Genomic DNA, 54,710 nt, shown 5'->3' with positions numbered 1-54,710 from the left:
AGCGTTCGCTCTGAGCCAGGATCAAACTCTCAGGTTCAATCCAGACCAACAGAATAAAACATCCAGCTTAATTCAACGCATCAAACTTAAAGTCAGATACATCAGCTTCCGTCTTCCATCAGCCTTCACTAACGAAAACGCCGCCAACATATCCCTTCCAGTCTCTACTTTATAACCCATATTCTCTTGTCAATGACCACCCCAGCCGCCCCAGAACTCCCGCTCCAGCGCCGCCGGTGAATGGGCTTATACGCACCCACCCCCATACGGTCAACACGATTCCCGAAACTTTCTCAAAGTTTCTTCACATAAACCCAAAAAACCCCAGAAAACCGCCACCCAACCCCAAAAACACAACCCCGGCGAATCACCCCACCAAAAAGAATCGACAACAGAAAAAAGACCGCCCCCTGCGGGGCGGCCTTCCATCACGCCATTCAGCTCTGGGCTGCCGAATGTCCATTTATGAGCAGTCCCTGATCATTGGCCGAGATGGTCACCTCATCTCCGTCATGGATGGTCCCTTCCAGCAGGAGACCGGCCAGAGGGTTCTGCAACTCACGCTGGATCACCCTCTTCAGCGGACGGGCACCATAGACCGGATCATACCCAGCCTCGGCCATCCACTCCCGTGCCTTCTCATCCAGAGACAGGGTGATCTTGCGATCAGCCAGAAGATGCCGCAGGCGGCCCAGCTGAATCTCCACGATCTGGCCCATGTCCGCCCGCTGGAGACGGGAGAAGAGAATGATCTCGTCCAGACGGTTCAGGAATTCCGGCCGGAAATGCGCCCGGACAACCTCCATCACCTCATTCCGCACGGCCTCGGTTGAGTCGCCATCCTTCTGATGAGCCAAAATCTCGGAACCGAGATTGCTGGTCAGTACAATGATCGTATTGCGGAAATCCACCACACGACCCTGCCCGTCCGTCAGGCGGCCATCATCCAGCACCTGAAGCAGGATGTTGAAGACATCCTCATGCGCCTTCTCCACCTCGTCAAAGAGGATGACCTGATAGGGACGACGCCGCACGGCCTCGGTCAGCACGCCACCCTCATCGTAACCGACATACCCCGGAGGGGCACCGATCAGACGGGAGACGGAGTGCTTCTCCATGAACTCGCTCATGTCGATCCGCAGCAGGGCACGTTCATCATCAAAGAGGAACTGCGCCAGTGTCTTGGCAAGCTCGGTCTTGCCCACACCGGTCGGACCAAGGAACAGGAAGGAACCGATCGGGCGGTTGGGGTCCTGCAACCCGGCACGGGCACGGCGCACGGCATTGGACACGGCCACCAGAGCCGATTCCTGCCCCACGACACGCTCACGCAGCACGGACTCCATCCGCATGAGCTTGGAACGCTCACCTTCCAGCATCCGGTCCACCGGCACGCCGGTCCAGCGGGACACGACAGCGGCGATTCCCTGATCCGTCACGGTATCAGCGAACAGCGTATTGCCATCAGACCGGGCTTCTGCCTGCTGGGCCTGTTCGATCTGACGTTCCAGCTCCGGAATACGGCTGTACATCAGCTCGGATGCCCGCTGGAGATTTCCCTGGCGCTGCGCCACCTCAACCTCGGACCGGGCGTGGTCAAGCTCTTCCTTGTATTTCTGCACGGCATTCATGCGGTCTTTCTCCGCATGCCAGGCCGCACTCATCGCATCAGACTTCTCCTGAAGGTCAGCCAGTTCAGCTTCCAGAGCTTCCAGACGCTCACGGGAGGCCGTGTCATCCTCCTTGCGGATGGCCTCACGCTCGATCTTCAGCTGGATGATGCGGCGGTCCAGCTCATCCAGAGCCTCAGGCTTGCTGTCGATCTGCATCCGCAGGCGGCTGGCGGCTTCGTCAATCAGATCGATGGCCTTGTCCGGCAGGAAGCGGTCCGTGATATACCGGTTGGACAGGGTCGCTGCGGAAACCAGTGCATTGTCGGTGATCCGCACCCCATGATGCAGCTCGTACTTCTCCTTGATCCCACGCAGGATGGAGATCGTGTCCGCAACGGACGGCTCACCCACAAAGACCGGCTGGAAGCGGCGGGCCAGCGCAGCGTCCTTCTCGATATATTTGCGGTACTCATCCAGAGTCGTGGCGCCAAGGCAGTGCAGCACACCCCGGGCCAGTTCCGGCTTGATGAGATTGGACGCATCCATCGCCCCGCTGGAACGCCCTGCGCCAACGAGCGTATGCATCTCATCGATGAAGAGGATGATCTGCCCCTCGGCACTCTCAATCTCCTTGAGGACAGCCTTCAGGCGTTCCTCAAACTCACCCTGATATTTCGCACCGGCAATCAGTGCCCCCATGTCGAGAGAAAGCAGCTTCTTGTTGCGCAGAGCCTCCGGTACATCGCCATTGACGATACGCAGGGCCAGCCCCTCCACGATGGCGGTCTTGCCAACACCGGGTTCACCAATCAGCACGGGATTGTTCTTGCTGCGGCGTGCCAGAACCTGAATGGCCCGGCGGATTTCCTCGTCACGCCCGATGACCGGGTCCAGCTTGCCTTCCTGCGCCTGAGCCGTCACGTCACGGGCATATTTCTTCAGCGCATCAAAATTGTTTTCTGCCGAGGCCGAATCCACGGTCCGCCCTTTGCGGACGGTCGCAATCGCCTTTTCCAGAGCCTGAGCAGACGCCCCGCCCTGCCGCAGGGCCTCACCGGCCGGTGTCCTGCTGGCCGCAATGCCTGCCAGCAGACGGTCCTGCGCCACGAAACTGTCACCAGCCGCCTTGGCAGCCGCCTCCGCACCATCCAGCACCCGCACGAAATCAGGCGTCGGCTGGGGCTGGGATGCTCCGCTGCCCTGCACAGCCGGCAGTTTGGCCAGGGCCGCATCATTGGCCTGCCGGACGACCTTCGGGTCCCCGCCTGCGGCACGGATCAGCCCTGTCGCCGCTCCCTGCTCGTCATCCAGCAGGGCCTTGAGCAGATGCTCCGGCGTCAGCTGCTGGTGATAGTCTCGCAGGGCAATGGTCTGGGCAGCCTGAATGAACCCCTGGCTCCGCTCCGTAAATTTCTGAATATCCATGATATTTGCCTCTCCTTCTCGCCCCATCCTTGGCAGCGATGACTGTTCAGCCTGCCCCGATATGGCGACAGACCGTGCCTAAAATTTAGGCACGATCACATCGGTTTCAAGAGGGCGTTTCTGGATTCACCCACAAAAACGCCTGTCTGCAAGGAGATTCCGGGACCTTTCAGACTGGTAAAGTCTGAGACCAAAACAGAAGGCAGGCAATAGAAAGGCAGCCCCGCAGAAACCTTATGCCTCCCCCACTGAAGCCGTAAGTGAGGACGGTTCCAGCCCTACACTCTCCAGCGCACGCTGCCATTTTGTGGAGGGATCCGCTCCAAAGACAATATCTTCATCAGCCGGAACAACATACCAGGCATTGCCATGGAGAATCTCTTCTTCAAGCTGCCCGGCGGCCCATGCGGCATGGCCAAGCAGCAGCATGGCCTGCCGTGGCCCCCGGCCTGCCGCCAGCTCCCGGATCATCTCGATGCTGGCACTGACTTCTGCCACGGGCGGCTCATCCGGCAGGACGGTCATGCGGCTGCCTGTCCTGCCACGCCCAAGGCCTCCACCTTCCGGCGAATGGAGAACAAAACCCCGCCCCGGCTCCACCGGCCCGCCAACACCCACACCAAAAAGACGCTGCGGCGGGTTGGGCGATACATCCAGATGGCGCAGCAACGCACTGATGTCCGGGTGGGTCAGCCGACGATTGACAATCATCCCCATGGCTCCATCCTCGGCGGAATGGGCGCAGAGATAGATGACCGTCTGGGCAAATTCGGTCCCTGCCAGAACAGGGGTGGCAACCAGCAAACGGCCCGTCAATGTCTCGATCGGCTCAAGAATCGGCATGAACACCTCTTACAAACAGGGGATGCGTCCAGCATAACAGAAGACAGTTCTGTTTTTCATTCTTCATACACGGAGTTCCCACAATGACCCAGCCACAGACCATCCTCGTGACGGGCGCCACATCTGGGTTCGGCAGAAGCATCGCCACACGGCTGGTCCGGGAGGGGCACCGTGTCATCGCCACGGGGCGCCGGAGTGAACGGCTGAGCAGCCTGCATGAGACACTCGGCACCAGCCTCCTCCCCCTCACACTGGACATGAGCGACCGGGACGCCCTGCGCGCCCTGCCCGAAACCCTGCCAGAGGGCTGGCGCCATGTGGATGTTCTCATCAACAATGCCGGGCTGGCACTGGGCGTCACACCCGCACAGGACTCCAGCGTGGATGACTGGGAAACCATGATCGACACAAACATCTCCGGCCTCGTGGAGATCACCCACGCCCTGCTCCCCGGCATGATAGAACGGGAGCGCGGTTACATCCTCTCCATCGGCAGTACGGCGGGTCATTACGCCTATCGGGGCGGGAATGTCTATGGGGCGACGAAAGCCTTCGTCTCCCAGTTCATGAAGAATCTGCGGACAGACCTGCTGGGCACGCCACTGCGTGTCACGACCATCGAACCCGGCCTTGTGGGTGGCAGTGAGTTCAGCAACGTACGGCTGCGTGATGATGCAAAGGCACGTGCCGTCTATGAGAACACCACGCCCCTGATGCCTGCCGATATTGCAGAAACCGTCTCATGGCTGATTGGCCTGCCGGCCCACATGAACGTGAACCATCTGGAGATCATGCCCGTCTGTCAGGCATCTGGCGGGCTGGCCGTCATGAAAAAGGAGGGGTAACCCCCTCCCTCTCCACTTCAACGGCGATGGAATCAGCTCCGGCGGCGGGTGGATTTCTCGCCGCTGCGGGCCGGGCCGGAACGACGTTTGAAGGATGACGGGCCACGGCCCCCTTCCCGACCTTCACGCCCCTCACGACGTCCCCCGCCAGCGGGGCCACCAAAACGCCCTTTCGGTGCACCAAAGCGACGCCCACCCGGCGGGCCACCACGACCCCGGCGGGGACCGGCCCCACCGGCAGGAGCCTCGGCTGGCTCAATGGTCACCTCGTCCTGCTCTGCTCCTGCCCGACAGGCATTGAAGCGGGCCAGCTTTTCATCAGAAATCTGGAAGAGCGTGTCATCCTGCTGGATGCAGATATTGCCAATATCCCGCTTCTGCACGCCACCAAGACGGCAGATGAGCGGAATCAGCCATTTGGGATCGGCCTTTTCACTACGCCCTACGCCAAGGCGGAACCACGAACCAGCCATCTCATACCCACGTCCCCCTTCACGGGCAGCACCACGGGCTGGTGGCTCGACAGACACAGGACGGATATCTTCCACACGGGGCAGATGCGCCTTGTGGAACCCTACCAGAGCCCGGGCCAGCTGCGTGGCATCGAAACGTTCTGTCAGCTTGGCCACGATCTCTTCCGGCACGGCAACGGAGGCTTCCCCGGTCAGGATCGGATCTTCCAGCAGACGCTGTGCATCCTGCCCGGCAATGGCCTCTGCCGTTGGTACCGGCTCCCACTCAGCCTTCACACGGGCCTGCGCCAGAACACGCTCCGCCTTGCGCCGCTGGTTGAATGGTACCATCAGCACGCTCACGCCCTTGCGCCCTGCACGACCTGTCCGGCCGGAACGATGCAGGAACGTGTCGGAAGAAGACGGCACACTGGCATGGACAACCAGGCCGAGGGCCGGGACATCAATGCCACGGGCCGCCACATCGGTGGCCACGCAGACACGGGCCGCACCGGAGCGCAGGCTCTCGATGGCACGAGACCGCTCATTCTGCCCCATCTCACCGGAAATGGCGACGGAGGCAAAGCCCCGCTCCAGCAGGGCTGCCTGAACCTGATTCACCAGCAGGCGGGTGTTGCAGAACACCATGGCTGTCTGGCTTTCATAATACCGCAGCACATTGACAAGCGACCGCTCCACTTCCTGCGGGGCCGTCACCACGCAGCGATGGGTGATGTCGGCATGCTGCTTCTGGCCGGAGACCGTATCAATCCGCTTGGCGTCCTGCTGATAGCGCCGTGCCAGAGAGGCGATTTCCCGAGCGATGGTAGCGGAAAACAGCAGAGTGCGGCGTTCCTTCGGGGATGCATCCAGCAGCTGTTCCAGCTCCTCACGGAAGCCCATGTCCAGCATCTCGTCAGCTTCATCCAGCACAACGGCACGCAAGCCCGTCAGGTCCAGCTTGCCACGGGAGAGATGGTCACACAGACGGCCCGGCGTACCAACCACGATATGAGCACCACGCTCCAGAGAGCGGGCCTCACGGCGGGCATCGGTCCCACCGATGCAGCTGGCGATACGGGCCCCGGTCTCGGCATAAAGCCATGAAAGTTCTGTCTGAACCTGCATGGCAAGCTCACGGGTCGGGGCAATCACCAGTGCCAGCGGGGAGCGGGTCGGGGCCATCCTGTCCCCTTCCGTCAGCAGATCGGTCGCAAAGGCGAGGCCAAAGGCCACTGTCTTGCCAGAGCCCGTCTGCGCAGAGACGAGCAGATCACGCCCTTCCAGCCCCGGCTCCAGCACGGCCTCCTGTACAGGCGTTGGCTGTTCATAGCCACGTGCAGCCAAAGCACGGGTCAGGGCGGGATGGGTATCGGGAAAAGGCATCGTCAACGAACACTCGGTCATACACATGCTGCCACGAACCAGTTTGTGGCAGCCAGAAAAACGGTGAATACCCCTTTCTGCCCTGCAAGGCCAGAGACGATCCACCACCATATTGAAAAGCTGGATTACAGCTCAACCTGCCACAGGACGGCGGCCAATGACAGCCCGAACCGTATCCTGCCATGCTGTAAGGTCTTCCGGCGGGACAACCTCACCGGTATCCAGCTCCGCAAAACCGGCCCGCTGCATGAGGGCACTGGTGAAACGGACCCGGTCTTCCGGCTCCAGCGCCTGCCAGATGGCCACGGCCTTGGCCGGTACGAATCTGTCGGAAAAACTGATGATCAGCGGCGCACCGGGCCGCAGAACACGGAACAGCTCTTCGATGACCTGCTGCGGCTTTGTCAGATAGGCCAGCCCATCACAAAGGAGAGCCCCATCAAAACTCGCCTCATCAAACGGCAGGACAGGCGTGCTGTTGAGGTCCTGTTCCACAGCGCTGCTCAGGGCCTGATTGGCCTTGAGAGCCGCCTTGCTGACATCCAGCCCGATGAATTCCTGAAAGGTGGCATCCTCCGGCAAATGGCTCATGGCCCCGCACATCAGGTCCAGCGTCCGCCCCCCCACGGGCAGGGCGGTACGGTAAAGAGCGGTAATGGCCGTGCGGGCTCCCATATCCATCAGGGAATCCAGCTCCTGCCGGGCCCAGAAAGCCTCATCCGGCTCTGAAGATGCCTGTGTGAATGCTTTTTCGTGTAGGCCCTGCACGCCTTCCCCTTTTCGGCTTGTTCCTTGCTGTCGTCTCTTAATATAGGGCAGCTGGATTCCTGAACAATGCCTGCCCCGGCAGGAAAAACAGACCGGCAGCAGGAAGGCTTCATTTTACCCCGGCCATGCAACATTATAGAAAGAGGCGGTTTCATCACGTCTCAGAGGGGCATCATGGGCGTTTCCTTCACGAAAATGCATGGGTTGGGGAATGATTTTGTCATTCTGGATGGCAGAACGACACCACTATCCCCCTCCACCACACTCATCAGCCGCCTCTGCGACCGCCGCACGGGCATCGGCTGCGACCAGCTTGTGACACTTTCCGCCCCAACACGGGATGGTGCGGACGTGCGGGTCCGCTTCTTCAACCCGGACGGCTCAGAGGCCGGCGCCTGCGGCAATGCCTCCCGCTGCGTTGCGGCCCTGCTGGGCGGCAGCCCAACCCTTCAGACACAGAATGGCCTGCTCCCCACATCGCAGAAAAACGGGCTGATTTCCGTCCTCATGGGCACGCCCCACCTGGACTGGCAGACCATCCCTCTCGCCCGGGAATGCGACACGGCCCGTCTCCCCCTTCACGACGGAGCAGCCTGCTCCATGGGCAATCCCCATCTCACACTGTTCCGCTGCATTGAAGATGCCGCCGCTCTGGGACCAGTTCTGGAAACCGATCCCCTTTTCCCGGAACGGGCCAATATCGGCTTTGCGGAAATTCTCTCCCCCACCCACATCCGCCTGCGGGTCTGGGAGCGGGGTGCCGGGCTGACCCTTGCCTGCGGATCAGGCGCCTGCGCAGCGGTCGTCAATGCAGCACGGCGTGGCCTTGTGGAACGGACATGCCGTGTCACCATGGAATGTGGCTCCCTGACCATCACATGGCAGGATGATGGCTCCGTCCTGATGACCGGCCCGGCCCAGACCGTTTTCACCGGCACGCTGGATGAGAGCTGGCTGGAAAAAGGACAGACCACCACACCATGAGCGTCACCCTTCTCACCTTCGGCTGCCGCCTGAACGCCCATGAAAGCGATGCCATGGAGCATCTGGCCCGCCTGGGGCAGATGCGGGACGAAGAGACCATCATCGTCAATACCTGCACGGTGACGGCAGAGGCCGAGCGGCAGGCCCGCCAGACCATCCGCCGTGCACACCGGGAAAATCCGGCAGCCCGCATCATCGTGACAGGCTGCGCCTCCGAGCGGGCCGCAGATGCATGGGCTGCCCTGCCCGGTGTCAGCCGGGTGATTCCCAATACGGAAAAGACGCTCCCTGCCACATGGGGCCTGCCTGATGAGGCAGGGCAGGCTCCCCCACCATCCCGCTACATCCGGGCCCTTCTCCAGGTTCAGCAGGGCTGCGACAATGACTGCACATTCTGCGTCATTCCGGCGGGCCGGGGGCAGTCCACCTCCATGCCTCCCGGGGAGATCATCCCCAAGGCCCGGGCTCTTGCAGAAGCGGGACATTGTGAAATTGTCCTGACAGGCGTGGACATTGCCTCATGGCAGCAGAAGGATATGGGGCTGGGCCAGCTCTGCCGCCATCTGCTGGATGAAGTGCCGGAAATTGCCCGCCTGCGTCTCTCCTCCATCGACCCCATGATTCTCACGCCAGATACAGGGGACAAGGCCCTCTGGGACCTGATCGCTGATGAGCCCCGCTTCATGCCGCATCTGCATCTTTCCCTTCAGGCGGGCTCCGACCTGATCCTGAAACGCATGAAACGCCGCCATAATACAGCTGACGTAGCCGGACTGATCGCACAGGTCCGCCATCTGCGGCCTGATACCGGCTTCGGAGCTGATGTGATTGCCGGCTTCCCCACCGAGACGGATGCCCTCTTTCAGGAAACGTACGATTTTCTGGCAGAGCAGGCCATTCCCTTCCTCCATGTCTTCCCTTACAGCGAACGCCCCGGAACACCGGCGGCCCGTATGCCCGCCATGCCGAAAGCCACAAGGCAGGAACGGGCCGCCAGACTGCGGGCACTGGGCCAGACCATACGGGACCGTTTCCTGAACCGCTTTGTCGGGCAGGAAAAAACCGTCCTCATGGAAAGCCCGACAACCGGCCATACACCCGAATTTGCCGCCTTCACACTTCCGCAAGCGCAACCATCCCACCGGGGACGGCTGGAGCGCATCCGCATCACAGCTGTGCAGGATGGTATGCTCATGGCAGAAATCCCCTGAACAGGGCTTGACGGCTCCCCCCTTCTCACACCAATTCGACAGTCATGGCTGGATTTTTTTCTCGACTCAAACAGGGTCTGTCCCGTTCAAGCGCACGCCTCAATGCGGTGTTTGTCAAACGGCAACTTGATGATGAAACGCTGGAAGAGCTTGAAGACGAGCTGATCGCTGCCGATCTCGGTCCTGCCGTGGCCGGACGGATCATCGAACAGTTCCGTGAGAAGAGCTTCGGGGAGCACATCACCCCGGAGGAAATCCGCCAGACACTGGCCGCCGAGATTTCCCGGGTTCTGGAACCCGTAGCCCAGCCTTTCAAACTGGACGACAGCAAAAAACCGCATGTCGTTCTGGTGGTGGGCGTCAATGGTGTGGGCAAGACCACGACCATCGGCAAGATCGCCCATCAGTATCACCAGCAGGGCAGGTCCGTCATGATGGTGGCGGGCGATACCTTCCGGGCGGCAGCAGTCGAACAGCTCCAGATATGGGGGGAGCGCACAGGCTCCCCGGTAATCTCCGGCAAACCGGGAGGCGATGCCGCCGGACTGGCCTATGACGGACTGAAACGGGCCACGGAGGAAAAGGCCGATCTGCTCCTCGTGGACACGGCGGGCCGCCTGCATAACCGACAGGCCCTGATGGATGAACTGGCCAAGATCATCCGTGTGATGCAGAAATTCGACCCCTCTGCGCCCCATAGCGTCCTGCTGGTGCTGGATGCCACAACCGGGCAGAATGCCATTGAGCAGGTGCGGGTCTTCCGGGAGCTTGTGAATGTCAGTGGACTGGTCGTGACCAAGCTGGATGGTTCCGCCCGTGGTGGAATCGTGGTGGCTCTGGCCGAACAGTTCAAACTGCCTGTCCACCTTGTCGGCGTTGGCGAACAGGCCGAGGATTTACGGCCATTCTCTGCCGAAGATTATGCCCGTGGGCTGGTCGGCGATGCCAAAACGGCGTAACCTGTCCCCGTCACGATATGACCATCTGCCCAGAAGGAGGCATTTTCTCATGTTCAGAGCACTTTTGAGATTTGCGGTCGAAACAGTCATGACTGTCGTTGTCGGAAAGGTTTTGAAGAAACTGCTGGACAGGCTGTTTCCCGACAACAAGGCCTGAACGGCAGTCAGGCTCTCCTCAACAGGACATCAGACAGAAAAGGGAGTGCCCAGAAACTGGACACTCCTTTTTTTTATCTCTTCCCGCCTGAAGAAAGCTGTCATTCGATCAAAATAAAAAGGCCAGCCTCTACAGGGCTGGCCTTCATCCAACATGACCTGACGACTGATCAGCCCTCGAAAGGGTCCGTCACAAGGATGGTGTCCTCACGTTCCGGGCTGGTGGACAGCAGAGTGACCGGCGTGCCGATCAGCTCCTCAATGCGGCGGACATACTTGATGGCCTGCGCCGGCAGTTCTGCCCAGGAACGGGCACCACCGGTTGTCTCATTCCAGCCCGGCATGGTCTCCAGAATGGGCTTCACACGGGCCTGGGCCCCCGGTGCGGAGGGGAAACTGTCAATCTTCTGGCCGTCCAGCTCATAACCGACGCAGATGGACACTTCCTTCATGCCATCCAGAATGTCCAGCTTCGTCAGGGCCACGCCACTCACGCCACCAACACGCACGGCCCGGCGGACCATGGCCGCATCGAACCAGCCACAGCGGCGGGGACGACCCGTTACGGTCCCGAACTCACGCCCACGTTCGGCCATGCCCTTTCCGACCTCATCAAACAGCTCGGAAGGGAAAGGCCCTTCACCAACACGGGTTGTGTAAGCCTTGGCAATGCCCAGCACGAACCCGACGGATTTCGGGCTCATGCCGCTGCCGGAAGCCGCAATGGCCGCCACCGTGTTGGAGCTTGTCACGAAAGGATAGGTCCCGTGGTCCACATCCAGCATGACAGCCTGTGCCCCCTCGAAGAGGATGCGCTTGCCAGCCCGGTCCGCCTCGGCCAGACGGTCCCACGCACAGCAGGCATAGGGCAGGAGACGGGGCGTGATCTCCTTCAGGAAGTCCAGAATCTGCTGCTTGGTGAAGGTTTCCGCTCCCAGACCGGCCAGAAGCGTGTTGTGGTGGAGCAGCAGCTCGTCGATCTTCCAGTCCAGCGTTTCAGGCTCGGACAGATCGCAGATGCGGATGGCCCGGCGGGCCACCTTGTCCTCATAGGCCGGACCAATGCCACGGCCTGTCGTGCCGATCTTGTGGTTGCCACGGGCAACCTCACGGGCACGGTCCAGCGCACCATGCAGGGGCAGGATGAGAGGGGCCGTCTCGGCGATCCAGAGCGTTTCCGGCGTGACGGTCAGTCCCTGTTCCGTCACACGGTCGATCTCGCTCATCAGGGCCTTGGGGTCCACCACCACGCCATTGCCGATGACGCCAATCTTCCCGCCAACCAGACCGGAAGGAAGCAGGGAAAGCTTGTAGACCTGATCGTTCACGACCAGCGTATGGCCGGCATTGTGCCCGCCCTGAAAGCGGACAACGATATCGGCCCGGCTGGCCAGCCAGTCAACGATCTTGCCTTTACCCTCATCGCCCCACTGGGTTCCGATTACGGTAACATTGGCCATAAGAATGTCTTCCCTCAACGTCTCACGATGGCGGCCCCTGCCTGCACCTCAGCGTGCCAGTACGACGGGTTTTCCATCTTTCCAGATATGGCTGCACCGCAGATGATGCGCCTCCTGCTCCATCTCGCCTGATTCCCCAAGCGATGCGATCGTGGCATAGCCTGCCTCATGCAGGCTGGACAAGTCTTTCTGCGCCATTACGGGCGGAACGAGGCAGCGCTGCCGCCGCTTCGGCTTTTCCGCAACCCGCAAAAAGGCATGGGGGTTGAGGGTCAGCCCGCAGGCGGGCTCCTCCCCGGCCAGATAGCGGCCGCCACGTCCCAGCTCCTCACGGGAATGCATGGCAAAAACCGTCACGCAGACCCCCGTATGGTACCGCCAGCCCCGGAAATCCACCGGGTCCACTGTCAGGCGGGCATCCGGCAGACGGGCCAGAATCGCCGCCACATCAGCCTTCAGCCGTTCGACATGAGGTTTCAGCATGTCGGGGAAGTCCAGCATCGCCAGCTTTTCCAGAGCGATGGCGGCAGGGCCAACAGCCGCCATCATGCCCAGAAGAAGCTCCGCCCACGGGCCGCCACAGTCCCGCACGGCGGCTGCATCCCGCCTGTCCAGAGCATGAATGATGCTGTCCCGCTCGACGCCAGAGAAACTGTCCTCAATCAGGCTCCAGATCATGACAGGCATGGAAAGGTCGAAGGACACATTGGCAATACCCAGACGGGCCAGAGCCTCTGCTCCGAGGGCGATCACCTCGGCATCCGCCTCGGCCCTGTCCGGGCCAATCAGCTCAATCCCGGCCTGCGATATCTGCCGCTGTCCCTCACGACCGAGCGTGCCGATCACCACACAATCCCCCGCATAGGAGAGACGCAGCGGGCGGGGACTATCCTGCATCCGCACCGCAGCAATGCGGGCAATCTGGGTCGTCATGTCCGGCCGCAGGGCCATCATCCGATGAGAGGACGGGTCCAGCAGACGGAAACTCTGCTCCGCCAGGGCTTCACCGGCCCCGCTCAGCAGGGAGCCTTCAAACTCCAGCAGAGGCGGACGGACACGCTCATACCCATGGCACGAAAACACATCCATCACTTCAGCAAGGCCACGGGCCTCCGCCTCTGCCTCGGCAGGGAGAAGGTCCACGAACCCCATCGGCAGCAGGGCGGGACTGGATGTCTCGGGACCGTTGATCATGACGCAGCAAACTTCTCTTCAATACGGGCAAAAGCCCAGTCCAGCCAGGGCAGAAGGGCCTCAATATCCTCGGCTTCCACCGTGGCTCCGCCCCAGATGCGCAGACCGGCGGGCGCATCACGATAACCGGCCAGATCGTATCCGGCCTTTTCCTCCTCCAGCAGGCCCGTCATGGTCTTGATGACCTTGGACCGTGCCGCATCATCCAGTGCCTCGAACCACGGAGCGATGATCTTCAGGCAGATGGAGGTGCAGGACCGTGTCTCTTTCTTCTCACTGAGGAAAGCTACCCAGTCACGGGCCGCTACCCAGCGTTCCACGACGGACAGATTCTTGCGGGAACGGGCCTTCAGGGCCTCCAGTCCACCAACGGACTCAGCCCAGCGCAGACCATCCAGCGCATCCTCCACGCAAAGCATGGACGGCGTGTTGATGGTGTCCCCCCGGAAGATGGCCTCATTCAGCCCTTTTTTATTGGTCAGGCGGAAAATCTTGGGCAGCGGCCTCTGGCTGCCTTCTTCCAGCCGCCGGACCGCCTTCGGGCTGAGGGCCACCATGCCATGAGCTGCCTCACCGCCCAGGGCCTTCTGCCAGGACCATGTGACGACATCCAGCCGGTCCCACGGCAGGTCCATCGCAAAGGCCGCCGAGGTGGCATCACAGATCACGAGGCCATCATGCTGCGCCGGAACGCTCTCCACGGAGGGGATGCAGACACCTGATGTCGTGCCATTCCATGTCAGCACCACATCACGGGACCAGTCGATCTGCGCCATGTCAGGAAGCTCGCCATAGGGAGCCTCCAGAACACGCAGGTCTTCCAGCTTCAGGATGTCCTTCAGGTCCTGCGCCCACGTGCCAGAAAAGCTCTCAAAGGACAGGACATCCATGCCACGCTGGCCTGCCAGTGCCCAGAGAATCATCTCCACGGCCCCCGTGTCGGAGGCCGGCACGATGCCGACCTGCCAGTCCTCCGGTATGCCCAGCAGGGCCGCCGACCGGGTGATGACCTCATGGAGCCGTGCCCGTCCCTCTGCCGCACGATGGGACCGCCCGAGGAAGGCCCCCTTCAGGGCCTCTGGTGTCCAGCCCGGACGTTTGACACATGGGCCAGATGAAAAATAGGGCCGCTGAGGACGGTGTGAAGGCTTGGCTGCGGTCATGATTGGCAGGTCATCCATGATTCAGAAGGCGCAAGAAACCATACGTCCCCACCACAGGCAGGCGACAGCGGCCCCTCACGGCAAACGGTTACTTTTTTCCTAGGTGTCACAGGCACCAGAAGGGGTCAAGCCAGCCCATCCAGGCCAGGCCGCCACATCACTCTACTGTCATGCCCTGTAAAAATGGTGCGAAAGAGGGGACTCGAACCCCTATGCCTTGCGGCGGTCGATTTTGAGCCGACTGCGTCTACCAGTTCCGCCACTCTCGCCCATGATCTGCCTGCGCCCCATGGGGCGCAGAAAACGTCCTGCTTATAAGATATCCCGGCACAAAGGGCCAGAGAGCGGCCCGAAAAAAAATCGGATAGGCTACCCGACCCTTCAGGTGATGTCCTGCCCACTCATCAACAGGATGTTACGCATGGCCGCACCGGAAGCCCCCTTGCCAAGATTGTCCAGAGACGCTGTCAGAAGGGCCTGCCCGCTATGGCCACTCACACGCAGCTCCATGTCATCCCGGCCCGCCATGGCTTCAGCCACCAGCTTCGGCTCGGACTCCACGACACGGACGGTTTTCGCATCCCTGTAGAACTCTCTGAGAACAGCCGTGACGTCCTCGATCATCGGTACACCGGGGAGAGATACCAGATGCAGCGGAATGGACACGATCATCCCCTGCGGGAAATGCCCGACAGACGGCACGAACAGCGGGTTGCGGGTCAGGCCGCCATACTGCGTCATTTCCGGCAGGTGCTTGTGCTGAAGGTTCAGGCCGTAGAGGAAGAAAGCCGGACCACCCGCCTCCTCCTGCTGCTCGATCATCGTGCGGCCACCACCGCTATAACCGGACACCGCATTGATGGAGACATGGGCATCCACCGGCAGCAGCCCCGCCTGAACCAGCGGGCGAAGCAGGGCAATGGCCCCTGTAGCATAACAGCCGGGATTGCTGACGAACCGGGCCTTCCTGATCCGTTCCGGCTGGGTGGCATCCAGCTCCGGCAGGCCATAGACCCAGTCTGGATGCACACGATGGGCCGTGCTGGCATCCAGAAACCGTGTCCCGGTATCCTGGCCAAGGGCCACGGCCTCACGGGCGGCATCGTCCGGCAGACACAACACGGTGATATCAGCCTGCGCCATGAGGGCACGACGGGCCTGCGGATCCTTCCGCTGGGCAGGATCGATGCTCAGCAGCTTCAGGTCATGACGATCCGCCACGGCCTCGACACGGCGGCGAATCCCCAGGCCTGTCGTGCCTGCCTCACCATCAATGAATATGTGCGTCGTCATCGTCCCGGCTTCCCTGTTGCCTGCCCCTGACCGGGGCGGTGCCATTCACCACTGGAACAGCATCCGCCTCTTTTCATACAGAAGCATGATGTGCCCGTCCCGCTCGAACTGGTCAAGCAGACTCATGCCGATGCTACCCAGCACGATGCGGGAAGGCCGGTTATCCTCACGGGCGACGGCAACGACACGCTCCACCCCCGCATCCAGAACAAAGGTGAGGGCCGTACCAGCGGCCTCACGGGCGATGCCACGCCCGGCAGCCCATGGGAACAGGGCAAAACGCAGGCCGATTCCCCGGCCATCGGGGCGTTCATGCACGCCCGTCATGCCGACAAAACGCCCCTCCTCAAAAATGGAAAAGATGCCGATGCCCCGCTCGGCCCAGAAAGCCACATCCTCGGCCATCTCGGCTTCCGCCCGGACACGGGTCCGCACACCACCCAGCATGGCCCCGAACGCCCCGACATCCGCTTTCAGCCGTGCCATGTCCTCCATGTCCGGCCAGTTGACCGGGCGGAGGATCAGGCGGGCTGTCCGCAGCTCATTGCCTAGCACAACATGCCGCCCGGACGGCGATCAGCGGGCGATGGGGCGGTAACGGATGCGGCTCGGCTCCGTGGAATCAGGCCCCAGACGGCGGCGTTTGTCTTCCTCGTACTGCTGGAAGTTGCCTTCGAACCACTCCACGTGGCTGTCCCCCTCAAAAGCGAGGATATGCGTGGCCAGACGGTCGAGGAACCAGCGGTCATGGCTGATGACCACGGCGCAGCCTGCGAAGGATTCCAGAGCATCCTCCAGCGCACGGAGCGTATCGACATCCAGATCGTTGGTCGGTTCGTCGAGCAGCAGGACGTTGTTGTCCTCCTTGAGCATCTTGGCCAGATGGACACGGTTGCGCTCACCACCGGAGAGGACGCCCAGACGCTTCTGCTGGTCCGGCCCCTTGAAGTTGAAAGCCCCGACATAGGCACGGGACGGCACGGCCCGCTTGCCCAGATGGATGACGTCCGTTCCGCCGGAGATTTCTTCCCAGACGGTCTTGCTGTCGTCCAGATCATTACGGGACTGGTCAACATAGCCCAGCTTGACCGTATCGCCGATCTTCAGGGAGCCTGAATCAGGCTGTTCCTGCCCGGTAATCATCTTGAAGAGTGTGGACTTGCCAGCACCATTCGGCCCGATGACCCCCACGATGCCACCCGGCGGCAGCTTGAAATTGAGATTGTCGATCAGCTGGCGGTCACCAAAGCCCTTGCAGAGATTCTCGGCCTCGATGACCGTCTGCCCCAGACGGGGACCGGGCGTGATGACGATGTCCGCCGTGCCTCCAGCAGCTTCCTGCCCGGCAGCCAGCATTTCCTCATAACGGGTGATACGGGCCTTGCTCTTGGCCTGGCGGGCCTTGGGCGAGCTGGCGATCCACTGCTGTTCCGCTGCGAGGGCACGCTGGCGGGAGCTTTCCTCTTTCTCTTCCTGAGCCAGCCGCTTGCGCTTCTGCTCCAGCCAGGACGAGTAATTGCCCTCGAACGGATAGCCACGGCCACGCTCGATCTCGAGAATCCAGTTGGTGACGTTGTCGAGGAAGTAACGGTCATGGGTAATGACCATCACGGTGCCCTTGTACTCACGCAGGGTCTTTTCGAGCCATGCCACGCTCTCGGCGTCCAGATGGTTGGTCGGCTCATCGAGCAGCAGGATGTCGGGCTTCTCCAGCAGCAGGCGGCACAGGGCCACACGGCGCTTCTCACCACCGGAGAGCTTGTCCACCGGGCTGTCCGCCGGAGGGCAGCGCAGCGCATCCAGAGCGATCTCCAGATGACGGTCCAGCTCCCAGCCATCCTCGGCATCAATCTTTTCCTGAAGCTCGGCCTGCTCGGCGAGAAGGTCGTTCATCTCCTCATCGGACATGGGCTCGGCAAACTTCATGGAGATTTCATTGAAACGCTCCACGGCCTTCTTCAGCGCACCGAAGCCCTGTGCAGCGTTCTCGCCCACGGTCAGGTTCGGGTCCAGCTGCGGTTCCTGCTCCAGATAGCCGATGCGGACACCTTCGGCAGCCCAGGCCTCACCGCCGAATTCTTTCTCGATTCCAGCCATGATCTTCAGCAGGGTGGACTTACCTGCGCCGTTCACGCCGAGGATACCGATCTTCACCCCCGGCAGGAAGGAGAGCGTGATCCCCTTGAACACCTCACGGCCGCCCGGATAGGACTTTGTGACGTCCTTCATGACATAGACATACTGATAGGCGGCCATGGAACGGTCTCCTCTAGAACACACGAACGAAAAGGCAGGAAGCAGGACTGTGCCCCCTCTCGCCCGGGGCGTTTCCCAACAAATACAGGCGGCTCCACATGCATGGAGGCGTCACCTGCGCCCGGCAGGACTCGAACCCGCAACCTAGCCGTTATGAGCGGCCAGCTCTAACCAATTGAGCTACAGGCGCACAGACATTTCGCCACATCGCTCATACGCAGTTTTTTTTCAAGCCCCTGCGGGGCAAAAACACGCCTGACAGGGCAAATAATGCGCTTTCTTTTTCCCGACTTCACCGCAGCAGAGAGGCCGCAGGCAATACACATATACAACACCGGGCATATTCATTAATAATGCGCCCATCACATCACCCACAGACACGGATGGAGCAGACGATGGACGTTACCAAGATTTCCCCCGGCAAGGATGTGCCGCATGACATCAACGTCGTGATCGAGATTCCACAGGGGTCCCAGGTCAAGTACGAAGTGGACAAGGACAGCGGCGCCATCTTCGTGGACCGTTTCCTCTTCACGCCGATGGCCTATCCGGCAGCCTATGGCTTCATCCCCAACACGCTGGCCGCTGATGGTGACCCGGTGGATGCGCTAGTCCTGACCCCGGCTGATGTCCTCCCCGGCAGTGTCATCCGCTCCCGCCCGATCGGCGTGCTGAAGATGGAAGATGAAAGCGGACAGGACGAAAAGCTGATCTGCGTACCGCATGACAAGATTCATCCGCAGTTCAGCAAGATCGACTCTCTCGACCAGCTGCCGGAAATCACGCTGAAGGCCATCGCCCACTTCTTCGAGCGTTACAAGGACCTCGAGCCCAACAAATGGGTGAAGGTTTCCGGCTGGGGCGACAAGGCCGAGGCTGGCAAGGTCATCGAAGCCGCCATTGCTGCGGCAAAGAAGTAATCTTTACTGCTGCTGGAAAGTCGGGCAGTCCCTTCGGGGACTGTCCGTTTTTTGTGTCCATTCAGCAGGACCGGGAAAAACGGCAGACACAAAAAAACCACCTCACCCGATCCGGCAAAGTGGTTCTTCCGTCTTTCTGGAGCGGGCGAAGGGATTCGAACCCTCGACCCCAACCTTGGCAAGGTTGTGCTCTACCCCTGAGCTACGCCCGCATCACATTGTCACCAGCAGCTCTCCAGACCCTGAAATCTGGAGCGGGCGAAGGGATTCGAACCCTCGACCCCAACCTTGGCAAGGTTGTGCTCTACCCCTGAGCTACGCCCGCATGCTGTCGGTGGGAGGCTTATGCCTCAAAGAAGCTCCCGACGCAATCCCCCCCAACACATTTTTATTTTCCTTTTTTGAAGGTTCTGCCCCCCTTGCCTCCATGCCCTGTGGAAACAATTTTAACTGGAGCGATTGTGACAGACTCCACCGCCAGCTGACAGAGGTTGCCGACCATGACAGAAGCCCTTTTCCCCTCCAGCAGCCCCTCCCGAACCATGGAGGTGGACCAGTCAAACTTCATGGAACAGGTTGTCGAGGCCAGCAGGAACACGCCGGTTCTTGTGGAGTTCTGGGCGGCCTCATCCGCTTCCTGCAAAAAGCTCTCCCCCGTGCTGGAAAAACTCGTCCAGACCACGGAAGGCCGGGTGAAGCTGGTACGGCTGGATGTAACCGCCAACCGGCCGCTGGTCAGCCAGCTGGTGCAGATGGGCCTGCCCATACAGTCCATCCCGGTAGTGGTTGCCTTCTGGCAGGGGCAGGTACGGGACCTCCTGCAAGGTGTACAGCCGGAAAGCGGTATCCGGGCCTTCATTGAACAGCTCCTGAAGGACAGCGGGCAGGCCATGCCCGTTGCCGAACAGCTGAAAATGGCTGACTCCGCCCTCAAAGAAGGTGAGCTGGCTGAGGCCACCAACCTCTACGCCGCCGTGCTGGAAAGTGAACCGGAGCATCCGGCAGGGTGGGCTGGGCTGATCCGCTGCATGATCGCCATGGATGACCCGGAAGGCGCAGAAGAAGCAGCCTCCCAGATTCCCGAATCCATTGGCGGGGAGCCCCTGATCACCAGCGCCCTGAGCAGCCTGAAACTCTATCAGGAAGGCCGGGACAGCGCCGGAAGGATCGATGAAATCCGCCAGAAACTGGAGCAGTCCCCTGACGATGCCGCCCTTCAGACAGAGCTGGCCAAAGCACTGAATGGCACGGGCCAGCGGGAGGAAGCGGCCCAGCGCCTGCTGGACATCATCGCCCGGGACAGGGAAGGAGCCGGACAGGCTGCCAGGGCCGAACTTCTGAAATTTTTTGAAGCCTGGGGCATGGCAGACCCCGCCACCCTGGCGGCACGGCGCAAACTGTCCTCCCTGTTATTCTCATGACCGGATGATCCGGCACAGACACGACCATATGCAGGGAAATGGTCCATCCATGATGCAGTCCCTGCCTGCCCCGCTGGAGGAGACGCCCCATGCCTGATGCCCACCACCCAGCCCATGACACACCCTGCGGCTCCAGACGCCGGATCCCCGTCCTGACAGACATGACACTGGCGGACCTGCCACCCCGAATCGGTCTGCTGCCTCTGGGCAGCACGATTCTTCTGCCACAGGGGCAGCTTCCCCTGACCATCTTTGAACCCCGCTACCTGACCCTTCTGGAAGACTGCCTCGCCCAGCATCGGCTCATCGGCATCATCCAGCCCTCCGAGACGGCCCGTTACGGCGACATGGCCCCTCCACTGGAACATGTCGGCACCATAGGGCGGGTAACCTCCTTCATGGAGCAGGAAAGCGGGCAGTTCTTCATCACCCTTACAGGGGTCTGCCGCTTCCGCCTGCTACAGGACAGGCTGACTGACAGGGGCTGGCGGGAAGGGCGCATCAATGCCATGCCTTTCTCCCACGACCTGCTGGAGAACCCTTCCCTGAATCTCGACCGTGAAGATCTTTCCATCGTCCTGAAAAACTATGGCGAGCGCCATGCCATGGCCATCAACTGGGAAAATCTGAAGAAACTGGACGACAACACCCTGCTGACGATGCTGCCCATGCTGCTCCCCTTCTCCGCCGGGGTGAAACAGAAACTGCTGGAATGCCCGGACACGACGGAACGGGCCAGCCACCTTCTGGACGAACTGTCCCGCTAGGCGATGAGCATGCCATCATGTAAGGCTAGTTCCCTGTCTCAGGGTGCTTTCAGGTACCCTTCGCCCCCAACCGCATGGACTGAAAAATCATCATGACCCACACATCTCCATCCCCAGAACTGCTGGCCCGCCTCGTCTGCCCCGTCACGAAAGGCCCCGTACATTACGACCCGGCCAGCAACAGCATCATCAGTCCCCGGGCCGGACTGGCCTTTCCCGTACGGGATGGCATCCCCGTCATGCTGCCGGAACAGGCCACGAAACTGGAGGACTGATTCCTACCCGTCCCTGACGGATCGCCAATCTATTTCTGCCTAGGTGCAGGAGCCCCGTAAGACGCCTCGGTATGGGTCTGTGCAGGGAAATGCGGCAGATCATCACCACCAGCGCTGCCACCTTCAGCCGCATGAACAGTCCGACCGGAAATTTCATCTGGCGTGGGCTGTATGGCCTGCACCATGGGCACCATCCCGCCTGAATAAGGCGGCATGGGATGATGAAGCTCCCGGAACGGTTTTCTGGGATAGGCCTCCGTCATGTCCGCTTTGGGCAGGTGCCGGACAGGGGCATCATCTTCTTCCGTCGCACAGCCTGCCATCAGGGTACAGCCCAGCAGACAGGGCCACAGGACCCGGCATACCGGACGGACAGACAGGACAGGGAGAAAAGGCAGCCTCATGACCTTCACCCTATAGCACTTCTGCCCAATTGACGAAGACCCACAGGCGTGAAAAGAACAGGCATGTTCAAAGGTACCCTTTCCACCCCTGCACGGCGGCTGCGCGCCTGGCATGACGCCCTGTTTGTGGACCATGCCATCTTCCGGCTGGTCTGGACAAATCTGGCCCCTGTCGTGCCGGGACGTGTCTGGCGCAGCAACCATCCCACACCGGGCCGACTGCACCGCTGGCGCAGGACATTGGGGCTTGTCATGGTCATCAACCTGCGGGGACACCGGCAATGTGGTGCCGATGCCCTGGGGCGGGAGGCCTGCCAGAGACTGGACCTCCCCTATCTCGACATGGCCTTCGAGAGCCGCAATGCCCCCCACAAGGACCGTATTCTCCGCTTCCATGAGCTCTATGAAAAAGCCCGGTTCCCCCTGCTGCTACATTGCAAGTCCGGAGCGGACAGGGCCGGGCTTGCCAGCGGACTGGTGATCCTCTTTGAAGGTGGAACGGCCGAAAATGCCCTGAAGCATCTGCACTGGCGCTTCCTGCATTTCCGTCGGTCCCGCACGGGAATTCTGGATGCCTTTTTCCAGCTCTACCAGAAAACGGCAGAAGGTCGTCTGCCTTTCATCGACTGGGTGAAACAGGAATATGACGAAGAAGCGCTACGGAACGCCTACAGGGCCGGGCGCTTCAGCGCCTTTCTCAACGATGCCATCCTGCGGCGAGAGTAGCCCTCTCCGCTTCCACCCCCCTCATCTGGACCGTCTGGCCACATCCCGGATGAAATTCATGAGCTGCTGACGGATCTTCTCCTCCCGGATACTGTAATAGGCCTGTGCCAGTTCCATTGTTTCCGGCAACATGAGCAGCTCTATACCGCTCCCATTTTTCTCCTGGGGGGCCTCAGCCATTTTCTCCCCGCCCCCATCATCCTTCTGGAAGGGAGCCTGTTCTTCCTGAAGATTCCCCGGTCCTGCTGCGGGACTGGCGAAACCATCCAGCTCGTCAAAAAAGAAACCTACCGGCACTTCAAGAACCTGGGCCAGCTCGTACAGACGACCCGCCCCGACGCGGTTTGCCCCACGCTCATATTTCTGAACCTGCTGAAAAGTGATACCAAGTGCCTTGGCCAGTTTTTCCTGTGAAAATTTCCGCAGCCCCCGAAGAAGCCGGATACGTTTGCCAACATGTGCATCGACAAACGACGCTAGTTCTGTCATCAATCACGAACCTCAATAAAAATCAGGTCAAAAGGTTTCTACTCTTCATCGATAGTGGTTAACAATAAATTATATTTTCAATTTTTTCAGGCTACACCGATCTGCCCTCTTCATAAAACCACCGCCCGACGAGAGCGGCCCCCACAAACAGCAGAGACATCAGCGCCGGTATCCAGCGCCCCAGCAAAGCAAAAAATGTTTTTGCTTCCGGTCCCGGAAGAGGGCGTACAAGCACCTGTTCCCTGCCCCATTCCGTTCGCCCAACTTCCCTGCCACGGGCATCATAAATGGCAGACACACCACGGTTATTGACAAAAACAACCGGCAACCCTTCTTCCACGGCACGCAGCCGCCCTGTCGCCAGATGCTGCCTCGGCCCGGCACTGTTGCCATACCAGGCATCGTTGGAGATCGTCAGCAGCCAGTCTGGCCGCTGCCCCGGTGCCACAACACCACCAGAAAACACGATCTCATAACAGACCATGGGACCGACACGACCAACCTGTGGCAGGTTCCAGGTTATCAACCCCGGGCCCGGCACCACCTCGGCCGGCAGCAGGTGGAAGGGCAGTATCCAAGGGTCATACTCTCCAAACGGAACCAGACGGCTTTTGTCATAAATGGCCTCTATGTGTCCATCCGGGGCCAGAGCCATCAGGCTATTGTACCAGCGATCCACACCGGCGGCACGCCTGTCCGACCCGAGCAATACCGGTGCCCCGGAGGCAGCGGCGGCAATGGCCTGCCTTGCCCAGCCTTCCTCCTCCAGAAGACCGGGGAAAGCAGATTCCGGCCAGACGACAACAGCCGGGCGTCCCGGCACCAGGCGCTGCGCATCTCTCACGCCCTGCGCTGTCAGCTCCAGATAAGACCGAAACTGTGAAACCGCATCATCCCGCCCCAGCACCTCATCTTCTGTCACGTTGCCCTGCACAACCACGACAGCCGGATTGACATGCCCCGGCAGAACGGCCTCATGCCCAGCACGCCATGCCCCCCAGCCACACCAGAGACCTGCACAGGCGACCACGGCCAGCAGCCCCCGCCGTCCCTGCCATACGGCCAGTGAAGCCAGCACCAGCAGAAGCGTCAGCCCATCCACACCGATCAGGGACGCTGGCTGAATGAGCCAATCCCCCAGCCATCCTGGGACTTCCAGCGCACTGCCCAGAGGATTCCAGGGGAAACCGGAAAAATAGAAAACCCGGGCCATGTCGGCCAACGTCCAGCTCCCGGTGAACATCGCCACACGTGGCCAACCCGGCGGTACGGAGCGACAGAGCAGGGCCGGAACCATCACGAGAGGTGCAATGAGCAGCGCAACACCAGGCGCTGCAAAAGGCACCACCCACCAGAACTCATGCACCCGGGTCAGGATTGCATTGGTCAGCCAGTAAAGACCCGCCGTATGATACCCCATCCCGAAAAGGAATCCCCACAGGGCAGCCTGACGGTGCCCCGGTGCGGCACAGACAGCCTTGTAGAACAGCCCCAATGCCAAAGGCAGAATCGGAAAAAAACAGAGCGGTGGCAGAGCCAACGCTGCCACCGCCCCCAGAACCAACATGAAGACGGCGCCGCGCCACCCTCCCTGCTGTGGAAGGGAGCACAATGCCTTCACCACCATGAAAATCCCTTGTTAATCCAGCGCGTCCTTCAGACGACGCTCATAATGACGGTAATATTTGTCAGCCAGCAGCTCACTCTTGACGAGCACGGCCACATCCGTGGTGTTGAACTGTTCATCCACCACGGCACCATCACCAACATACCCACCAAGACGCAGATACCCCTTGATGAGGGGCGGCAGCTTGCTGAGGCAGGTGCGGCGGTCCAGCGTGGCAGGGTCTGTCCGGCACATGCTGACATAGCGCTCTGGCAGGGCCCGAACCCGCAGGGCGGGCGGCGCCAGATGGTTGTGATACAGCCATGTCAGCTCATCACTCATCATATCCGGTGATGTCCCATGCAGGCTGGCACAGCCAAACAGCACGTCAATCCTGTGCAGGAAGATATAGGAGGCTATGCCCCGCCAGAGCAGCTGCATGGCCGCACGACCACGGTAATCCCGTGCCACACAGGACCGCCCGACCTCCAGAAGGCGACCGGGGAAATCTGTCAGACAGGAAATATCATACTCATCCGCCGTATAGAAACGGCCACCTTCCCCCAGCGAATCGGAACGCAGCAGACGATACGTCCCCACCACGCTGTCTGCACCACCACCACGGGCATGGTCCACCACAAGAAGGTGATCTGCAATCTCGTCGAAGCGGTCAGAATCCAGACGGGTCCGCAGGGCCTCCTCACTGGGATGAGCCCCCATCTCGTCAAAGAACACACGATAACGCAGGGCCTGTGCCGCACGGATCTCTTCTTCCGTCGTGGCAAGCCTGACACCCAAGCTGCCGCCACGCAGTTCCTGAAAACCGCCTTCACGGTTCAGGGCAAGAGTCGCCAGGGTATCCATCTGCCGCTGCGTTTTCTCGCTGCTGATGAATCCCCCCGCCTCCGGCTGCTCTGCATTACAGGAAGGGATGCATGCATCCCCAATGGTATCTGACGGCCTCTTCCCGGTCATACGAAATCAGTCACTCCTTATGCCCGGCCTGTTGGACTGGACCTGTTCCCATCCTCGGGAGCGGCATCTTTCTTCTTTTCGGGTGCCGTACGCCGTCCGAAAAGCTCCGCCCGGTGAGACATGAGATCAAACCCCAGTTCCGCAGCAATTTTCGCCAGCAGGCCGACCAGTTCATCATTCTCGAATTCGATGACGTTACCACTATCAATATCAATCAAATGATAATGATGCCCATTTTCACTGGCTTCGTAGCGGGCACGGCCCCCGCCAAAATCCCGGCGTTCCAGAATTCCTTTTTCTTCCAGCAGGCGGACTGTCCGATAAACGGTAGCAACGGAAATGCGGCTGTCCAGTTCCGAAGCACGGCGGTACAGCTCCTCCACATCCGGATGATCCTCCGCCTCCGAAAGGACACGGGCAATCACCCGCCGCTGTCCGGTCATCTTCAGACCATGCTTGACGCAGAGACGTGCAATGGGCGAATCACCCACAGTATCCCCGGACGCAGCACCCTCGCGCCCCATTTTTTTTGTGCTCATCACCATACTGATGATCTATCCGATTATGATACGGTTTGTCCAATCCACATCATAATACGAAACGCACCTCCTCCATCATGCAGACTCAACCGGGTCTGTCCTGAGAAACAGGACAGACCATCCTGATTACCCCTCGCTCCCTTCACGGCGGCGGCCAAGACCGATGCGCCGTGCAAGGGAAGAACGATGATTGGCATAGTTGGGAGCAACCATCGGATATTCCGGCGGCAGCCCCCAACGCTCACGATATTCCTGCGGTGTCATGTTGTAGGCTGTCTTGAGGTGACGACGCAGCAGCTTCAGCTTTTTACCGTCTTCCAGGCAAATGATATAATCGGGGAAGACCGACTTGCGGGGCGGTACGGCCGGTACCGGTTTTTCGGGCTCTGCCTCCACGGCAACACCGGCCCCTGCAAGGGCACCGTGCACCGAACGGACAAGGTCCGGCAGAGTTTCGGCAGCAACATCATGACTGCTCACATACGCCGTGACGATCTGTGCTGTCAGCTGACGCAGGGCCTGTGTTTCTGTCTCAGACGACGACATAAAAAACCTATCTCCCAAGAAATTTAGTTCGACCTATAACGGATTGTAGAAAAAGACAACAAGAAAAACCGTTTCTGTAATAGTAAACACTTGTTGATAAGATAAGAAAATCCACAAAATAGACAGAAATTCTTACAAAATCACGACATTACATAAGAGAACTTCTCCCTTCCGCCTGCGCCCAAATAGCACCATTTCTCACAGGGAAATACAGGCGCCCTACAAAGATCACGCTGTTTTATAAGGAATATTCATCATGAATGACATGACAAGTCTTATAGAAGGCTGTTACATGGAGCAGACAAGGAAAGACGTTACAAGAACATAACAGCTGCAAGATCATGTACATGACGACCTGCCATTACAGGCATACCACACAGCCTGACCGACCCTTGTTCAACAGCTATTCCAGCATTACACGGCCCATACGTCGTGCCATGCAAAAGAAGACAGGGTATGACCTGTCAGGGCGACCACCTCAAAAGACGGGCATCCTCACCATCGTCGTAATAACGACGCCGCACCGCTACCTGTTGAAAGCCGCACCGCCCATACAAGGCAAAAGCGGCTTCATTACTGAGCCGCACTTCCAGAAACAGGGTGGCTGCCTCCTGTCGGGCCCGATTGATGAGATGGGAGAGCAACCGATGCGCCAGACCCTGCCGCTGCCATTGTGGATGCACCCCCAGAGACAGGACCTCACCTTCATCCAGCACATGACGACTGATGATGAAACCCACAGGAACATCACTCACGCAAACCAGCCAGGCCTCCACACCCGGCAGGGCCAGAATCTGCCCGCAGGCTGTCTCATCCCAAGGGTCACGTCCCGAAAAGGCCGCATGATGCAGGGCCGACACGACACGGGCTGCCTCTGGCCCCACAGCCACCAGCTCAGGCCCCTGCACGTCCGACCGGACCTCCCTCTGGCCATCATGATCCGCCCTGTCCGGACAGCCCGTGCCAGACATCACTGCGGTGCCGGTCTCAGACCACCTGCCGGGGGTTTTGCCTCCGGGGGGTCCACATAAAGGGGTTCAAGCGGGTAGGCCTCGACCGTCCCATCATCCAGACTCTGGCAGGCGGCCCTGAAAATGCCTTCCGCCGTCGGAGCGGCATGAGGCAGGCGGACCACGTTATTCCCCAGAACACCACAGCCTGTCTGGCCACTCAGCTCCGGCAAGGCATCATCCCCATGGACGGCATCACCTGCCACGACCGGCCAGCTCCCCGGCTGAATCTCGCCTACCGGCAGGGCACAGGCCTCCCGCCCCGGCGCATCCACAAAAACCCGCCCCCGACGGGCAAGGCACAGGATAGTGGCCTCATCATGCTTCATGGTCGCCCGCAGTGCATCACCCAGCCGAACACCTACGCCCCGACAGGACCATCCCCGGACCAACCCGGCAGCAAGGGAAAGAGACGCTCTCAACCCCGTAAAAGAGCCCGGGCCAACCACAGCCACCACCATCTCCGGTGGTTCTTTCCAACCGGCCCGGGCCAACATGGCCTGCACGGCCGGAGCAAAACGTTCCGAAGCACCACGCCCGGACAGCACCTGTTCATCCACCACCTGGCCATATTCCAGCAGGGCGATCAGATTGCTCTGCCCCCGTCCGGCTCCCGCCCCGTTCATGACGAGACACCGCTCCGGCATCACAGCCACAAGCAGACTTCCTCATAAGGCAGACGGGGTGCCCGGGGAGAAGATACTTCCCCCCCGGGATAACCCAGTGCCACAAGGAAATTGGCCCGCCAGCCCTGCTTGCGGAAACATTCCTCCTCCACCATCACGGCATCAAAGCCGGACATGGGCCGCACAGCCAGCCCCAGCGCACGGGCTGCCATGATAAGATAGGCCCCCTGAAGGGTACCGTTGCGAAACGCCGTCTCGTCACTCAGCCCGACATCAGCCGCATACCAGTCCCGCAGGCCGGGCATGGGGTTGAGAGTCTCGAATTTCTCGAAAAACAGGGGATCATACCCGACAACAACCAGCACCGGCGCCGTCATGGCCATCTCCGCATTGCCCAGAGACAGGGCAGGCCGGATTTTCTGCCGGGCCTCTTCCGTCTTCAGGAAAGCGAAGCGGGCCGGTGAGCAGTTGCCCGATGTTGGCCCCATCCTGAGCAGATCGTAAAGACGATGCAGGACATCATCACCCACTGGCCGGTCAGAAAAACAGTCTGCCGTGCGGCAGCGTGTAAAAAGCTCCTCGGCCAGAACAGGGCTGGAGACCTCTCCTTCTGCCGGCTGCCCCTCCGGGGCTGGTGATGATGTCATCAACTTTTACTCCTCTACAGGTTCAACCGCCGTCACCTCCGGGATGTAGTGACGGAGCATGTTCTCCACGCCGTGCCGCAATGTAGCCTTGGAAGACGGACAGCCAGAGCAGGCGCCCTGCATGCTCAGATAGACGACACCTTCCCGATAACCACGGAAGACAATGTCCCCCCCATCGCTGGCCACGGCCGGACGGACCCGTGTATCCAGAAGCTCCTTCACCCGGGCCACGATCTCGCTGTCCTCGGGAAAGATGTCAGCCTCCGGGGCAGCGATGTCTTCTGCAAGGGCTGGCTTCCCGCTTTTGAAGAAATCTGTCAGGGCCACCAGCACCTGCGGACGCAGTGCATCCCAGTCGGCTCCATCATCCTTCGTGACAGAAACAAAATCACTTCCCAGGAAGACACGCTTCACCTCGGCCATGCCAAAAAGAACATCTGCCAGAGCAGAACGCCCCGCCACGACCCCGGCCTCTGCAAAATCGACAGGGGACCGGTCGCCCGTCACGTCACGACCCGGCAAAAATTTCAGTGTCGCCGGGTTGGGAGTATCTTCAGTTTCAATCATCATAAGATCATTCTGTGTCATGAACGCCTCTCTTATCAGATACCCGATGGAATGAGCACCCTCTAACGCAACTCTACCACTTTTGGACCTTTATAGTCCTATTTACAGACAGTATGTATATCAGACTGGCAGAACAGGCTACCTCTGCCACGTTCCCCCTTCTCCAGCTCCACCCAAGAGGATTCATGACACCCCCCTCCACCGCACTCCCTGCCAACAGCATGTCGGCCATTCCGCCGGGTGTGGCCACTGGCGGTGCATACCGTACCCTGCTCCGGGCCTGCCAGATGGGGGGCTATGCCCTTCCGGCTGTCAATGTCAGCAGTTCATCCACTGCCAATGCAGCTCTTGCCGCAGCACGGGCCAACAGGGCTGACATCATCATCCAGATTTCCGCCGGAGGGGCCCGCTTCTACGCTGGCCAGTCCCTGCCGGATGAGCAGCAGGCCCGGATTCTGGGGGCTGTGGCTCTGGCACGGCATGTCCATCTTCTGGCCCGCCATTACGGGGTAGCCGTCATCCTCCATACGGACCACGCCAACCGTCCCCTGCTGGGCTGGATTGACGGGCTCGTGGAAGAAAGCCGCCGCCACCACGAACAGACAGGCCAACCCCTGTTCTCCTCCCACATGCTCGACCTCTCGACAGAACCGGTCGCCGACAACATCGCCACGGCAGCGACCCTGATGAAAAAACTGTCCCCTCTGGGAATCGGCCTTGAGATCGAACTGGGAATCACGGGGGGAGAAGAAGACGGCATTGGCAACGAGCTGCATGGCACCGGACCGGCTGACCATCCCTCCCTCTATACAAGTCCGGAAGATGTTCTGACCGCATGGAAGACCCTGTCCCCTCTGGGGATGCTTTCCATCGCTGCCTCATTCGGGAATGTTCACGGGGTCTACGCCCCCGGCAATGTCCGCCTCCGCCCGGACATACTCCGCAGGTCCCAGGCTCTCGTGGCCGAGCGGCTCCAGACGGGCCCCAATCCTGTTCCTCTGGTCTTCCATGGCGGGTCTGGATCGGATGAAGACGCCATAAAACAGGCTGTCAGCTTCGGGGTCTTCAAATTCAACATCGATACAGACACCCAGTTCGCCTACGCACAAGGTGTGGCCCGTTACATGCAGGAACATGAAGAAGCCTTCGCCCATCAGGTCTCACCCGTAACGGGGCGGCCACTGAAAAAACAGTACGACATCCGTACCTGGATGAAGGCCGGAGAGGACAGTTTCATCCAACGGCTGACAGACAGTTTCCGTGTACTCGGGGCTCAGGGGCGCAGCACTGCCCGCCAGCCCTGACCGTCCGCTCCATCAGCGGGCAGATGGAACCGCAGCCGGTTTCTGACAGGAAACCGTCTCCACCGCCCCTTGCCCACAAACAGGCAGGGGGCCATGCCGCCCCGGCAGGGGCCAGAAAATCTCAATACCCAGAGAGACAAGCATGAGCAGGGCTGCCAGCAGCACCCATGGCAGAAAACGTGGCCTGTGACCCAGAAGAGGCGGGATACCCGTCTCCCGCTGGAACCGGCGCCCTTCCTCCAGCAAAGCCGCTGAATCCGGGACAGGACCAGCAGGCCGGTCTTCCTCTTCAGGGAAAAGGTCAGAGCTGGACACGTCTCAGCCCTCCAGAACAGCCTGCATCTCTGTCCACTCCCGCTTCGTCAGGCCGGATGTTTCCTGCGTGACACTCTCCCCGGCAAGGCGGCGGCGCAGCACCTTCAGCATCCCGGCAGAGAAGCTGTAAGCTCCGAGGCGATAATCCTCAAAAGCCTGTGCCGTATGCGGTACCCATGCCTTGAGAATCTCGATCATCTTCTGGGCATAGACACGGATTTCATACTGGGCATGTGGGTCGGACCGCAGCGCCAGAAAATGCATCAGATTATGGAGGTCAATCTTCCAGTACCACTGCGTGTAGGTGTTGAGTGTCAGATTGATGCGGGCCAGTTCCCGGGCCACACCCAGCCCCTCCGGGTCGAGCAGCTGCTCATAGTCGCCATAACATTGCAGGGCATCCCGCTGGAGAATGGACAGCACCTCTGCCGCTGTCTCTGCGCTGAGGGTCTCGCCCCGCCCCTGATTGTTGACCTTGCTCTGCGCAGCAATCTGTGTGGCATCGGGCAGATAGAACTCCCTGTCCAGTACGGAATACCGGGCAGAATATTCATTCACGCTGGCCATGCGGTGACGAATCCACTGCCGGGCGACAAAAAGTGGCAGTTTCACGTGAAACTTGATCTCGCACATTTCAAACGGTGTGGAGTGACGATGCCGCATCAGATAGCGGATGAGCCCGGCATCTTCCGACGTCTTCCGTGTCCCTTTGCCGTAGGACACACGGGCCGCCTGCACGACAGCCGAATCATCCCCCATATAGTCCACGACACGGATGAAACCATGATCCAGCAGCGGGAAAGGCTCAAAAAGAAGTGCCTCCATGGCCGGAACGGTCGGCCGCACCGTCTGGTTGGGGGCGGCACGCACGGCCTCTATTTCGGAACGCTGCTCGTCTGTCAGGGCCATGACTTCTCTCCCGCTCATCTGGCTGTGCCGGGCTATCCACGGAAGTGGATCAGCACGGCCATCCACCTCCCCCAGCTACTGAATGTAACCATAACGGTGACAGATGTAACCGCCCAGATGGCAGAAGGGAAGGCCCGTTTCACCTTGCCATACAGGACATAACTGCCTATATTTGTCCCTGCCGGAGGCTTCGGCCTTGGCTATGGCGATAAACGGTAGATGGAATAAGTGTTGTGGACCCGGGGGCAGTGCCCGGCGTCTCCACCATCAGCCTTCCGGGCTGGCGCTATGGGGACGAAACAGGCTCGACACGCATGGTAAAGATCTACTTTTTGCCCGGTATTGTTCCGCCGTCATCGGGCTGACTTTACAAGTGCCAACGATAACTCTGAGGTGCTCGCTGTTGCTGCATAAGCGATAAGCGCGGTCCGGGGGGTGCACCGGGCAACAGAAGCCCCCCCACCTGTTTCTTTTCTGAAACACCATCCCACGATAAAAGGTCGGGCTGGAAAATATGCAACCCGGCCCCTTGCGATTTCATGCCGCCTGTCGCACACCTGAGGTAACTTCCCAGATGCAACAGGTGATGGTGCTGTTCCATGAGTGATGATACCAACGGCTCCGACGGGCTCGGCCCTTCCATGCCAGCCAGCCTCCTCCCTTATGACCGCTGGATGGAGGATGCCCAGCGTATCGTCATGATCAAGGCGCTGGACCATGTCAGCGAACATGGCCTCCCTGGTGACCATCATTTCTACATGACATTCCGTACCGACATGCCGGGAGTGGACATCCCCTCCCGCCTCAAGGATCGCTACCCGGAAGAAATGACCATCGTCCTGCAACACCAGTTCCAGAACCTGACGGTGGACCATGACACCCGGACCTTCTCTGTCGGGCTGTCCTTTGGTGGCATCCCCAGCACCCTGCACATCCCTCTGGGAGCGGTCACGGCCTTTGCGGACCCTCACATCCATCTCGTCATGCATTTCACGCCCCAACAGCACATGGCAGATGCCGACACTCCGACAGACCCTGACCTCCACGGAGGGGACAAGGGCGGTCTGGCCGAGGTCCACACCTTCCACCCCTCGGCAGACGAACCGAAGGCACATGCCGGAACCAGTGCAGGCCATGACGGTGACTCCCATGACCAGGAAAATGAGGGGGCGAAGGTTGTCAGTCTGGCAGCCTTCCGCAAGAAACCCTCAGGCAATGATCCCTCTGGGACCCCTGATGACAGGGACCGCTGAGCAGGGACCGGGCGTGTGACCCTGTCCTCCCTCTCCTGGCGCTCCCATGGGTCACGATGGGCAGAGCTGGTCTTTTTTTCTGCCGTGATTTCCGGCCTCTTCATGCTGCTGCATCTGACAGCGGGCATGATGCTGGGCCCCATGGCGGCCGGCATCATCCTGTCGATCAGGAACCGTGGCATCACCATCAAACCCGTTTTCTTTACCATGGCACAGGCCATACTGGCCTGTGTGGTCGTCAACAGCCTGACAGGCTCTGTCCTCCACCACATCATGTCCCACTGGATACTGGTTCTTTTCAGTGTCCTCTCCGTCATCCTTGTCAGTTTTTCCACGGGGGCCTGTCTGGCCTGGTTCGGGGTCATGCCGGGGACGACGGCCCTCTGGGGCACATCACCGGGCGCAGCCTCCACCATGGTCATGCTCTGCGGGTCTTTCGGAGCTGATACAAGGCTGACAGCCTTCATGCTCTATTTCAGGGTCATCATGGTTGCCGTTGCCACGTCCCTGATTTCATGGATCGTCATACGCACGGGCCACGCCACTCCCACGCCCGCACCAATGCGAGGCAACCTGCTACCTACACTGCTGCTTGTCGCCATCAGTACGGTCATCGGCCTCAGGCTGCGTTCACCAGCGGCAACACTTCTGCTGACCATTCTGACAGGTGCCACAGCCCAGCTGAGTGGCCTGTTCCAGATCAGCGCCCCTTTCTGGATCCGCATCCCGGCCTATCTGACCATCGGCTGGTCCATCGGGCTGCGTTTCACCGCACCCGTCCTGCGTTACGCACTCCGCTCCATCCCAGCGGTCGCCCTCTCCTCCATGACACTCATTGCCAGCTGTGCCCTGCTGGCCCTGCCGGTAGCCCATTTCGCCCGGATTGACCTCCTCAGTGCCTACCTGGCCACAAGCCCGGGCGGGCTGGACACCATCATCGTCATCAGCGCCAACGTCCCGATTGCCCTGCCCTTCATCATTGCCATGCAGACAGCCCGGATGCTCGCCATCATCACGCTCGGGCCAGCCATTGCCCGTCCCCTTGGGCGATGGCTGGAACGCCATACCAGCCGCACGGCCGCCATGCCTGAGCAGATGGAGCAGCTGCCCCGCTCCCCTTCCACAAGCAAGTAACCCCGGAAGAGGGCACGGCCACGCCGCCTGCTGGCATGACGGCAAAGAAAAACCCTCCACGAAGGAGGGCTTTTCCATATTCCAGCACTGCCTGAATGGGTTGAACCCCCATTCTATCTCAGAGCATCAAACTCACTGACTGCGTCCGCCTGGTAAGACCGGCGGGCCTTTTCGAGATACTCTTCCCACTTCGGAACGTAATAGCCGTACCCAGCCGGATTCTGGAAGAACCAGTGACGCCAGGCATGGAAGACATGATCATGCTCACGATAGGCCGGATCATTCAGCAGATGCCGCGCAGCAGGTGGCTTGGCCGCATGAAAATGGACGATGGTAGCGTTGTCATCCACCCCCCAGTAAGGCTTCCAGTTGAAGCGGGCAGAAAGTGGGCTCCACTGTGCATTGTAGAAAATGCGCAGCAGCTCCTGATCATACCCAGCCACATGGTCCAGATTATCGCACAGGAAATCCACCATCGCTGGCAGGTCACGGCGCATACGCTCGAGGTTCATCACCATGACCCCCGAGTTCATGTCCACGTAGTAATCCTGCTTGCCGAACTGCCCGCAAGCCGCAAAGATTTCCGGCGTGCAGAACTCGACCTGCGGGTCCTTCAGGAACATCACGTCACAGTCGGTGTACAGGACGTACTGGTCATCCTGCTCCAGCAGGGGCAGCTCCAGCCGCATGAAGGCACCAGCCGCCGTAAAAATGTAATTGGGCCATTCCGGTTTGAGGCGACGCTGGGCCTCCAGCAGGCGGTCATAGAAATGCAGACGGTGAAAAATGACATTCACCCCGGCAGCCCGCATCTCCCGCGTGAAGTCACATTCGTTTCCATCAAACACCATGTGCGGGATCAGCGTCGTATTCTCACGGGCCGACTGTACGGCAGCCCGGATACAATCGATAAAACCATGATCAGGGTCGTTGGACAGTGTCTTCTCTGTAATCGCAAAAAACCACTTCATCCCTCAACGCTCCCTGACACCCAGTCTCTCAGAATCATATGATCATTCATTCGCCATGCCCCACTGACACGTCACCAGTTCCGGGAAATCAGCCAGAACTCTTCGGACGTCAGCGTCACCGTCCCCTGTCCTGCCGTATCTGCGGCGGCTCTGGCAAGAGCATGTATACGCTCGATCAGGATCGTTTTACGCTGATGCGCCTCAGAGGTCTCCCTCTCCCCGGCCAGCGTCTGCAGGGCCAGCTCGGCAGCACGGGCAACACGGCCTGCATCCAGCGCAGCGTAAGACATGATCTCGTCCTTCAATTCCTACCAATAAAACCATTCCCCCGCCTCGGGCAGGTACAGAACGGAGCAGCTCCCGCTGCCAGCCAATATAATCCCCTCTACAGTAGTCCCGTTTCCTTCCTTTTTTCAATCCCCTACCTTCCATTAAACCTCTTTTATAACGTGATCTTTACTTATAAAAACCAGGCTCCTCTCTGCCCTCCATCATTTCCATGATAGGGAGAGGAAGCTCACGCATGTCCCTGTTCAGGAAGCCCCCATGATACGCACTGCCCCGTCCTCTACCCTGCGTATGGTCCGCCTCTGCCTTGCCCTGCTCCTCCCTGCCCTTCTGGCAGCCTGCGCCACACGTCCCAGCGGCAACAGCCCGACCATGCCCGTGCTGGAGGAACAGGCAGACTATCAGGCCCATGCCCGCTCGCACTACACACCGCCCGGCCCGCCTGAAGACCCCTGGGGACCTTACATCAATGAAGCATCAAACCGTTTCGATGTGCCTGCTGAATGGATCAGGGCCGTCATGCATCAGGAGTCAGGGGGGCATCTGTATGACCGTTATGGCAACTTCATCACCTCCACGCCCGGCGCCATGGGGCTGATGCAGATCATGCCACCCGCTTATGACGACCTGCGGACCCAGTACAATCTGGGACCTGACCCCTACGACCCGCACGACAACATTCTCGCCGGAACAGCCTATATCCGCCAGATGTATGAAATATACGGCTCTCCCGGCTTTCTGGCTGCCTATAATTATGGCCCGGGCAGTCTGGACCACTACCTCCGCCAGAACAGGGCCCTCCCACGGGAGACGCGCAATTATGTGGCGGCCATTGCCCCCAAGATCATGGGCATCTGGCCGCATCAGCGCTCCCGCAATGACCTCATCGTGGCCCGCCATGACAGGACGGCGCAGGGGCCCGCCCGCATGGATACGGCCACACCTCTGGATGGTGGTGGGAGCTATGACGAAACCACCACGGCCGGACAGGCTGTCCAAACAGCCGAAACACAGGATATCCGGGCCGCATGGGCCGCCCGCGGTTTTTCCTCCCCTCAGCCGCAGCCAGCAGCTCCCATCGCCCGGCCCCATTCGCCTCCACCACGCTCCTTTCCGCCAGAACCACAGAGAAATACGCTGCGCATCCAGTCCATTCCCCTGGCTGATGCCCCAGCCAGACGGAGGGGAGCGACAGACATGCTGGCCGAATCAACCCATGACTGGGCCATCCAGCTGGGGAGCTATGCTGGTGAAAAACAGGCCCTCATGGTTGCCACACAACTACGCCCCCGCATTACCCCCATTGCCGGCGGGGCCTCCGTCCATGTCATGCCCGTTCGTACGGCCAGAGGTACACTCTACCGGGCCCGGCTCATCAACCTGACGCACAGCCAGGCTACCGGGGCGTGCAGGCATCTGCGGGGGACCATAGACTGCCTGACAATTCCCCCCAACGCTCCCTGACCATCATCGGAGGAACACACGGGACATGCCGCACACACCGCACCATGTCGGCACGGCCAGGCCACTCCGGCTCGCTGATGATGTCACCAGCACGGCCCTCCATGCCGGGCCGGGTGACTGTTACCGCTATACGCTCAGGCGTATCTGGAATGAGACAGGGCCCCTCATCATGTGGATCATGATGAATCCCTCTGTCGCCACGGAATATGGAGATGACCGTTCCGTGGCCAAATGCCAGCGTTACAGTCGGCAATGGGGTTATGGCGGCATGTTCGTGGGCAACAGCTTCGCCTATCGCTGCACGGACCAGAAACGCCTTCTCGAAGTTGCCGACCCCGTCGGCCCGGAGACCGACCACTACCTGCTGGACATGGCCGGACAGGCTGAACTCATCGTGCTGGCCTACGGCACCCCGCAGGCCAAGGAGCTGCGCTACCGGGGACCTGAGGTGGCACGGCTGCTGCTCCGGGCTGGTCACAGGGTCACGGCCCTGCGGCTGAGCCGCAAAGGCCATCGCCCCGAACACCCGCTCTATCTCCCGGCGGACCTTACACCCGTCCCCCTGACGGCAGACGATTTCTGATCCACCTCCCACCACGCAGACAGGGCTTTCCCGCAAGGGGAGGCCCGCCCATCTGGCTTCAGACGCTTTCTGCGACCCAATTTTTCTTCTTTGTCTGACGGCCAATGCCGGGATTCAAACAGTTGCAAGGATCGAGCGACCGGTAATGGGCGGCCATGCTCTGCGGAGCATGATAGAGGTGCCCCACATTATGCTCGGCCGGATAACGGGCTCCCCGTTTGTCCAGTATTGGCCACATCATGGTCGTCTCAACTTCCATGGGGTCCACACCAGGCCTGACAACATAATCCTGATGCATGACATGGCAGAGGAAGTGCCCGTAATAGAGCTTCAGCAGCAGCTGGCCGTCCACCTCCGGCGGAAGACGCTCCTGCCACTCCCAGTCATTGCGGCGCAGAGCGACATCCAGTGCCATCATGCCGCCCGTCTTCCTGCCATGAACAGCCACATACCGGTTTGCTGCCCCCGCCGCCGCAAACCGGTGCAGAAAAGCCAGCGTCCCCTCCTGCGCCGTACACTCAAAGAAGGCACCCTCCACCTCCTGCCCTTCGCTAAAGAAGCTCTCCAGCCATGGGCGGACCTGCCGGGCCAGCGTGCCAGATACACGCAGCATGAGGTGATGGTCATATCTCTCGTGATAGGCCCTCATGCGAGCTGGCACCTGCGAGGGCAGGAACCGGCTGCCAGACTGCATGAGCAGGTCGCTCAGCCCGTCCGGTACCCATGAGAAACGCCGGGCGAAGGCATCCACACGAGCCTTCAGACGGAACATGAGCGGCAGATGTTTCGTTCCCAGAAAACGGATCAGCGCCACGGTATCCCGCCCGTATTCATCCGCAATGGCAAAAGCATCCCGATGCATGTATTCACCCGCAACGGGCAGCTCCTCAAACGCCGTCAGAAGATGCCGCCGGACCTTTTCCAACGTATCGGTCCGGTTGGTGCCAAGATAGAAGACGGCCGTATCCTTCGCTGCCGGGAAGGTATCCAGCCGCACGGCAAAGACGATCAGCTTTCCCGCATTACCGGATGCCTCGAACAGACGGCCCGGGTCCGCATTGTAACGCCCCGGGGATGCCTCATCGACCTGGCGGATACGGTTGACGTAATCATCATCATGGGCCTTTCTCGTGCCCGACCAGTCCACATCATCCGGGCTGTAACGACCATGTTCCAGCGCATCCAGCACGGATTCTGCCACAGCTTCATCCGGGAAGCGGATGCCCAGATGATTGACCAGATTCAGCCTGCCCTCGGCATCCACCTGTCCATAGAGGGCCATTTCCGTATAAGCCGGACCACGCTGCACCAAGGCCCCGCCCGAGTTGTTGCTCACCCCCCCGAGGACAGAAGCCCCGATGCAGGAAGACCCGATGACCGAATGGGGTTCCCGCCCCAGCGGAGCCAGTTTTTCTTCCAGCTCGTAAAGATCCGCCCCCGGCAGGCAGACAACCTGTCGGCCTTCTCCCAGAAGCTGGATACCTTTCAGCCTGCGTGTGCTGATGAGAATGATCGGCCTGTCATAATCGTTGCCATCCGGTGTGGAGCCGCCCGTCAGCCCTGTATTGGCCGCCTGCATGAGAATGATGCGCCCTGATTCCACCGCCAGCTTCGAGACACGCCACAGCTCAACCAGAGAACCGGGAATAACGACGGCTTCCACCCGGCCATCACCAAACCGGAACCCCTTGCGGTACCCGTAGGTCGCACTTTCCGAGGTCAGGACATATCTGGTGCCAACAACAGATTTCAACTCGCCAACAAGATCGACCATTCCATCCTCTTTCCGCCCCTTTCCTTCAAGATCAACTCCGGGAAGGAAAGGGCACATCCATGAAACAAGATGTGACATTACCTCTTTCAATGCGATGAAAACCATAGAAAGGCCCTTTGGGCCCCCCTGTTTTCCTGTCAAAGAAATGTGAAATGCCTTTCGGCACCAGTATTACCTGGTCCGCCCGAAAAGTTTCTCCAGCCCGTCCTTGTCCAGCTTCAACCATGTCGGACGGCCATGAGGGCAGGTATTGGCCCGGGGATGCTGTTCCATGCCCCGCAACAGAGCATCCATTTCCTCCTGCTTGAGAATACGGCCGGCACGGATGCTGCCATGACAGGCCATCCGGGCCATGATGGCTTCAAACCGCCCATCCAGACTGTCTGTCTGCCGGGCTGGCAGGTCAGGCATCTGCACGAGTTCATCCGCCACATCCCGCAGAAGGCCCGCCACGTCACTACCGCTCAATGGGGCGGGCAGACTGCGGACCAGAACGCTCCCACTGCCAAAAGATTCTATCTCCAGACCAAAACGGGCCAGCTCCTCCGCACATCGTGACAGCGCCTCGGCCGCCCCATGCGGCAGATCAACCACCTCCGGCATCAGAAGGGCCTGCGCCTGCACGGCCCCTTCAGCAAAACGGGCACGCAGGCGCTCATGGGTCAGACGCTCATGGGCAGCATGCTGGTCTGTCAGGATCAGGTCACCATCCGGGGCAATCGAGAGAATATAGGTGGCATGAATCTGCCCGATCGGCACACCAAGTGGCTGCTCCGGCTGTCTGCCGCCAACAGACGGATGAGGCACCTCCTCCCCTCCGCCATCTTCCACCTGCGCAACCCGGCCTGACGTCACATAACCCTGCTGCGGCTCTGCAAGGCCAGGAGCAGACTGCCGCTCCATCACGGCAGACGAAGCAAAACGGCGAACGGACGTCCCCAGACCAAGATCGGCCGGAGGAACGGCCCGGGCGCCCGTATGATCATATGAATAGGACGTACCCGGCACATTCTGCCCAATGGAAGCTGCCCGGCGGCCAATGATGCCAAGATCGGCCTGTATGCCTCCACCGTCCCCGGCGCTACGGGCCAACGCACGCCCCACAGCCCCGATGACAAAAGCTCTCACCTCGGCCTCATCCGCAAACCGCAGCTCTGTCTTGGCAGGATGGACATTCACATCCACACGATCAAGCGGAAGGCGCAGATGCAGCAGGAGAACAGGGAAACGCCCTTTCTCGATCACGGGCCGATAGGCCACCCGTATGGCAGTCCGCAGGATGGGGTCCATCACAGGGCGATTATTGACCAGCATGAACTGGCCGCTGCCTGTCCGCCTGGTTTCACCCGGACCACAGATATACCCGCCCAGCCGCATGGGGCCACGCTGCTCATCAACCGTCAGAAGGCCATCTTCGGGCACATCAAGAATGCTGGCCACACGGGCACGGACATCCTGCGGCGGCAGATTGAATATCTCCCGCCCATCCATGATGAAACTGATGGCACAATCCGGCGCACTCAACGCCACACGCCGCATGACGGCTTCAGCGTGATTGCCCTCCACTCTGGCTGTCTTGAGAAATTTGCGGCGGGCCGGTGTCGCAAAGAACAGGTCCCGCACCACAACACGGGTCCCCACAGAACCAGCAGAAGGCACCGGCCCGCTGACAACACCCCCCTGCACGGAAAGCTCCCAGGCCGTTTCAGCCGTTTCTGTCCGTGATGTCAGGAAAAGGCGGGCACTGGCCCCGATGGATGGCAGCGCCTCCCCCCGAAACCCCAGTGTTTTTATGGCCGTCAGGTCATCATCCGGCAATTTGGAGGTACAGTGCCGCTCCACCGCCAGGGGCAGCTCCTCGGCTTCCATCCCCCGGCCATTATCCCGGACATCAATCAGCTCACAGCCGCCCCCCCGCAGGGTGACCTCAAGACGGGTCGCCCCGGCATCCAGCGCATTTTCCACCAGTTCCTTGAGCGCCGCCGCCGGGCGCTCCACCACCTCACCAGCGGCAATAAGATCCACAACATGGCTGGAAAGACGGCGGATGACAGGCCTCATCATGACTTCTCCTCAGACAGGAGGCAGAACAGGACGGAACACCAACCGCAAAAGGAGAGCCTGAAAGCTCTTATTTGCCACCCTTCCGCAGGGTCGGCGTGGCGCCTTCAGCAAAGCTCTGCCCCAGGGCCGCATTCTTCTGGATGCGGCGATTTTCCGCTTCGCCATCCACGACATTGCCAGCCCGGCCACCCCGCCAGAAAAGAAGACTGTCCACAAATCCAGCATCAGCATCGCCAAGTTCGGCATTGTTCGGACCACGGGCCGCCGATGTGGCCCGCTGGACAAGGGCCTCCTGCCCGACGCTCTCCGTCCCCTCATTGGGGTGAAGAGCGACATCCGGGGCGAGCGTCTCCAGCGCCTGCATACGGGGACTTTCATCCGGGCGGTTGGCACTGGCTGCCCCCGGAAGGGCCAGTTTCTCCGAGGGTGGCATGGAGAGTGGCGCACGGGTCGTCACGGCGTATTCATCCGGCAGGCTGCGCTGAAGGCCGAAGCCACGCGCCACATCACTGCCAGAGCACCCAGCCAACGCCAGCCCGAACGTGGCCAGAGCACCCAACCGGACTCCGTGACGTATAACTGAAGGAGCAAAAAGCCGCATGACAGGTTCCCGCACTGCACTCACAAAAAGATGCCCAATCCTATAGGGCCTGCCTGCAATGGGCAAGCCGGTTGTCACTTCAGCCATTCCGGCTCCGCCGCTCCGCCAGAAAGGAGTCCAGCAGCCACAGGCCAACACCACAGACAATGCCGGAATCCGCAATGTTGAAAACATACCAGGACCATCCCCCGACATGAAAATGCAGGAAATCCACTACAGCCCCGTAATGAAGACGGTCTATCACATTGCCAATGGCGCCCCCGATGATTCCGCCGCAGGCAAGACTGACCAGCCGACGGCGTGACCGCAGAAGAACGACCAGAAGCCCCAACACTGCCAGCAGGGAGATGGCAATGAACAGCCAGCGTCCGTGCCCGCCGAACATGCCGAACGTCACGGCGTGATTCCATACCATCGTGAAGCTGAGGCAGGGCATGACATCCATGGTCCCCCGTGCCGGCAGGTTCAGCCCGTAGAGAATCCATGCCTTGCTCGCTTGGTCCACGAACAGGACAGCAAGAGCCGTTACCAACCCGACCAGCCGCCACCGTGGCGACCCCGATACAGGGGCCGGGGATGCGCCGCTCCCTGTACCTTCAGCCCGGGCCGACCTCATGCACTCACCGCACCAAAACAGCGCAGGCAGAGATGGCTGTGGTCCTCATTCTGCCCGACATCAGGCAGGACACGCCAGCAACGGGCACATTTCTGCCCGTCCGCACGGCTGACCCTCACCTCATCCTCGGCCTGACCCGGCTGCACATGGACCTCGGACGCCAGGCAAAGCTCCGCCCAGTCGATCCCTTCGGACACGACCTGCTCATCGGCCGTCAGGGGCAGATGGACCTGGGCCTCCAGCGAGGAGCCGATCAACCCTTCCCGACGGGCGACTTCCAGAGCCGTGGTGACACGGCGGCGGACCTGACGCAGGGTCTCCCACCGTCCGGCCAGTTCAGGATCATGCCAGCCTTCTTCCGGCACGAAGAAGCGCTCCAGATGCACGCTGCCTTCCTGCCCGAAACGGGCCTGCCACGACTCTTCCGCCGTGAAGACCAGAGCCGGGGCCAGCCACGTCGTCAGGGCACGGTGCAGCACGTCCAGCACGGTGCGGGCCGCCCGGCGTGCATGGGAGTCCGTTGGATCGCAATAGAGGACGTCCTTGCGGATGTCGAAATAGAAGGCCGACAGCTCATTGTTGCAGAAATTGTGCAGCAGCGGATAGACGCCGTTCCACTGATGGGTCTTCACCGCCTCCTGCACACGCTGGTACAGCTCGTACAGACGGTGCAGAATGTACTGCTCCAGCAGCGGCAGGGCCTTGCGGGCCTTCACCGTTGCCTTGTGGCGGAGGGCACGGGCCGCCTCGTCCGGGACCAGCCTGTCCAGCATCACGTCCACCGGGGCGGACACGTCATCCCAGCCCAGCGGCAGGGCCTCGGCCTGCGTGAAGCCATCCAGTGCCCCCAGCAGCCAGCGCAGCGTGTTCCGCACACGGCGGTACAGCTCGCCCTGCTGCTTGAGAATCTCCTGACTGATGCGGAGGTCCTCATTGGTATCAGAGTTCAGGACCCACAGGCGCAGCACGTCCGCACCCAGCGTCTTCGTCACGTCATCAGGCACGATGGTGTTGCCGAGGGACTTGGACATCTTGCGCCCCTGCCCGTCCAGCACGAACCCGTTCGTCACGACCGTCCTGTAGGACGCCACGCCTTCGGCCCCCACGCTTTCCAGCAGGGAGGACTGGAACCAGCCGCGATGCTGGTCGGAGCCTTCCAGATACAGGTCAGCCGGGTAATTCACGCCCTCCTGATGCAGGACGAAACGGTGGCTGCATCCGCTCTCGAACCAGACGTCAACAATGTCGAAAACCTGATCATAGTCTTCCGGATTGCGGCCTTCACCGAGATAGACGGCAGGGTCCGTGTCATACCAGGCATCCGCCCCACGCTCCCGGAAGCTCTGCACGATGCGGGACATCACATCGGCATCCCGCAGCACCTCACCGGTGCGTTTCTCCACGAACACGGCGATCGGCACGCCCCAGGACCGCTGGCGGGAGATGCACCAGTCCGGCCGCTGCTCGATCATGCTCGTCAGGCGGCGGCGGGAGCTGGCCGGTACGAAGCTGATGTCATCAAGGGCCTTCAGGGCACGCTCACGCAGGCCGGGGCCACCCTCATCCCCTTCACGGGGCTCCATGGCGATGAACCACTGCGGCGTGGCCCGGAAAATCACCGGCTTCTTGGACCGCCACGAATGGGGATAGGAATGGACGATCTCCGCCCGTGCCATAAGGCCACGGGCCGGGGCACCGTCCTGCCGGGCCTGATCCCGCACCTGTGTCAGCAGATCACATACGGGCTGCGTGGCCTTGAAGACATGAACACCCCCAAGCTCCGGCATCCAGTCCACATAGGTTCCGTTGTCGCAGACCTCTTCCGTCACTTCCACGCCGTGGGCACGGCAGAGCATGAAGTCGTCATGACCATGCGCCGGGGCCATGTGCACCAGACCAGTACCGGCATCCGTCGTGACGAAATCACCAAGCAGCAGCGGCACGTCATAATCAAACCCACGCCCCCGCAGCGGATGGGCGAACACGGCTCCTTCCAGCGCACGGCCGGGAAGGGTGTGAAGGACCTCATGCCCGGTAACGCCTGCGCCGGAGAGGAAGTCTTCCAGACGGTCCACGGCCACGATCAGCTTCGCCCCGACCGGCACGAGACTGTCCTCGGCCACGCCGGTGACATGGATGACCGTGTAGGTGATATCCGGCCCGGCAGCGAGTGCCCGGTTGACGGGGATCGTCCACGGGGTCGTGGTCCAGATCACGGCCGAGGCACCGGAGAGCAGCTGCCCTTCCGTCGGGTCCTTCACATTGGGGAAAGCCACGAACAGGGTCGTGGAGGTGATGTCGTGATATTCGACTTCCGCCTCGGCCAGGGCCGTCTTCTCGACCGGGCTCCACATCACGGGGCGCAACCCACGATAGAGACGGCCATTGAGAAGGAACTTGCCGATTTCCTCGGCAATCTGCGCCTCGGAGGCGAAGTCCATCGTCACGTAGCGGTTGTCCCACTCCGCCTGGATGCCCAGACGCTTGAAGTCCTCCCGCTGGGCCTCCACCCACTTTGCGGCATATTCCCGACATTCCGCACGGAACTGGAGAACCGGCACGGCATCCTTGTCCTTGCCCTTCCGGCGATATTCCTCCTCGACCTTCCACTCGATCGGCAGGCCGTGGCAGTCCCATCCCGGCATGTAGCGCACCTGCGCCCCATTCATGCGCTGGGCACGGTTGATGACGTCCTTCATCACCTTGTTGAGGGCATGGCCGATATGGATATGCCCGTTGGCATAGGGCGGGCCATCATGCAGCGTGAAGATGCTGTCCGCCCGACGCCCGGCCTCCGCTATCTGGCCATCCAGCCCCGTCTCCGCCCAATGGGCCAGCATGTCCGGCTCCCGCTTTGGCAGGTTGCCCCGCATGGGGAAAGACGTCTTGGGCAGGAAGACCGTTCCCCGGTAACGCTCCTGCTGCTCACGGAAAACGGTATCGGTCTTTTCTACAGGCTCAGACATGGAATAGGTGCGCCAGCTCTCAGTACGGGATAAAAATAACTGTACTTATGGAGAGAGCCTGCCGTCCCGGTCAACCCCCTGTCTTGCCGAGCACCTGCTTCGCCTGTGCGGCATCTGCCGCAATATGGGCCTTCAGCTCATCAAGGGAGGAAAAGCGTTTCTCGTCCCGGAGCAGAGCAACCAGCTCCACCCCCAGAATCTGGCCGTACAGGTCCTCATCCACATCGAAAAGATGAGCCTCCAGCCGGCTCTCCCGCCCGTCATTGATGGTCGGGCGGCGGCCAAGATTGGCAACGCCGGGCACGAGCCGACCGTCCGGCATCTGCACCCTCACGGCATAGACACCCCTGGCAGGCTCCAGATGCTCCTTCAGCGCAATGTTGGCTGTCGGGAACCCCAGAAGGCGCCCCCGCTGATCCCCCTGGACCACCTCTCCCGTGATGGCCCAGTTGCGCCCCAGAAGCTCCGCTGCCTTCTCGGGATAACCCTCCTGAAGGAGACGGCGTATCCGGCTGGAAGACACCGGCCCTGCCACATCCGCCAGCTGCGGGACGATACTGACGCCCACGCCATGCTCCACCAGAAGCTGCTCCAGAAACGTGACATCACCCTCCCGCCGGTGCCCGAAGGCGAAGTCCGCCCCACAGGCCACATGAGCCACATGCAGCCCCTCGATCAGCACATCCCGCACGAAGGCCTCGGCACCCAGATGGGAAAAAGCCTCATCAAACTCTGCCTGCACGATGCAGCTTACGCCCTGTTCCTTCAGGGCGGCGGCACGCACCTCCGGCCGCATGAGACGGAAGGGTGGGTCCTGCGGACGGAAAAAAGACCGTGGATGTGGCTCGAAGGTCAGCACCCCCAACCGACAGCCGGGGCGAGCCATCTTCAGGCTCTGAAGCAAATGGACATGACCTCGATGCACGCCATCAAAATTGCCCAGAGCCACGGCCGCACCCCAGCAGGAGCGGGGCACGGCCCGCCAGTCTGTGCAGAAAGTCATATGGGTATCATCGGGTCTTCAGGTGCCGGAACTGTTCCGCAGAGCGGGATCAGCGGGAACGGTGGCTTTCATCATCAGCCATACGGGCATCCGGCTGCTGATGGGGCGCTGCCGTACCCTGCTGGGGCTGGGGCGGAGACAGACGTTCGTCGGCCTGCTGCGAGGCGGCGGTTCCCTCCCGGTCATCCTCGGCCATGCCCTTCTTGAAGGATTTGATCCCCTTGGCGAAATCGCCCATCAGGCTGCTGATCTTGCCGCCACCACCGAACAGCACCAGTACAATAACGGCAAGGATTATCCAGTGAATCGGACTCATGCTGCCCATAGGACCATACTCCCTGATAAGGTTGAGGCGTCCCTCATGTGGCAGGGGCGTACTGATTGTGCAACCCCCGGCCCATGGGCCCACCCATGTCGTGAAGGCATCCTAGCGCATTGGCAGGATAAAACCATAGGTGGGATATGCACGCCTGCCCATACTTCCTGCCGGGGCCCACCAGACCCGGACCAACGACCAGTCCCCCCTTGGGGAGATGTCCTCCACCGGCACACTGTGCTCAATACGCCCGCCAACCCAGTTGGCATGATCCACTTCAATCCGCCGCCTCGTCCGCAGGCGCCGCACGACCGACACATGCCCATCCGGAATACGGGAGCTTGCCCGGAACACCAGCACACTCCCCGGCTGTGGCCTGTGGCTACGCTGGTAATGGCCCCGGGCTTCCCACCACCAGCTGGCAGCCCGCCCCCGCAGGTTGACCCCACTCACCTGCCGCGCATAAGGCGCACACTGCACCGGCCCATGATAGGACCCGACCGAGCTGCATGCTCCGAGAGTGAGGCAGACACACAGGGCCAGCACCTCCTTCCGGCGGTCCCACATCTGCCATCCCTGCATGACAGCCCCGCTTTTCTGCATGGTCCACCTCACGCTCTGCCCATTCTCGCCAGACATCAGCCTAACCGGACATTGAGGCTGAATCTGGTTCCTGCCCAACGGAACATCACAGGGACCGGAATCCGATAATCAGATCTTCCGCATCCTCCCTGTCCATTCCAAGCGCCTTCTCCGCAACATCCTGCGAAAAACCGTTGCGGGCAAAAATGGCCAGTACCTTCATGTGTTCCTTCTCCGGCCTGTCGGGCCTGTGGAATGGCCCGACCGCCCTTTTGCGAGCCAGGATGAGTGCGGCGGCCAGTTCGGCCTGATGGGCCTGCTCCTCCCCTGCCTCTCCCAGGCTCTCATCCACCGCCTGCCGGACCGTCTCACCATCAACGCCCCTTGCCTGAAGATGGGCCTGCACAGCTCGGCGGGACCGCCCGGCACGAGCCAGATTGCGGGACCTGGAACGGGAAAAGGCCGCATCATCCACAGCTCCGAGGCGCCCCATCTCCTCCACGATCTGGTCGATAACCGGCAGGCAGACGGCCTCATGTGCAGCGACCTCCTCGGCAAACATGCCAGCCCGGGCAGCCCGTACCCCCCAGCGGCGAACACGCCGCTGCAACATCTGCCGCAAGCTTTGCCGGGTCGTGGCAAAGCGGGCCAGATGGGCCAGAGCTGCGTCTTTCAGGCTCTGATAATCTGGTGAAGGTGGGATAACATCCATGCGATCAGTCCATAACTTGCTCTTGCCCTGCCCGTCCAAAATCTTCATCACTGGTAACAGGCCTCTCCATAGTACCCGCCAGTGAGTTCTCATGCACGCACAACACTCCATCCTGCCCCGGACCGGGCGCCTGAAGGAAGAAATGCACGCCACGGCCACCCGTTATCCCGGCCCCGGTGGAGCTGTTGCCGTCCTGCATGAGGGGGAAGTGATCGCCCGGCACTGCTGGGGCTATGCCTCGCTGGAACGCCGCCTGCCTTTCACGCCCGCAAGCCTGTTCCGCATCTGTTCCATCACCAAGCAGTTCACCTGCACCACCCTGCTGGACCGTTACGAAAACCCGGAAACCCTGGCCCCATACATCCACAGGCGGCTGCCCCGGCTCCGCTCCGACCCGCCCACTGTCACACAGCTGGCTCACAACCAGTCCGGCCTGCGGGATTACTGGGCCGTGGCCATGCTGCATGGTGCCGCCATTGAAGGCACATTCAGCCCGGCGGATTCCGACAGGGTCATCACCGGGACACGGTCCCTCCAGTTTCTTCCCGGCACATCCTATTCCTACGTCAACCAGAATTTCCGTCTGATTTCCGAGGCGATGGAAGAAGAAAGCGGGCTGAGCTTTGCCGAGCTGCTCCAGCAGCATGTTTTCGACAGGGTCGGCATGAGGCGGGCCATCCTGGCGGCGGAAACCAGCGCCCTGCCCGATGGCACAACCGGCTATGAGGGGACACAGGAGGGCGGCTACTGGCCCGCCCGCAATCACATCTACTGGACAGGGGATGCCGGGATGGCAGCCTCGCTGGATGACATGATCGCCTGGGAACGTTTCATCGACCAGCAGCGTGATGACCCCGAAGGCCTCTATAACCGCATGAGCCGCCCCGTCCTGTTCGATAACGGGCACAAGGCGCCTTACGGCTTCGGGCTGCAGCATGGCACCATCGCAGGCCATGAGATCACAGCCCATGGCGGCGCCCTGCGGGGCTGGCGGTCCCACCGGCTGCACTGTGCCGCCTTGCGCCTCTCTGTCGTGGTCCTCTTCAACCACATGTCCCCGGCCCAGCAGGCCGCCGCCAACCTGTTCCGGGCCTTTCTGGGAGAAGAGGGAAAACCGGCTGCCCGACAGGCCCCCTCTGGCAGACAGGCTCCCCATGCACTGGAGGGCCTCTGGCTGGATGAGGAAACCGGCCTCTCCGCCCGCATCACCGCAGCAGCACCGGGCAAGCTTCAGCTCCGCTACCTCATGCTGCCGGAAACGCTGGACATCATCTCCCCCCAGCTTGCCGAGGCCGGGAACCTCCGTGTGCGGCATATACAGGGCGAACACATGCAGGCCAGCACACAGGAAATCCCCACGCCCCACATCATCATGGAACGGCCAGGGGAGAACCGGCATGCCCTGCTCCGCCCCTACCCTGCCAGCCCCCAGCCCGACCCGGAAGAACTTGCCGGAGACTATGAATGTGAGGAGCTGGACGGCTCCCGTTTCACCATCACCAGCCAGAGCGGGCTGCTGCATGGCGGGTTCTCCGGTTTTCTAGGAACAGGGCGGATGGAACGGCTGACCGGACTGGGACCGGACCTGTGGGCCTTCCCCTGCCCCCGGGCTCTGGATCACACCCCGCCCGGCGACTGGACCCTCCACTTCGAACGGCGGAACGGGCGCCTCCACCAGCTGCGTGTCAGCTGCTGGCTGGCACGGAATCTCATCTATCGGCGGCTGCCGGACTGAAGGCCATGCGTCCGGCTGCAAAGCCCTCCATGGCCTGCCTGCAAAACAGGGTTTGACGATTCCCCGTTCTGCAAGCAGTATGGTCGGGCAGCTCCCCCTGATCTGAAAACCGGACAGGGGTATTTTCCGTTGGAGGCATGGAACTGATGCGCCACCGGATACGGGCTGTATGTCGTTGATTTTTCAGACCGGGAACGCGTCCACCATGATCGCCTCCATCATGCCGAACTACAAACGCTTTGACCTTGCCTTTGAGCATGGCGAAGGCCTCTGGCTCACCGGCACGGATGGACGACGCTATCTGGACTTCGGAGCTGGCATTGCCGTGTCCTCCCTTGGCCACAGCCACCCGGCCCTCGTGAAGGCCATCACCGAACAGGCCAGCAAAGTCATCCACGTCTCAAACCTCTATCAGGTTCCACAGGCCAGGGCCCTGGCGGACATGCTGGTGGCGAACAGCTTTGCGGATTCAGTCCTCTTCTGCAATTCCGGTGCGGAGGCCAATGAGGGCCTCATCAAACTGATCCGGCGGGCCCAGTACAAAAATGGTCACCCTGAACGCACACGCATCATCTGTTTCAACAATGCCTTTCATGGACGGACACTGGCCACCATTTCCGCAACCGGCAACCCGGCCTATCTGGAAGGGTTCGGCACACCGGTGGAAGGGTTCGACCATGTGCCCTTCAACGACCTCAACGCCGTCCGGGCCGCCGTGACAGACCAGACAGCCGGCATCCTACTGGAACCCGTGCAGGGGGAAAGTGGCATCCGGGCAGCAGACCATGAATTCCTGCAGGGCCTCCGTGCCCTGTGCGATGAGAAAGGCCTCTATCTGGGCATTGATGAGGTACAGAGCGGCATGGGCCGTACCGGTACGCTCTTCGCCTTCGAGCAGGCAGGCATCACACCGGATGTCGTGTCCTCCGCCAAAGGCATTGGCGGGGGCGTACCGCTCGGGGCTGTACTGGCCCGTGAAGACTTGGCCCAGCACCTCACACCCGGCACGCATGGCACCACTTATGGCGGCAACCCACTGGCCTGCTCGGCCGGGCTGGCCGTGCTGAAAGAGATTCTGTCACCCGGCTTTCTGGAGCATGTCCGCAAGACCGGTGCCGCCTTTGGCACAATGCTTGAAGCCTGCGTGAGGGAATATCCCACCATTTTCGAGGAAGTCCGTGGTGTCGGACTGATGCGGGGCCTGCGCTGCCGCATCCCTGTCGGGGATGTTCTGGCCGCTGTCATGGCCGAGGGCCTTCTGGCCATAGGCGCAGGGGACAACGTGCTGCGTCTGGTTCCGCCCCTCATTGCAACCGAGGCTGACTGTCAGGAAGCCTGCACCCGCATCGGGCGTGCTGCTCACGCCCTTGCCAACAAGTAAGGAGACACCTGCGTGAGTACCACCAAGGCCTCATCGCCCCGTCACTTCCTAGACATCAAGGACCACTCCACCGAGACACTGCGGCACATCCTCACGCTCGCCGCACGGGTCAAGGCTCTCCAGCAGGGGCGCAGACATCCGCTCTGCCCCGGCCAGCCACTGGCCGGCCGTGCGCTGGGGCTGATGATGTCCCGCCCCTCCACCCGCACCCGTGTCTCCTTTGAAGTCGGGATGAAACAGCTTGGCGGGACCGTCAACGTGCTGGCTCCATCCGACATGCAACTGGGGCGTGGAGAAAGCATTGCCGATACGGCCCGTGTCCTCTCCCGTTTTCTGGATGTCGTCGTGCTGCGCACGGGCAAGGATGCCAACCTGCGTGAGCTGGCCCGCTGGAGCAGCGTGCCGGTCATCAACGGGCTGACACCGATCTCCCACCCTGTACAGATTCTGGCCGACATCCTTACCTTTGAGGAACACAGGGGGCCGATCACCGGCAAAAAACTGGCCTGGATCGGCGATGGCAACAATGTTGCCACCTCCATGATCGAGGCCGCAGCCCGACTGGGCTTCACCCTGCATCTGGCCACACCGGAAGGGGAGTTCACCCCGTCCGAAACCGCAGTGCAATGGGCCCGGGACAATGGCGGTGACATCCGCCTGACGCATGACCCCAAGGAGGCCGCAGCAGGAGCGGATGCCGTCATCACGGACACATGGGTCAGCATGGGGGATGAAGATGCGGAAAAACGCCTCAGGCTGTTCCGCCCTTACCATGTGGATGAAACCCTCATGGCGCTGGCCTCACCCCAGGCCCTGTTCATGCACTGCCTGCCTGCCCATATAGGGGAAGAAGTCAGCAAGGCCGTGTTCGAAAGCCCGGCCTCCATCGTGTTTGATGAAGCCGAAAACCGCCTGCATGCCCAGAAAGGGCTTCTGCTCTGGTGCATGGAGAAGGATGATCTTTCGGCCTATCAGGGCTAGACCCTTCCGCCTGATGCCTGCCCCGGAAGGGGTAGGGCATCAGGCCAGGCAGGCCCGACAGAGAGGATTGTGACCCCGGTGACAGAAACCACCACGCCCGCAGCAACGCCCCGCCCGCATGATGTCCCCGACCTCACGGTCGCCCATGCCATCACACCGTTCCATCTTGGCCATGTGCCAGTACGGGGGCGGCTGATCACACTTGGCCCGCTGGCCGGGGCCATCCTCTCCCGCCATGATGAACTGCCAGAACCGGTCCGCCTCCTTGGCGGACAGGCGCTCGCCCTCGTGGCAGCCATGGCGACGGCCCTCAAATTCAAAGGGTCCTTCTCCCTTCAGGTCAAAGGAGACGGACCTGTTTCCCTGTTCCTTGCAGACTGCACCGATACAGGCGAACTGCGCTTTACCGCCCGCATGGCTGAAGATTACACCCTCCCCCTGCCGGAAGATGCTTCCGGACTGCTGGGCAAGGGCTATATGGCCTTTACCGTGGATCAGGGGCCGGATACCGACCGTTATCAAGGCATTGTCGGGCTCGAAGGCCCCACTCTGGCTGACATGGCCGAACATTATTTCCAGACCAGTGAGCAGCATGACTGCGCCATCCACCTCTTCTCCCGCCATACGGAATCGGGCTGGCAGGCCGGAGCCCTGGTACTGGAACGCCTGCCAGACAGCACCCCGATTGCGGGCAATGATGACCACAGACCAGCCGATGCCACCATCCAGGACCTGTGGGAAACGGCCTGCACCTTTGGCCAGACCCTGACGGCAGAGGAGCTCTTCAACCCACAGCTCTCCCCCGGGGCGCTCATCAACCGTCTCTTCGGCACGCTGGATGTGGAGCTGGCCCCGGCCAGGCCTCTCTCCTTCGGCTGCCGGTGCAGCCGGGCCCGCCTCCAGGGTGTGCTGGAACGTTTCAGCGGGGAGGACCTCGACCACATGGCACAGGATGGCGTGATCTCCATGGAATGCCATTTCTGCAACACGGCTTTCACCTTCACCCGTGAAAGCCTGCCCGATGGCCAGAAAAACGGTGATGCTGGAGCGCCATGACAGCAGGGCTTCCAGTACCTCTCCAGCGGGACGGACAGCCCGTCGAACGGCTCTATCCGGGCTGGCAGTGCAACGGGCGTCATCCGGCCCCTGCCGGGATGGAGGTCCTGAGTCTCCAGCACAGGCACACAGGGCAGGAAGCCTGCTGGTGGCTCACACCTGAAGGGGATATCCTCGCCTGCCACGCCCTGGCGCTGGACAAACACTGGAGCCAGAAGATCAGGGAGGCCGTTGCCCCCGCCCTACAGCAACTCAGCACGACGCTGCTGGGCCGGGTAACGCCTCTGCCAGCCGAGGCCTGCTTCCCGCATGAGGCCATGGCCCCACTCACCAACCTGCCGCACACGGCCCGCCTCCAGCTGCTCGGCCTCTGGTTCCGCTCTGTCAGCAGGTCGCTTCTTGTCCTGTCTCCCGCCACACTGCTGGATGGTGAAGAGACCTCACTGGAGCTGGAGGCAGCGGATGCAACTGGCCAGCCCTTTGCGCCCCGGTTCATCCGGGCCATGCTGGAGACACGGCCCGCCGGCCCCCACACGCTGGCCTGCTCCCCTTTCAGTGGCCGCATCATCCGGGCCGAACTGACCATGCCGACAGACAGAGGTGTGGCCTGCCGCTTCAGTGACGAAAGAAACGGAGAAACCTTCTACCTCTTCTGGCCCGGCCCGGCAGGGCAGATAGACCCGCAAACAGCACAGCAGCCCCTTTTTTACCACCCGCAGGGTGAACTCCTGCTGGGAGATGGGCCGCTTACGCCACTGGTCCCCATCTTTCTCCTCTCATGGTTCATCAGCAACCCCAACTGCATTGAGGAACTGAAACATGCCCACCCCTTCCGGCTGGAAGATTATGGCGTGGGCAAGGCCTCGGCCCTGTGGAAGGACATCGCCCTGTCACCTTCGTCCTCCCAGACCGATACACAGGCCACCACACAGGAAGAGACTGGACAAAACCGGACATCTTTTCCATTTTCTTCCAGACACTGGGGGCAGTCTTTCTTTTTTGAGGCCGGTCGGACAGCAGGCCTGCCCGACCGGGACCGGCTCACCCCGCAGGACCACGAAAAAACAACAGGCGCCGGACATGAAAACCATGACGAACCATAGTGCCAGAACGCCTCATCTGGTCAGCCGCATGAAGCTGCGTTCCTCTCTCTTCAGCCTGGGAATGGGCTGTGCG

General features: G+C 60.9%; 53 protein-coding genes, 4 tRNA genes and 1 other RNA gene (1 of these 58 running past the window's edge). 21 read left to right on the top strand and 37 right to left on the bottom strand.

Annotated elements, in window-relative coordinates:
- Positions 1-437: 437 nt before the first annotated feature.
- Together clpB and CPA54_RS07915 are read right to left on the bottom strand one after the other, a co-directional pair.
- Positions 438-3,038 (bottom strand): ATP-dependent chaperone ClpB, encoded by a 2,601-nt coding sequence (clpB, locus tag CPA54_RS07920; protein WP_249086027.1) that lies wholly within the window; start codon positions 3,036-3,038, stop codon positions 438-440.
- A gap of 234 nt (positions 3,039-3,272) precedes the next feature.
- On the bottom strand, positions 3,273-3,881 hold the full coding sequence (locus tag CPA54_RS07915; RefSeq protein ID WP_043558854.1) for a YqgE/AlgH family protein: 609 nt from the start codon (positions 3,879-3,881) through the stop codon (positions 3,273-3,275).
- 83 nt (positions 3,882-3,964) lie between these two features.
- Between CPA54_RS07915 and CPA54_RS07910 the strand changes: the two genes are divergently transcribed.
- Positions 3,965-4,726, top strand: a complete 762-nt coding sequence (locus CPA54_RS07910; RefSeq protein WP_086441942.1) for an SDR family NAD(P)-dependent oxidoreductase — start codon at positions 3,965-3,967, stop codon at positions 4,724-4,726.
- A 32-nt stretch (positions 4,727-4,758) separates the two neighbouring features.
- On the opposite strand, the gene CPA54_RS07905 is transcribed toward CPA54_RS07910, so the two are convergent.
- Positions 4,759-6,564: a DEAD/DEAH box helicase gene (locus CPA54_RS07905; protein ID WP_249086024.1), complete on the bottom strand. Its 1,806-nt coding sequence runs from the start codon at positions 6,562-6,564 to the stop codon at positions 4,759-4,761.
- A gap of 132 nt (positions 6,565-6,696) precedes the next feature.
- Complete coding sequence (locus CPA54_RS07900) at positions 6,697-7,332, bottom strand: class I SAM-dependent methyltransferase (RefSeq protein ID WP_227449724.1); 636 nt, start codon at positions 7,330-7,332, stop codon at positions 6,697-6,699.
- A 174-nt stretch (positions 7,333-7,506) separates the two neighbouring features.
- Here CPA54_RS07900 and dapF point away from each other — a divergent pair, with 174 nt between their 5' ends.
- From dapF to ftsY, 3 genes are read left to right on the top strand one after another with little or no spacing between them, the layout of a single operon-like run.
- A complete protein-coding gene (gene dapF, locus CPA54_RS07895; RefSeq protein WP_249086023.1) occupies positions 7,507-8,316 on the top strand; it encodes a diaminopimelate epimerase in 810 nt (269 codons plus the stop codon).
- Positions 8,313-9,527, top strand: coding sequence for a MiaB/RimO family radical SAM methylthiotransferase (locus CPA54_RS07890; RefSeq protein WP_043558866.1), 1,215 nt, complete (start codon positions 8,313-8,315; stop codon positions 9,525-9,527). Before dapF ends, CPA54_RS07890 begins: the two co-directional genes overlap by 4 nt.
- 44 nt (positions 9,528-9,571) lie before the next feature.
- Positions 9,572-10,486: a signal recognition particle-docking protein FtsY gene (gene ftsY, locus CPA54_RS07885; protein WP_081562896.1), complete on the top strand. Its 915-nt coding sequence runs from the start codon at positions 9,572-9,574 to the stop codon at positions 10,484-10,486.
- Between the two features lie 326 nt (positions 10,487-10,812).
- Here the strand turns inward: ftsY and CPA54_RS07880 are convergent, their stop codons facing one another.
- The 8 genes from CPA54_RS07880 to CPA54_RS07845 form a co-directional block, all read right to left on the bottom strand.
- Entirely contained in the window at positions 10,813-12,102 is a 1,290-nt protein-coding gene (locus tag CPA54_RS07880; protein WP_043558873.1) for an adenylosuccinate synthase, read from the bottom strand.
- 48 nt (positions 12,103-12,150) lie between these two features.
- Positions 12,151-13,296, bottom strand: a complete 1,146-nt coding sequence (locus CPA54_RS07875; RefSeq protein ID WP_043558877.1) for an ATP phosphoribosyltransferase regulatory subunit — start codon at positions 13,294-13,296, stop codon at positions 12,151-12,153.
- Positions 13,293-14,459, bottom strand: a complete 1,167-nt coding sequence (locus CPA54_RS07870) for a phosphoserine transaminase (RefSeq protein WP_043559294.1) — start codon at positions 14,457-14,459, stop codon at positions 13,293-13,295. Before CPA54_RS07870 ends, CPA54_RS07875 begins: the two co-directional genes overlap by 4 nt.
- Before the next feature lie 184 nt (positions 14,460-14,643).
- Positions 14,644-14,728: transfer RNA gene (locus CPA54_RS07865), tRNA-Leu, on the bottom strand.
- A 112-nt stretch (positions 14,729-14,840) separates the two neighbouring features.
- The gene (gene argC, locus CPA54_RS07860; protein ID WP_103765678.1) at positions 14,841-15,752 is read right to left on the bottom strand and encodes an N-acetyl-gamma-glutamyl-phosphate reductase; all 912 of its coding nucleotides are present in this window, start codon (positions 15,750-15,752) and stop codon (positions 14,841-14,843) included.
- A gap of 45 nt (positions 15,753-15,797) precedes the next feature.
- Positions 15,798-16,307, bottom strand: coding sequence for a GNAT family N-acetyltransferase (locus tag CPA54_RS07855; protein WP_043558880.1), 510 nt, complete (start codon positions 16,305-16,307; stop codon positions 15,798-15,800).
- 21 nt (positions 16,308-16,328) lie between these two features.
- On the bottom strand, positions 16,329-18,008 hold the full coding sequence (gene ettA / locus CPA54_RS07850) for an energy-dependent translational throttle protein EttA (RefSeq protein ID WP_043558883.1): 1,680 nt from the start codon (positions 18,006-18,008) through the stop codon (positions 16,329-16,331).
- A 116-nt stretch (positions 18,009-18,124) separates the two neighbouring features.
- A tRNA-Ile gene (locus tag CPA54_RS07845) sits at positions 18,125-18,198 on the bottom strand.
- Between the two features lie 205 nt (positions 18,199-18,403).
- On the opposite strand from CPA54_RS07845, the gene ppa reads away from it, so the two are divergent.
- The gene (gene ppa, locus CPA54_RS07840) at positions 18,404-18,928 is read left to right on the top strand and encodes an inorganic diphosphatase (RefSeq protein WP_043559301.1); all 525 of its coding nucleotides are present in this window, start codon (positions 18,404-18,406) and stop codon (positions 18,926-18,928) included.
- A gap of 137 nt (positions 18,929-19,065) precedes the next feature.
- Here the strand turns inward: ppa and CPA54_RS07835 are convergent.
- Both CPA54_RS07835 and CPA54_RS07830 read right to left on the bottom strand, forming a co-directional pair.
- Positions 19,066-19,140 (bottom strand) — tRNA-Gly (locus CPA54_RS07835).
- Between the two features lie 38 nt (positions 19,141-19,178).
- A tRNA-Gly gene (locus CPA54_RS07830) sits at positions 19,179-19,253 on the bottom strand.
- 175 nt (positions 19,254-19,428) lie between these two features.
- Here CPA54_RS07830 and CPA54_RS07825 point away from each other — a divergent pair.
- The 3 genes from CPA54_RS07825 to CPA54_RS07815 all read left to right on the top strand — a co-directional run bounded on the left by CPA54_RS07825 (position 19,429) and on the right by CPA54_RS07815 (position 21,391).
- Positions 19,429-20,349 (top strand): tetratricopeptide repeat protein, encoded by a 921-nt coding sequence (locus tag CPA54_RS07825; RefSeq protein ID WP_081562898.1) that lies wholly within the window; start codon positions 19,429-19,431, stop codon positions 20,347-20,349.
- Positions 20,350-20,438: 89 nt separating this feature from the next.
- Positions 20,439-21,116, top strand: coding sequence for an LON peptidase substrate-binding domain-containing protein (locus CPA54_RS07820; protein WP_043558892.1), 678 nt, complete (start codon positions 20,439-20,441; stop codon positions 21,114-21,116).
- A gap of 92 nt (positions 21,117-21,208) precedes the next feature.
- Positions 21,209-21,391 (top strand): Trm112 family protein, encoded by a 183-nt coding sequence (locus CPA54_RS07815; RefSeq protein ID WP_043558894.1) that lies wholly within the window; start codon positions 21,209-21,211, stop codon positions 21,389-21,391.
- Between the two features lie 29 nt (positions 21,392-21,420).
- Here CPA54_RS07815 and CPA54_RS07810 read toward each other — a convergent pair whose 3' ends face one another.
- Positions 21,421-21,795, bottom strand: coding sequence for a hypothetical protein (locus tag CPA54_RS07810; protein ID WP_249086021.1), 375 nt, complete (start codon positions 21,793-21,795; stop codon positions 21,421-21,423).
- 63 nt (positions 21,796-21,858) lie between these two features.
- Here CPA54_RS07810 and CPA54_RS07805 point away from each other — a divergent pair, with 63 nt between their 5' ends.
- Complete coding sequence (locus tag CPA54_RS07805; RefSeq protein WP_043558901.1) at positions 21,859-22,521, top strand: tyrosine-protein phosphatase; 663 nt, start codon at positions 21,859-21,861, stop codon at positions 22,519-22,521.
- Positions 22,522-22,542: 21 nt separating this feature from the next.
- Here CPA54_RS07805 and CPA54_RS07800 read toward each other — a convergent pair whose 3' ends face one another.
- From CPA54_RS07800 to CPA54_RS07760, 9 genes are all read right to left on the bottom strand, one after another.
- The gene (locus tag CPA54_RS07800) at positions 22,543-23,010 is read right to left on the bottom strand and encodes a helix-turn-helix domain-containing protein (protein WP_043558903.1); all 468 of its coding nucleotides are present in this window, start codon (positions 23,008-23,010) and stop codon (positions 22,543-22,545) included.
- A gap of 91 nt (positions 23,011-23,101) precedes the next feature.
- On the bottom strand, positions 23,102-24,637 hold the full coding sequence (gene lnt / locus CPA54_RS07795; RefSeq protein ID WP_249086020.1) for an apolipoprotein N-acyltransferase: 1,536 nt from the start codon (positions 24,635-24,637) through the stop codon (positions 23,102-23,104).
- A gap of 12 nt (positions 24,638-24,649) precedes the next feature.
- Positions 24,650-25,480, bottom strand: a complete 831-nt coding sequence (locus CPA54_RS07790; protein WP_193599755.1) for a GNAT family N-acetyltransferase — start codon at positions 25,478-25,480, stop codon at positions 24,650-24,652.
- Positions 25,481-25,608: 128 nt separating this feature from the next.
- On the bottom strand, positions 25,609-26,136 hold the full coding sequence (locus CPA54_RS07785) for a Fur family transcriptional regulator (RefSeq protein WP_043558908.1): 528 nt from the start codon (positions 26,134-26,136) through the stop codon (positions 25,609-25,611).
- Between the two features lie 120 nt (positions 26,137-26,256).
- Positions 26,257-26,676: a MucR family transcriptional regulator gene (locus tag CPA54_RS07780; RefSeq protein ID WP_043558914.1), complete on the bottom strand. Its 420-nt coding sequence runs from the start codon at positions 26,674-26,676 to the stop codon at positions 26,257-26,259.
- A 464-nt stretch (positions 26,677-27,140) separates the two neighbouring features.
- On the bottom strand, positions 27,141-27,647 hold the full coding sequence (gene rimI / locus CPA54_RS07775; RefSeq protein ID WP_103765623.1) for a ribosomal protein S18-alanine N-acetyltransferase: 507 nt from the start codon (positions 27,645-27,647) through the stop codon (positions 27,141-27,143).
- Positions 27,647-28,333, bottom strand: a complete 687-nt coding sequence (tsaB, locus tag CPA54_RS07770; protein WP_249086043.1) for a tRNA (adenosine(37)-N6)-threonylcarbamoyltransferase complex dimerization subunit type 1 TsaB — start codon at positions 28,331-28,333, stop codon at positions 27,647-27,649. Before tsaB ends, rimI begins: the two co-directional genes overlap by 1 nt.
- The gene (locus tag CPA54_RS07765) at positions 28,333-28,959 is read right to left on the bottom strand and encodes a malonic semialdehyde reductase (RefSeq protein ID WP_086431546.1); all 627 of its coding nucleotides are present in this window, start codon (positions 28,957-28,959) and stop codon (positions 28,333-28,335) included. The genes tsaB and CPA54_RS07765 overlap by 1 nt, the downstream gene beginning before the upstream one ends.
- A gap of 6 nt (positions 28,960-28,965) precedes the next feature.
- Complete coding sequence (locus CPA54_RS07760) at positions 28,966-29,529, bottom strand: NifU family protein (RefSeq protein WP_043559316.1); 564 nt, start codon at positions 29,527-29,529, stop codon at positions 28,966-28,968.
- A 182-nt stretch (positions 29,530-29,711) separates the two neighbouring features.
- Here CPA54_RS07760 and fbaA point away from each other — a divergent pair, with 182 nt between their 5' ends.
- Positions 29,712-30,830, top strand: coding sequence for a class II fructose-bisphosphate aldolase (gene fbaA, locus CPA54_RS07755; protein WP_227449725.1), 1,119 nt, complete (start codon positions 29,712-29,714; stop codon positions 30,828-30,830).
- A 12-nt stretch (positions 30,831-30,842) separates the two neighbouring features.
- On the opposite strand, the gene CPA54_RS07750 is transcribed toward fbaA, so the two are convergent.
- Both CPA54_RS07750 and thyX read right to left on the bottom strand, forming a co-directional pair.
- Positions 30,843-31,145 (bottom strand): hypothetical protein, encoded by a 303-nt coding sequence (locus tag CPA54_RS07750; RefSeq protein ID WP_249086018.1) that lies wholly within the window; start codon positions 31,143-31,145, stop codon positions 30,843-30,845.
- Between the two features lie 3 nt (positions 31,146-31,148).
- On the bottom strand, positions 31,149-32,054 hold the full coding sequence (thyX, locus tag CPA54_RS07745; protein WP_043558921.1) for an FAD-dependent thymidylate synthase: 906 nt from the start codon (positions 32,052-32,054) through the stop codon (positions 31,149-31,151).
- Positions 32,055-32,194: 140 nt separating this feature from the next.
- On the opposite strand from thyX, the gene ssrA reads away from it, so the two are divergent.
- The 3 genes from ssrA (at position 32,195) to CPA54_RS07730 (ending at position 34,441) form a co-directional block, all read left to right on the top strand.
- Positions 32,195-32,518: a transfer-messenger RNA gene (gene ssrA / locus CPA54_RS07740) on the top strand.
- A gap of 135 nt (positions 32,519-32,653) precedes the next feature.
- A complete protein-coding gene (locus tag CPA54_RS07735; protein WP_052348957.1) occupies positions 32,654-33,307 on the top strand; it encodes an SspB family protein in 654 nt (217 codons plus the stop codon).
- A 15-nt stretch (positions 33,308-33,322) separates the two neighbouring features.
- Positions 33,323-34,441 carry an AbrB family transcriptional regulator gene (locus tag CPA54_RS07730; RefSeq protein ID WP_249086017.1) on the top strand — a complete coding sequence of 373 codons (1,119 nt, stop codon included), beginning with the start codon at positions 33,323-33,325 and terminating at the stop codon, positions 34,439-34,441.
- 113 nt (positions 34,442-34,554) lie between these two features.
- Here the strand turns inward: CPA54_RS07730 and CPA54_RS07725 are convergent, their stop codons facing one another.
- Both CPA54_RS07725 and CPA54_RS07720 read right to left on the bottom strand, forming a co-directional pair.
- Complete coding sequence (locus CPA54_RS07725; RefSeq protein ID WP_043558923.1) at positions 34,555-35,412, bottom strand: hypothetical protein; 858 nt, start codon at positions 35,410-35,412, stop codon at positions 34,555-34,557.
- 71 nt (positions 35,413-35,483) lie between these two features.
- Positions 35,484-35,702, bottom strand: a complete 219-nt coding sequence (locus CPA54_RS07720; protein ID WP_043558926.1) for a hypothetical protein — start codon at positions 35,700-35,702, stop codon at positions 35,484-35,486.
- A 256-nt stretch (positions 35,703-35,958) separates the two neighbouring features.
- On the opposite strand from CPA54_RS07720, the gene CPA54_RS07715 reads away from it, so the two are divergent.
- Together CPA54_RS07715 and CPA54_RS07710 are read left to right on the top strand one after the other, a co-directional pair.
- Positions 35,959-37,164 carry a transglycosylase SLT domain-containing protein gene (locus CPA54_RS07715; protein ID WP_052348959.1) on the top strand — a complete coding sequence of 402 codons (1,206 nt, stop codon included), beginning with the start codon at positions 35,959-35,961 and terminating at the stop codon, positions 37,162-37,164.
- A 25-nt stretch (positions 37,165-37,189) separates the two neighbouring features.
- Positions 37,190-37,747 carry a DUF1643 domain-containing protein gene (locus tag CPA54_RS07710; protein WP_249086015.1) on the top strand — a complete coding sequence of 186 codons (558 nt, stop codon included), beginning with the start codon at positions 37,190-37,192 and terminating at the stop codon, positions 37,745-37,747.
- Positions 37,748-37,805: 58 nt separating this feature from the next.
- Here the strand turns inward: CPA54_RS07710 and dld are convergent, their stop codons facing one another.
- The 9 genes from dld to CPA54_RS07665 form a co-directional block, all read right to left on the bottom strand.
- Positions 37,806-39,521, bottom strand: a complete 1,716-nt coding sequence (gene dld, locus CPA54_RS07705; protein ID WP_249086013.1) for a D-lactate dehydrogenase — start codon at positions 39,519-39,521, stop codon at positions 37,806-37,808.
- A gap of 171 nt (positions 39,522-39,692) precedes the next feature.
- Complete coding sequence (gene mutL / locus CPA54_RS07700; protein WP_249079886.1) at positions 39,693-41,585, bottom strand: DNA mismatch repair endonuclease MutL; 1,893 nt, start codon at positions 41,583-41,585, stop codon at positions 39,693-39,695.
- 67 nt (positions 41,586-41,652) lie between these two features.
- Entirely contained in the window at positions 41,653-42,210 is a 558-nt protein-coding gene (locus tag CPA54_RS07695; protein WP_373364572.1) for a DUF3035 domain-containing protein, read from the bottom strand.
- Positions 42,211-42,265: 55 nt separating this feature from the next.
- Complete coding sequence (gene lspA, locus CPA54_RS07690; RefSeq protein WP_086431551.1) at positions 42,266-42,802, bottom strand: signal peptidase II; 537 nt, start codon at positions 42,800-42,802, stop codon at positions 42,266-42,268.
- A complete protein-coding gene (gene ileS / locus CPA54_RS07685) occupies positions 42,799-45,768 on the bottom strand; it encodes an isoleucine--tRNA ligase (protein ID WP_081562908.1) in 2,970 nt (989 codons plus the stop codon). The genes lspA and ileS overlap by 4 nt, the downstream gene beginning before the upstream one ends.
- Positions 45,769-45,838: 70 nt before the next feature.
- Positions 45,839-46,771 (bottom strand): bifunctional riboflavin kinase/FAD synthetase, encoded by a 933-nt coding sequence (locus tag CPA54_RS07680; protein WP_043558939.1) that lies wholly within the window; start codon positions 46,769-46,771, stop codon positions 45,839-45,841.
- A gap of 49 nt (positions 46,772-46,820) precedes the next feature.
- Positions 46,821-47,096 carry a twin-arginine translocase TatA/TatE family subunit gene (locus tag CPA54_RS07675; RefSeq protein ID WP_249086011.1) on the bottom strand — a complete coding sequence of 92 codons (276 nt, stop codon included), beginning with the start codon at positions 47,094-47,096 and terminating at the stop codon, positions 46,821-46,823.
- A 102-nt stretch (positions 47,097-47,198) separates the two neighbouring features.
- Complete coding sequence (locus CPA54_RS07670; protein WP_043559339.1) at positions 47,199-47,654, bottom strand: CHAP domain-containing protein; 456 nt, start codon at positions 47,652-47,654, stop codon at positions 47,199-47,201.
- A 121-nt stretch (positions 47,655-47,775) separates the two neighbouring features.
- The gene (locus CPA54_RS07665) at positions 47,776-48,381 is read right to left on the bottom strand and encodes a regulatory protein RecX (RefSeq protein ID WP_043558945.1); all 606 of its coding nucleotides are present in this window, start codon (positions 48,379-48,381) and stop codon (positions 47,776-47,778) included.
- 91 nt (positions 48,382-48,472) lie between these two features.
- Here CPA54_RS07665 and CPA54_RS07660 point away from each other — a divergent pair, with 91 nt between their 5' ends.
- The 6 genes from CPA54_RS07660 to CPA54_RS07635 form a co-directional block, all read left to right on the top strand.
- On the top strand, positions 48,473-50,116 hold the full coding sequence (locus CPA54_RS07660; protein ID WP_249086009.1) for a D-aminopeptidase: 1,644 nt from the start codon (positions 48,473-48,475) through the stop codon (positions 50,114-50,116).
- A 205-nt stretch (positions 50,117-50,321) separates the two neighbouring features.
- Positions 50,322-51,497, top strand: a complete 1,176-nt coding sequence (locus CPA54_RS07655) for an aspartate aminotransferase family protein (protein WP_043559342.1) — start codon at positions 50,322-50,324, stop codon at positions 51,495-51,497.
- Positions 51,498-51,509: 12 nt separating this feature from the next.
- A complete protein-coding gene (argF, locus tag CPA54_RS07650; RefSeq protein ID WP_192848726.1) occupies positions 51,510-52,478 on the top strand; it encodes an ornithine carbamoyltransferase in 969 nt (322 codons plus the stop codon).
- Positions 52,479-52,556: 78 nt separating this feature from the next.
- Positions 52,557-53,534, top strand: coding sequence for an Hsp33 family molecular chaperone HslO (locus CPA54_RS07645; RefSeq protein ID WP_248461115.1), 978 nt, complete (start codon positions 52,557-52,559; stop codon positions 53,532-53,534).
- Positions 53,531-54,637 (top strand): hypothetical protein, encoded by a 1,107-nt coding sequence (locus CPA54_RS07640; protein WP_081562913.1) that lies wholly within the window; start codon positions 53,531-53,533, stop codon positions 54,635-54,637. The genes CPA54_RS07645 and CPA54_RS07640 overlap by 4 nt, the downstream gene beginning before the upstream one ends.
- A protein-coding gene (locus CPA54_RS07635) for a hypothetical protein (protein ID WP_249086007.1) crosses the window boundary here: on the top strand, positions 54,624-54,710 show its start. 756 nt of this gene lie beyond the right edge of the window; the window shows 87 of its 843 coding nt (coding positions 1-87); the start codon lies at positions 54,624-54,626; its stop codon lies beyond the right edge, outside the window. The genes CPA54_RS07640 and CPA54_RS07635 overlap by 14 nt, the downstream gene beginning before the upstream one ends.

Source organism: Parasaccharibacter sp. TMW2.1890, assembly GCF_023337645.1.
Classification (GTDB): Bacteria; Pseudomonadota; Alphaproteobacteria; order Acetobacterales; family Acetobacteraceae; genus Bombella; species Bombella apis.
Note: the sequence above shows the minus strand (reverse complement) of the source record. Positions and strands in the feature narration are given on the sequence as shown.

Excerpts from the sequence above, each read along its gene's own strand:
- CPA54_RS07655 (WP_043559342.1), top strand. The coding sequence starts at position 50,322 with ATGATCGCCTCCATCATGCCGAACTACAAACGCTTTGACCTTGCCTTT.
- lnt (WP_249086020.1), bottom strand. The coding sequence starts at position 24,637 with ATGGTGGTGAAGGCATTGTGCTCCCTTCCACAGCAGGGAGGGTGGCGC.
- clpB (WP_249086027.1), bottom strand. The coding sequence starts at position 3,038 with ATGGATATTCAGAAATTTACGGAGCGGAGCCAGGGGTTCATTCAGGCT.
- CPA54_RS07680 (WP_043558939.1), bottom strand. The coding sequence starts at position 46,771 with ATGACTTTCTGCACAGACTGGCGGGCCGTGCCCCGCTCCTGCTGGGGT.
- thyX (WP_043558921.1), bottom strand. The coding sequence starts at position 32,054 with ATGGCCCTGACAGACGAGCAGCGTTCCGAAATAGAGGCCGTGCGTGCC.
- CPA54_RS07915 (WP_043558854.1), bottom strand. The coding sequence starts at position 3,881 with ATGCCGATTCTTGAGCCGATCGAGACATTGACGGGCCGTTTGCTGGTT.
- CPA54_RS07675 (WP_249086011.1), bottom strand. The coding sequence starts at position 47,096 with ATGGGCAGCATGAGTCCGATTCACTGGATAATCCTTGCCGTTATTGTA.
- dld (WP_249086013.1), bottom strand. The coding sequence starts at position 39,521 with ATGGTCGATCTTGTTGGCGAGTTGAAATCTGTTGTTGGCACCAGATAT.
- CPA54_RS07660 (WP_249086009.1), top strand. The coding sequence starts at position 48,473 with ATGCACGCACAACACTCCATCCTGCCCCGGACCGGGCGCCTGAAGGAA.
- fbaA (WP_227449725.1), top strand. The coding sequence starts at position 29,712 with ATGACACCCCCCTCCACCGCACTCCCTGCCAACAGCATGTCGGCCATT.
- CPA54_RS07910 (WP_086441942.1), top strand. The coding sequence starts at position 3,965 with ATGACCCAGCCACAGACCATCCTCGTGACGGGCGCCACATCTGGGTTC.
- CPA54_RS07760 (WP_043559316.1), bottom strand. The coding sequence starts at position 29,529 with ATGATGATTGAAACTGAAGATACTCCCAACCCGGCGACACTGAAATTT.
- CPA54_RS07890 (WP_043558866.1), top strand. The coding sequence starts at position 8,313 with ATGAGCGTCACCCTTCTCACCTTCGGCTGCCGCCTGAACGCCCATGAA.
- ppa (WP_043559301.1), top strand. The coding sequence starts at position 18,404 with ATGGACGTTACCAAGATTTCCCCCGGCAAGGATGTGCCGCATGACATC.
- CPA54_RS07780 (WP_043558914.1), bottom strand. The coding sequence starts at position 26,676 with ATGTCGTCGTCTGAGACAGAAACACAGGCCCTGCGTCAGCTGACAGCA.
- CPA54_RS07815 (WP_043558894.1), top strand. The coding sequence starts at position 21,209 with ATGACCCACACATCTCCATCCCCAGAACTGCTGGCCCGCCTCGTCTGC.
- ettA (WP_043558883.1), bottom strand. The coding sequence starts at position 18,008 with ATGGCCGCCTATCAGTATGTCTATGTCATGAAGGACGTCACAAAGTCC.
- argC (WP_103765678.1), bottom strand. The coding sequence starts at position 15,752 with ATGACGACGCACATATTCATTGATGGTGAGGCAGGCACGACAGGCCTG.
- CPA54_RS07715 (WP_052348959.1), top strand. The coding sequence starts at position 35,959 with ATGATACGCACTGCCCCGTCCTCTACCCTGCGTATGGTCCGCCTCTGC.
- CPA54_RS07825 (WP_081562898.1), top strand. The coding sequence starts at position 19,429 with ATGACAGAAGCCCTTTTCCCCTCCAGCAGCCCCTCCCGAACCATGGAG.
- CPA54_RS07670 (WP_043559339.1), bottom strand. The coding sequence starts at position 47,654 with ATGTGGGACCGCCGGAAGGAGGTGCTGGCCCTGTGTGTCTGCCTCACT.
- CPA54_RS07810 (WP_249086021.1), bottom strand. The coding sequence starts at position 21,795 with ATGAGGCTGCCTTTTCTCCCTGTCCTGTCTGTCCGTCCGGTATGCCGG.
- rimI (WP_103765623.1), bottom strand. The coding sequence starts at position 27,647 with ATGTCTGGCACGGGCTGTCCGGACAGGGCGGATCATGATGGCCAGAGG.
- CPA54_RS07765 (WP_086431546.1), bottom strand. The coding sequence starts at position 28,959 with ATGACATCATCACCAGCCCCGGAGGGGCAGCCGGCAGAAGGAGAGGTC.
- CPA54_RS07870 (WP_043559294.1), bottom strand. The coding sequence starts at position 14,459 with ATGACCGCAGCCAAGCCTTCACACCGTCCTCAGCGGCCCTATTTTTCA.
- CPA54_RS07820 (WP_043558892.1), top strand. The coding sequence starts at position 20,439 with ATGCCTGATGCCCACCACCCAGCCCATGACACACCCTGCGGCTCCAGA.
- CPA54_RS07725 (WP_043558923.1), bottom strand. The coding sequence starts at position 35,412 with ATGAAGTGGTTTTTTGCGATTACAGAGAAGACACTGTCCAACGACCCT.
- CPA54_RS07710 (WP_249086015.1), top strand. The coding sequence starts at position 37,190 with ATGCCGCACACACCGCACCATGTCGGCACGGCCAGGCCACTCCGGCTC.
- CPA54_RS07880 (WP_043558873.1), bottom strand. The coding sequence starts at position 12,102 with ATGGCCAATGTTACCGTAATCGGAACCCAGTGGGGCGATGAGGGTAAA.
- CPA54_RS07735 (WP_052348957.1), top strand. The coding sequence starts at position 32,654 with ATGAGTGATGATACCAACGGCTCCGACGGGCTCGGCCCTTCCATGCCA.
- CPA54_RS07640 (WP_081562913.1), top strand. The coding sequence starts at position 53,531 with ATGACAGCAGGGCTTCCAGTACCTCTCCAGCGGGACGGACAGCCCGTC.
- CPA54_RS07785 (WP_043558908.1), bottom strand. The coding sequence starts at position 26,136 with ATGGTGATGAGCACAAAAAAAATGGGGCGCGAGGGTGCTGCGTCCGGG.
- ileS (WP_081562908.1), bottom strand. The coding sequence starts at position 45,768 with ATGTCTGAGCCTGTAGAAAAGACCGATACCGTTTTCCGTGAGCAGCAG.
- mutL (WP_249079886.1), bottom strand. The coding sequence starts at position 41,585 with ATGATGAGGCCTGTCATCCGCCGTCTTTCCAGCCATGTTGTGGATCTT.
- CPA54_RS07665 (WP_043558945.1), bottom strand. The coding sequence starts at position 48,381 with ATGGATGTTATCCCACCTTCACCAGATTATCAGAGCCTGAAAGACGCA.
- dapF (WP_249086023.1), top strand. The coding sequence starts at position 7,507 with ATGGGCGTTTCCTTCACGAAAATGCATGGGTTGGGGAATGATTTTGTC.
- CPA54_RS07905 (WP_249086024.1), bottom strand. The coding sequence starts at position 6,564 with ATGCCTTTTCCCGATACCCATCCCGCCCTGACCCGTGCTTTGGCTGCA.
- ftsY (WP_081562896.1), top strand. The coding sequence starts at position 9,572 with ATGGCTGGATTTTTTTCTCGACTCAAACAGGGTCTGTCCCGTTCAAGC.
- CPA54_RS07800 (WP_043558903.1), bottom strand. The coding sequence starts at position 23,010 with ATGACAGAACTAGCGTCGTTTGTCGATGCACATGTTGGCAAACGTATC.
- CPA54_RS07720 (WP_043558926.1), bottom strand. The coding sequence starts at position 35,702 with ATGTCTTACGCTGCGCTGGATGCAGGCCGTGTTGCCCGTGCTGCCGAG.
- CPA54_RS07790 (WP_193599755.1), bottom strand. The coding sequence starts at position 25,480 with ATGGATACCCTGGCGACTCTTGCCCTGAACCGTGAAGGCGGTTTTCAG.
- CPA54_RS07805 (WP_043558901.1), top strand. The coding sequence starts at position 21,859 with ATGTTCAAAGGTACCCTTTCCACCCCTGCACGGCGGCTGCGCGCCTGG.
- lspA (WP_086431551.1), bottom strand. The coding sequence starts at position 42,802 with ATGAGGTCGGCCCGGGCTGAAGGTACAGGGAGCGGCGCATCCCCGGCC.
- CPA54_RS07875 (WP_043558877.1), bottom strand. The coding sequence starts at position 13,296 with ATGATCAACGGTCCCGAGACATCCAGTCCCGCCCTGCTGCCGATGGGG.
- tsaB (WP_249086043.1), bottom strand. The coding sequence starts at position 28,333 with ATGCCGGAGCGGTGTCTCGTCATGAACGGGGCGGGAGCCGGACGGGGG.